The sequence below is a fragment of the Geobacter sp. OR-1 genome (genome assembly GCF_000813145.1).
In the GTDB taxonomy this organism is placed as follows: Bacteria; Desulfobacterota; Desulfuromonadia; order Geobacterales; family DSM-12255; genus Geoanaerobacter.
In genome coordinates this window covers 1-57,671 of record NZ_BAZF01000010.1, presented here as the reverse complement: position 1 = coordinate 57,671, position 57,671 = coordinate 1, and the positions used below count along the sequence as shown (strand labels likewise).

The 57,671-nt window shown below is 54.4% G+C and carries 49 protein-coding genes and 1 tRNA gene (1 of these 50 running past the window's edge); 34 read left to right on the top strand and 16 right to left on the bottom strand.

Annotation, left to right across the window (positions count from 1 at the left end; all coding sequences use genetic code 11):
* The 6 genes from ychF to ispE all read right to left on the bottom strand — a co-directional run.
* Positions 1–234 carry the start of a redox-regulated ATPase YchF gene (ychF, locus tag OR1_RS11680; RefSeq protein WP_041972045.1) on the bottom strand. It extends 861 nt beyond the left edge of the window, so only the first 234 of its 1,095 coding nucleotides appear in the window; it begins with the start codon at positions 232–234; the stop codon falls past the left edge of the window.
* Positions 235–271: 37 nt separating this feature from the next.
* On the bottom strand, positions 272–853 hold the full coding sequence (pth, locus tag OR1_RS11675; RefSeq protein WP_041972044.1) for an aminoacyl-tRNA hydrolase: 582 nt from the start codon (positions 851–853) through the stop codon (positions 272–274).
* A 30-nt stretch (positions 854–883) separates the two neighbouring features.
* Positions 884–1,468 (bottom strand): 50S ribosomal protein L25, encoded by a 585-nt coding sequence (locus OR1_RS11670; protein ID WP_041972043.1) that lies wholly within the window; start codon positions 1,466–1,468, stop codon positions 884–886.
* Between the two features lie 48 nt (positions 1,469–1,516).
* Complete coding sequence (locus OR1_RS11665; protein ID WP_041972042.1) at positions 1,517–2,464, bottom strand: ribose-phosphate pyrophosphokinase; 948 nt, start codon at positions 2,462–2,464, stop codon at positions 1,517–1,519.
* A gap of 74 nt (positions 2,465–2,538) precedes the next feature.
* Positions 2,539–2,613 (bottom strand) — tRNA-Gln (locus tag OR1_RS11660).
* A 44-nt stretch (positions 2,614–2,657) separates the two neighbouring features.
* Positions 2,658–3,503: a 4-(cytidine 5'-diphospho)-2-C-methyl-D-erythritol kinase gene (gene ispE / locus OR1_RS11655; RefSeq protein WP_041972129.1), complete on the bottom strand. Its 846-nt coding sequence runs from the start codon at positions 3,501–3,503 to the stop codon at positions 2,658–2,660.
* Between the two features lie 193 nt (positions 3,504–3,696).
* Between ispE and OR1_RS11650 the strand changes: the two genes are divergently transcribed.
* The 3 genes from OR1_RS11650 to OR1_RS11640 are packed head-to-tail and all read left to right on the top strand — an operon-like array spanning position 3,697 to position 5,542.
* Positions 3,697–4,497 (top strand): c(7)-type cytochrome triheme domain-containing protein, encoded by an 801-nt coding sequence (locus OR1_RS11650; protein WP_041972041.1) that lies wholly within the window; start codon positions 3,697–3,699, stop codon positions 4,495–4,497.
* Positions 4,473–5,240 (top strand): c(7)-type cytochrome triheme domain-containing protein, encoded by a 768-nt coding sequence (locus OR1_RS11645; RefSeq protein WP_041972040.1) that lies wholly within the window; start codon positions 4,473–4,475, stop codon positions 5,238–5,240. Before OR1_RS11650 ends, OR1_RS11645 begins: the two co-directional genes overlap by 25 nt.
* 2 nt (positions 5,241–5,242) lie before the next feature.
* A complete protein-coding gene (locus OR1_RS11640; RefSeq protein ID WP_041972039.1) occupies positions 5,243–5,542 on the top strand; it encodes a hypothetical protein in 300 nt (99 codons plus the stop codon).
* Between the two features lie 62 nt (positions 5,543–5,604).
* Here the strand turns inward: OR1_RS11640 and clpB are convergent, their stop codons facing one another.
* Positions 5,605–8,202 carry an ATP-dependent chaperone ClpB gene (gene clpB / locus OR1_RS11635; protein WP_041972037.1) on the bottom strand — a complete coding sequence of 866 codons (2,598 nt, stop codon included), beginning with the start codon at positions 8,200–8,202 and terminating at the stop codon, positions 5,605–5,607.
* Between the two features lie 289 nt (positions 8,203–8,491).
* Between clpB and OR1_RS11630 the strand changes: the two genes are divergently transcribed.
* The gene (locus OR1_RS11630; RefSeq protein WP_041972036.1) at positions 8,492–8,734 is read left to right on the top strand and encodes a hypothetical protein; all 243 of its coding nucleotides are present in this window, start codon (positions 8,492–8,494) and stop codon (positions 8,732–8,734) included.
* A gap of 56 nt (positions 8,735–8,790) precedes the next feature.
* Here OR1_RS11630 and OR1_RS21615 read toward each other — a convergent pair whose 3' ends face one another.
* Positions 8,791–9,018 (bottom strand): ferredoxin family protein, encoded by a 228-nt coding sequence (locus OR1_RS21615; RefSeq protein WP_082002922.1) that lies wholly within the window; start codon positions 9,016–9,018, stop codon positions 8,791–8,793.
* Positions 9,019–9,230: 212 nt separating this feature from the next.
* Complete coding sequence (locus OR1_RS11625; protein ID WP_041972035.1) at positions 9,231–10,304, bottom strand: branched-chain amino acid aminotransferase; 1,074 nt, start codon at positions 10,302–10,304, stop codon at positions 9,231–9,233.
* Between the two features lie 221 nt (positions 10,305–10,525).
* On the opposite strand from OR1_RS11625, the gene OR1_RS11620 reads away from it, so the two are divergent.
* The 13 genes from OR1_RS11620 to OR1_RS11560 all read left to right on the top strand — a co-directional run bounded on the left by OR1_RS11620 (position 10,526) and on the right by OR1_RS11560 (position 34,429).
* A complete protein-coding gene (locus OR1_RS11620) occupies positions 10,526–11,245 on the top strand; it encodes a response regulator transcription factor (protein WP_052440408.1) in 720 nt (239 codons plus the stop codon).
* The gene (locus OR1_RS20860; protein WP_052440407.1) at positions 11,238–13,466 is read left to right on the top strand and encodes a PAS domain S-box protein; all 2,229 of its coding nucleotides are present in this window, start codon (positions 11,238–11,240) and stop codon (positions 13,464–13,466) included. The genes OR1_RS11620 and OR1_RS20860 overlap by 8 nt, the downstream gene beginning before the upstream one ends.
* A gap of 190 nt (positions 13,467–13,656) precedes the next feature.
* Complete coding sequence (locus tag OR1_RS11610; RefSeq protein ID WP_041972034.1) at positions 13,657–15,309, top strand: methyl-accepting chemotaxis protein; 1,653 nt, start codon at positions 13,657–13,659, stop codon at positions 15,307–15,309.
* A gap of 25 nt (positions 15,310–15,334) precedes the next feature.
* The gene (locus OR1_RS20855) at positions 15,335–17,254 is read left to right on the top strand and encodes a sensor histidine kinase (RefSeq protein WP_052440406.1); all 1,920 of its coding nucleotides are present in this window, start codon (positions 15,335–15,337) and stop codon (positions 17,252–17,254) included.
* Positions 17,255–17,440: 186 nt separating this feature from the next.
* A complete protein-coding gene (gene smc / locus OR1_RS11600; protein WP_041972033.1) occupies positions 17,441–20,971 on the top strand; it encodes a chromosome segregation protein SMC in 3,531 nt (1,176 codons plus the stop codon).
* Positions 20,972–21,008: 37 nt separating this feature from the next.
* The gene (locus tag OR1_RS11595) at positions 21,009–21,785 is read left to right on the top strand and encodes an alpha/beta fold hydrolase (protein ID WP_041972032.1); all 777 of its coding nucleotides are present in this window, start codon (positions 21,009–21,011) and stop codon (positions 21,783–21,785) included.
* Positions 21,786–21,846: 61 nt separating this feature from the next.
* On the top strand, positions 21,847–25,041 hold the full coding sequence (locus tag OR1_RS11590) for a BTAD domain-containing putative transcriptional regulator (protein WP_041972031.1): 3,195 nt from the start codon (positions 21,847–21,849) through the stop codon (positions 25,039–25,041).
* A 147-nt stretch (positions 25,042–25,188) separates the two neighbouring features.
* Positions 25,189–25,599, top strand: a complete 411-nt coding sequence (locus tag OR1_RS11585) for a response regulator (RefSeq protein ID WP_041972030.1) — start codon at positions 25,189–25,191, stop codon at positions 25,597–25,599.
* A gap of 109 nt (positions 25,600–25,708) precedes the next feature.
* Positions 25,709–26,689 (top strand): hypothetical protein, encoded by a 981-nt coding sequence (locus OR1_RS11580; protein ID WP_152609875.1) that lies wholly within the window; start codon positions 25,709–25,711, stop codon positions 26,687–26,689.
* 24 nt (positions 26,690–26,713) lie between these two features.
* On the top strand, positions 26,714–29,125 hold the full coding sequence (locus OR1_RS11575; RefSeq protein WP_041972028.1) for a hypothetical protein: 2,412 nt from the start codon (positions 26,714–26,716) through the stop codon (positions 29,123–29,125).
* A gap of 213 nt (positions 29,126–29,338) precedes the next feature.
* A complete protein-coding gene (locus OR1_RS11570) occupies positions 29,339–29,683 on the top strand; it encodes a hypothetical protein (protein WP_041972027.1) in 345 nt (114 codons plus the stop codon).
* Positions 29,684–30,046: 363 nt separating this feature from the next.
* Positions 30,047–30,979, top strand: a complete 933-nt coding sequence (locus OR1_RS20850) for a hypothetical protein (protein ID WP_052440405.1) — start codon at positions 30,047–30,049, stop codon at positions 30,977–30,979.
* Positions 30,980–31,009: 30 nt separating this feature from the next.
* The gene (locus OR1_RS11560; protein ID WP_041972026.1) at positions 31,010–34,429 is read left to right on the top strand and encodes a choice-of-anchor D domain-containing protein; all 3,420 of its coding nucleotides are present in this window, start codon (positions 31,010–31,012) and stop codon (positions 34,427–34,429) included.
* 123 nt (positions 34,430–34,552) lie between these two features.
* Here OR1_RS11560 and OR1_RS11555 read toward each other — a convergent pair whose 3' ends face one another.
* Positions 34,553–35,014, bottom strand: a complete 462-nt coding sequence (locus tag OR1_RS11555; protein ID WP_041972025.1) for a pyrimidine dimer DNA glycosylase/endonuclease V — start codon at positions 35,012–35,014, stop codon at positions 34,553–34,555.
* A gap of 12 nt (positions 35,015–35,026) precedes the next feature.
* Complete coding sequence (locus tag OR1_RS11550) at positions 35,027–35,233, bottom strand: hypothetical protein (RefSeq protein ID WP_041972024.1); 207 nt, start codon at positions 35,231–35,233, stop codon at positions 35,027–35,029.
* Between the two features lie 190 nt (positions 35,234–35,423).
* On the opposite strand from OR1_RS11550, the gene OR1_RS11545 reads away from it, so the two are divergent.
* From OR1_RS11545 to tyrS, 8 genes are all read left to right on the top strand, one after another.
* Positions 35,424–35,783: a roadblock/LC7 domain-containing protein gene (locus tag OR1_RS11545; protein ID WP_041972023.1), complete on the top strand. Its 360-nt coding sequence runs from the start codon at positions 35,424–35,426 to the stop codon at positions 35,781–35,783.
* Position 35,784: 1 nt separating this feature from the next.
* Positions 35,785–36,873, top strand: coding sequence for a signal recognition particle-docking protein FtsY (ftsY, locus tag OR1_RS11540; protein ID WP_041972022.1), 1,089 nt, complete (start codon positions 35,785–35,787; stop codon positions 36,871–36,873).
* 71 nt (positions 36,874–36,944) lie between these two features.
* Complete coding sequence (locus OR1_RS11535; RefSeq protein WP_041972021.1) at positions 36,945–37,121, top strand: cell division protein ZapB; 177 nt, start codon at positions 36,945–36,947, stop codon at positions 37,119–37,121.
* Entirely contained in the window at positions 37,121–37,408 is a 288-nt protein-coding gene (locus OR1_RS11530; protein WP_041972020.1) for a cell division protein ZapA, read from the top strand. Before OR1_RS11535 ends, OR1_RS11530 begins: the two co-directional genes overlap by 1 nt.
* Positions 37,409–37,749: 341 nt before the next feature.
* Positions 37,750–38,322, top strand: coding sequence for a 5-formyltetrahydrofolate cyclo-ligase (locus tag OR1_RS11525; RefSeq protein WP_041972019.1), 573 nt, complete (start codon positions 37,750–37,752; stop codon positions 38,320–38,322).
* Positions 38,323–38,400: 78 nt separating this feature from the next.
* Positions 38,401–39,900, top strand: coding sequence for a ribonuclease Y (gene rny / locus OR1_RS11520; RefSeq protein ID WP_370543356.1), 1,500 nt, complete (start codon positions 38,401–38,403; stop codon positions 39,898–39,900).
* Positions 39,890–40,678 carry a TIGR00282 family metallophosphoesterase gene (locus tag OR1_RS11515; protein ID WP_041972017.1) on the top strand — a complete coding sequence of 263 codons (789 nt, stop codon included), beginning with the start codon at positions 39,890–39,892 and terminating at the stop codon, positions 40,676–40,678. The genes rny and OR1_RS11515 overlap by 11 nt, the downstream gene beginning before the upstream one ends.
* A 25-nt stretch (positions 40,679–40,703) precedes the next feature.
* Positions 40,704–41,927: a tyrosine--tRNA ligase gene (tyrS, locus tag OR1_RS11510; protein ID WP_041972016.1), complete on the top strand. Its 1,224-nt coding sequence runs from the start codon at positions 40,704–40,706 to the stop codon at positions 41,925–41,927.
* A gap of 1 nt (position 41,928) precedes the next feature.
* Here the strand turns inward: tyrS and OR1_RS11505 are convergent, their stop codons facing one another.
* The 5 genes from OR1_RS11505 to OR1_RS11490 form a co-directional block, all read right to left on the bottom strand.
* Positions 41,929–42,921 (bottom strand): hypothetical protein, encoded by a 993-nt coding sequence (locus OR1_RS11505; RefSeq protein ID WP_041972015.1) that lies wholly within the window; start codon positions 42,919–42,921, stop codon positions 41,929–41,931.
* Entirely contained in the window at positions 42,918–43,646 is a 729-nt protein-coding gene (locus OR1_RS11500; protein WP_041972014.1) for an ABC transporter ATP-binding protein, read from the bottom strand. The genes OR1_RS11505 and OR1_RS11500 overlap by 4 nt, the downstream gene beginning before the upstream one ends.
* Positions 43,647–43,648: 2 nt before the next feature.
* Positions 43,649–44,698 (bottom strand): ABC transporter permease, encoded by a 1,050-nt coding sequence (locus OR1_RS11495; RefSeq protein ID WP_237754280.1) that lies wholly within the window; start codon positions 44,696–44,698, stop codon positions 43,649–43,651.
* An 84-nt stretch (positions 44,699–44,782) separates the two neighbouring features.
* Positions 44,783–45,013 carry a hypothetical protein gene (locus OR1_RS23285; protein WP_082002921.1) on the bottom strand — a complete coding sequence of 77 codons (231 nt, stop codon included), beginning with the start codon at positions 45,011–45,013 and terminating at the stop codon, positions 44,783–44,785.
* 72 nt (positions 45,014–45,085) lie between these two features.
* A complete protein-coding gene (locus OR1_RS11490) occupies positions 45,086–45,571 on the bottom strand; it encodes a nitrous oxide reductase accessory protein NosL (protein ID WP_041972013.1) in 486 nt (161 codons plus the stop codon).
* 812 nt (positions 45,572–46,383) lie between these two features.
* Between OR1_RS11490 and OR1_RS20845 the strand changes: the two genes are divergently transcribed.
* The 9 genes from OR1_RS20845 to OR1_RS11455 form a co-directional block, all read left to right on the top strand.
* Complete coding sequence (locus OR1_RS20845; RefSeq protein WP_052440403.1) at positions 46,384–48,528, top strand: PAS domain-containing sensor histidine kinase; 2,145 nt, start codon at positions 46,384–46,386, stop codon at positions 48,526–48,528.
* A 32-nt stretch (positions 48,529–48,560) separates the two neighbouring features.
* On the top strand, positions 48,561–49,853 hold the full coding sequence (locus OR1_RS11475; RefSeq protein WP_370543353.1) for a sigma-54-dependent transcriptional regulator: 1,293 nt from the start codon (positions 48,561–48,563) through the stop codon (positions 49,851–49,853).
* Between the two features lie 11 nt (positions 49,854–49,864).
* Entirely contained in the window at positions 49,865–49,963 is a 99-nt protein-coding gene (locus tag OR1_RS23280; protein ID WP_370543352.1) for a helix-turn-helix domain-containing protein, read from the top strand.
* A gap of 224 nt (positions 49,964–50,187) precedes the next feature.
* On the top strand, positions 50,188–50,334 hold the full coding sequence (locus OR1_RS22305) for a hypothetical protein (protein ID WP_160295244.1): 147 nt from the start codon (positions 50,188–50,190) through the stop codon (positions 50,332–50,334).
* A complete protein-coding gene (locus tag OR1_RS11470) occupies positions 50,297–50,773 on the top strand; it encodes an SCO family protein (RefSeq protein WP_052440402.1) in 477 nt (158 codons plus the stop codon). Before OR1_RS22305 ends, OR1_RS11470 begins: the two co-directional genes overlap by 38 nt.
* Entirely contained in the window at positions 50,770–52,071 is a 1,302-nt protein-coding gene (locus OR1_RS11465) for an ABC transporter substrate-binding protein (protein WP_052440401.1), read from the top strand. The genes OR1_RS11470 and OR1_RS11465 overlap by 4 nt, the downstream gene beginning before the upstream one ends.
* 37 nt (positions 52,072–52,108) lie before the next feature.
* Positions 52,109–52,489 carry a hypothetical protein gene (locus OR1_RS20840; RefSeq protein WP_160295243.1) on the top strand — a complete coding sequence of 127 codons (381 nt, stop codon included), beginning with the start codon at positions 52,109–52,111 and terminating at the stop codon, positions 52,487–52,489.
* Between the two features lie 297 nt (positions 52,490–52,786).
* Entirely contained in the window at positions 52,787–53,056 is a 270-nt protein-coding gene (locus tag OR1_RS11460) for a hypothetical protein (RefSeq protein WP_041972010.1), read from the top strand.
* 27 nt (positions 53,057–53,083) lie between these two features.
* A partial coding sequence (locus tag OR1_RS11455) for a multicopper oxidase domain-containing protein (RefSeq protein ID WP_052440399.1) occupies positions 53,084–57,671 on the top strand: 4,588 nt, incomplete at its 3' end.

Sequence of the window (57,671 nt, the reverse complement as noted above, 5' to 3'; positions counted from 1 at the left end):
TTTCACGAGCCCGGCAATATCGACAAACTCTATGGTTGTCGGCAATGTCTGCTGGGGGTTGACAATTTCTGCCAGTTGATCGAGCCTGCGGTCAGGAACCTGAACTATACCGACATTCGGGTCTATGGTACAAAACGGGTAATTGGCCGATTCGGCTCCCGCCGAAGTGAGGGCGTTAAAAATAGTCGATTTGCCGACATTCGGCAGGCCGACAATGCCGCAGTTAAGGGCCATCTTATCTAATCCTTCCTGATGGAACTGCTGGCCTTAATCAGTTGGCCAACAGATCTTTGTTGTTGAAGATGCTCATTGTTTTGGGCAGCCCCTCGGCAATCAACATCTCGATTGCGGCGACGATACCGTCCAGGAGATCAGGAAGGCCGGCCATTTCCGCCTTTGAAAACGGAGAGAGGACGTAATCGGCGCAATCCCCGAATCCGGGCCGGCCAATGCCCACCCTGATCCTCGTGAATTCTCCACTCCCCAGTTCCTGCATAAGGGAACGGAGGCCGTTGTGTCCGCCGTGTCCGCCGCCTTTCTTGAGCTTTATCTGTCCGAAAGGGATGTCAAGGTCGTCGTGGATAACGATCAGGTCGTCTAAGGTCAGCTTGTGATAATGCAACGCAGGGGATACCGAACGTCCGGATAGGTTCATGAAGGTCTGGGGCTTCAGGAGATGAAGCCGTTCGCCCCAGCAGGAAGCCTCGCCGTAAAGGCCTGCAAATGCCTTTTTGGAAACGGTTGTGCCGGCATGGTTCGCAAGACGATCCAAAACCATGAAACCTGCATTGTGCCGGGTCCAGAGATATTTTGCGCCGGGGTTGCCCAGCCCGGCAAGCAGTTTGCCTGACATCCTGTATCCTGCTGCCGGGCTTGACCGTTGTTACTCGGCAGCCGGTGCTTCTTCCTTTGCCTTGCCGAGGACGCTAACTATTGATGCTCTTCCGTCAAGCAGAACCTTGACCCCCGCAGCCAGCTTAAGGTCGGCTACGTGGATCGAGTGACCGATGGTGAGCTGATTGATATCCACTTCGATATTTTCGGGAATCTGGCCCGGGAGACACTCGATGTCAAGTGAATGCGTCGGGAAATCGAGCATCCCGCCTTCCTTAACGCCTGCTGCGGTGCCAACGAGCTTGACCGGGACATGAACGCGAATTTTATCGTCCATGCTGAGCTTGTGGAAGTCAACGTGAATTGCGGTCCTTTTGAGCGGGTCTTTGAGCAGGTCGGCAACGATAACCACGCTACCTTCAAGGGCGCCGCATCCTTTGATGCTGAGAAGGGTATTTTGCCCTCTCTCACCAGCGAGAGCCGATGTCAGATCTTTTGGATTCAGGGCAACCGAAGTCGGTTCGATCCCCTTTCCGTAAACTATTCCCGGGAGCATCCCCTCTGCCCGAAGCTGACGGCAGCCGTTCTTGCCTGTCTTTGTTCTCGGTTGCAGTACTATTTCATTCAGTGCCATAAATAAATCCTCCAGTTGGAATCTTGGATGGTTAACGTCGTTTGTATGTTAAACAAAAAGCGAACTTACTGATTCGTCTTCATGGATGCGGCGAATGGCCTCGGCAAGGAGTTCAGCTGTGGTGAGGACCTTGATCTTGGACGTTTGCGAGGACTTGTCTCCCAACGGCACAGTATCGGTAATGATCAGTTCTTCAATCTCTGATTCATTGATCCTGTCAATCGCGGGTCCGGATAGAACACCGTGAGTGGCACAGGCATGAATAGCTCTGGCGCCGTGCGACTTCAAAGCCTTGGCAGCCTGGGTGAGGGTCCCGGCGGTATCGATCATGTCATCCAGGATTATTGCGGTTTTGTTGCGCACCTCGCCGATCAGATGCATCACCTCTGCTACGTTGGGACCGGTCCGACGCTTGTCAATGATGGCCAGAGTGCAGCCGAGTCTTTTGGCAAAGGCCCTTGCCCGTTCGGTTCCGCCTGCATCCGGGGACACCATGACGATTTCATCGCTGTCCGGGAACCTGGACTTCAGATGGCTCAGGATCACGGGAGCGGCATAGAGGTTGTCTACCGGAATATTGAAGAAACCCTGGATTTGGCCTGCGTGAAGATCTACCGTTACGACCCTGTCTGCGCCCGATGTGGTCAGAAGGTCGGCTACCAGTTTTGAAGAGATCGGCGTGCGCGGAGCAACTTTGCGATCCTGGCGGGCATAGCCATAGTAAGGAATCACCGCAGTAATGGTCGCAGCAGATGCTCTTTTGACGGCATCCATCATGATGAGCAGTTCCATCAGGTTGTTATTGGTCGGGGCGCAGGTTGACTGAATCAGGTAAACGTCCCGGCCGCGAACGTTTTCGCCGATCTCGACCATGATCTCGCCGTCGGAAAAGGTCTTGACCTTGGCTGTCCCCAGCGGGACGCCCAGGCTTTGACAGATTTTCTCTGCCAAAGCAGGATTGGAATTGCCGCAAAAAACTTTAATTTTGTCTTCCATCGGACAGATACCTTGACGATTCGTGCAAAACGCCCCTTTTGGGGGCGCTTCATACGTGATCGTTCCAGAGTTTGTGGCTGGGGCGCCAGGATTCGAACCTGGGAGTGCCGGAATCAAAATCCGGTGCCTTACCGCTTGGCGACGCCCCAACAAAAGGCGTTAAGCCGTTAATTGGCTGAACAAATACCCGGGATTACTGTAATGCTTTGACAGCAGTTGCGAACCAGCCATTTTCTGCGGCCATCTGCTCTGCAGCCTTGCGGGCTGCAGATTCGGCCTCAAAAATTCCGAACACGGTCGGACCACTCCCTGACATCAGCGATGCTTCGGCGCCGTGTCGTATAAGTTGTTCCTTGATGTCGGCAATCACCGGGAAACGCGCAATCGTGACCGATTCGAGATCGTTCCCGAGGATGGCACAGAGTTCTGCTATGTTGTCAAAGAAGTTTGGCATTGTATTGTTATCTTCCCCGGATGTCAATTGCAAATTTTTATATGCCCAGGCAGTTGAAACATGAACATTCGGGTTGACCAGCACGATCCATGGTCTTGGGATTCTTTCTATCGGGGTCAGTTTCTCGCCGATCCCTTCCGCGATTGCAGTTCGCCCGAAGATGAAGAACGGCACATCTGCACCCAGAGTAACACCGATTTCCATCAGTCTCTCTATGGTAAGCCCAAGAGAGAGCAGGTCGTTAAGCCCCATGAGCACTGTCGCCGCATTGCTGCTTCCTCCTCCTAGTCCGGCTGCAACCGGTATTCTTTTGGTTATGTTTATATCTATCCCGATCGGCTTCGAGGCGATATCCAGCATTGCCCGGGCAGCCTTCCACGCGATGTTTTCCGGCCCGTTCGGCACACCGGTTCGGTCGCATGTTACCTTGATCTCTGTCGCATCTGTGAGAGAAATGCGAATTGTGTCAAAAAGGTCTACCCTCTGCATGATCATTCTGAGATCATGATAGCCGTCCGGGCGTTTTCTTATGACATCGAGTCGGTAGTTTACTTTGGCCGGCGCCGACAGCTCTGTTGATTTGATTCCCATGTGACCCCTGTTCGCAAAAAGAATAAAAAGTCTTATTATCGTAATCTGCTTGAGAAATCAAGGGTAGACGAATTCAGTGGCGCAGCTTTATGTTGTTAAAATGCTTTGAATTTGTCATTGACACTGCATAATGAGTGGCTTACTATTAGTTTCCGCTGAATAATGCAATTTTTTGATGGAGGTGCAAATGAAACGGTTCATGTTGGCAACCATCTGTCTGCTCTGTTTGGTTGGCTTGGCTTTCGCTCAGGGGGGGACCAAGAAAAAGAAGCCTAAGCCGTTTGATTACGGCAAAGTGGTGATAAACAACTTCTCATCCAAGGTCGGTCTCGCTCCGGTTGAGTTCGACCATTGGTCGCACCGGTCACGTTTTACTTGCCGGCTCTGTCACGTTGATATTGGATTTGCGATGAAGGCCGGGGACACCCAGATCAAGGCGGCCGACAACATGCGTGGCTATTTCTGCGGCGTTTGCCATAACGACAAGATGATAGTCGATGACCGGAAGGTTTTTGCTGCATGCGCCAAGGAGTTTTCGCGCGGAGATTTGAAACGGTGCGAACGTTGTCACGTCGCTAACCCGAACCCGAAAAAAGAGGCCGAATTCTACAAGCTGGCTGACCGGCTTCCCAGGGAGCGAGGCGGAAACGGGATCAATTGGGAACTGGCAGAGGAGAAGGGGCTGATAAAACTTACCGATTACATTGAAGGGGTCTCGGTCAAGCGTGTTCAACTGCCGGGTCAAAAGGATTTCTCAATCGGGTCGAAAATGGAAGGGATGCCTGACATTGTTTTCTCCCACAAAAAACATACCGTGTGGAACGGATGCGAGGTTTGCCACCCCGAGATATTTGTTGGCGTAAAGAAAGGGGCAAGCAAATATACCATGATTGAACTGTTTGAAGGAAAATACTGCGGCGTTTGCCACGACACCGTCGCCTTCCCTCAGACCGATTGCCAGAGATGCCATACAAGGCCAGTACAATAATCCGCTGGTTCATTGCCATAGGGATTCTTGCAATAATTCCGGTTACGGCATGGGGTTACTTCGACCTCCCGCCGCTTCCTCCGCCAGAGGAATATGGTAACCTTCTCATAAGCAGGGTTACCAAGGCAAAGGGAGTAAAACCGGTATTCTTCTCCCATTGGAGCCACCGGACACTTTACACTTGCCGTGTCTGCCACGTCGAGCTTGAGTTCAACATGGAGGTTAACTCCACGGAAATCACGGAAGCTGCCAGCAGAAAAGGACGTTTCTGCGGCTCGTGCCATAACGGCAAGACTGCTTTCGGCCATGAAAAGAACTGTGAACGTTGCCATACCGGAGAGATCAACTCCAACAGCGACAAATTTTCCATCTTTTCCCGGTTCGATTTCCCACGCACAGACTTTGGCAATCGGATCGACTGGGTCGAGGCAATGAAGACTCGACTGATCTTTCCCAATCGCTATCTAAAGACCAAGTCTCAGGATATCCAGTTTGATAAAAAACTGAGCCTCGATGCGGAATGGAACATGATTCCGCCATCCATTTTCCCGCATCGAGCGCATACGGCCTGGCTGGATTGCAGCAACTGTCACCCCGACATTTTCAACATAAAGAGGAAAGGGACCAAGTTCACCATGGCCAAGATCCTCAAGGGTGAGTATTGCGGAGTTTGCCACATCAATGTGGCCTTTCCGATGGATGACTGCAAAAGGTGTCATCCCGGGATAAGAAAGGGCATGTAAACATGAAGAGGATTTTTGCACAACTGGCGCTCGCTGCCGTACTGCTGGCTGCGTTGCCAGGGGCTGGGAAATGTGCCGGAGACGACTGGAAGCGGGAATTTGAAGAGATCTGCAACAAAACCGAGAATTCGATGTCGCTGCCGACCGAGGAGCTGAAGTCCCTTGTGGCAAGGTGCGATAAGCTTAAAGCAGTCATTGATACTCAGGACGAAAGCACGAAAAAGGTGTTTCGCAAGCGGCTTCAGTTATGCCGGGATCTGTATGACTTTGTTCTTAAGACCAGGGAGCAGGAAAAGAAGTAACATGTTGGGCAGCACTTAATTCATTGAAACGGGGGGTGACGGTCACCCCCCGTTTTTTCTTGTTACTTCTTCTTCGCGATCACCAACCCCTGCCCCTGCATATCGATATCGACTTTGATGGTATCCCCTTCATGAAATTTCCCTTCCAGCAGCATGAGTGCCAGCGGGTCCTGGACGCTACGCTGGATGGTTCTCTTGAGCGGTCGTGCTCCGTAAGCCGGGTCATACCCTTCGTGGGCAATAAACTCCCGTGCCTTATCGGTTATCTGCAACGACAGGTGCCGGTCCTCCAGTCTTGCCTCCAGCTGCTTCAGCTGGATTGCCACGATCTGCTTGATCCGGTCGAGAGGGAGGGCATGATAGATCACGATTTCGTCGATCCGGTTCAGAAACTCGGGCTTAAAATTCTCTTTCAGTGTCTCCATGACCATGGTCCGCATCCGTGCATAATCGTCGCTGCCATACTGCTGTATCCATTGGGAGCCGAGATTGCTGGTCATGATGATCACCGTGTTGCGGAAATCTACGGTGCGTCCCTGGCCGTCGGTCAGTCGGCCGTCGTCCAGCAACTGCAGCAGGACGTTGAATACTTCCGGGTGCGCCTTTTCGATCTCGTCGAACAGGATGATCGAGTACGGGCGCCTGCGAACTGCCTCGGTTAGCTGACCTCCTTCCTCGTAACCCACATAGCCAGGAGGGGCGCCGATAAGGCGGGCTACAGTGTGTTTCTCCTGATACTCGCTCATGTCGATCCGGATGATCGCCTGGTCGTCGTCGAACAGGAACGACGCCAGGGCGCGCGCGGTCTCGGTCTTGCCGACGCCGGTCGGACCGAGAAATATGAATGAGCCGATCGGCCTGTTCGGGTCTGAAAGCCCGGCCCGAGCCCGTCGGACGGCATTGGCCACCAGTATCAGTGCGTCATCCTGGCCGACCACCCGGCTTTTCAGCCGTTCTTCCATGTTAACCAGTTTTTCCGCCTCGGTTTCCAGCATCCGGCTGACCGGGATCCCGGTCCATTTCGCAACTATTTCCGCCACAAGATTAGCGTCCACCTCTTCCGGGAGCATTTTCCCCTCGACCTGCCTCCTTGCCAGCTCTTCGTTGCTCTCGCTAATATCCTTTTCGATAGCCGGGATCTCTCCGTAACGCAGTTCCGCCGCTCGGGCAAGGTTGCCTTCCCGTTCCCGCTTCCTGGATTCCTCTTTTTTGTCTTCCAGCTGCTTTTTCAAACCGCTGATCCGGGCATGTAGATCCTTTTCCTGCTTCCAGTGCGCTTTCAGCCCGGCAGATTGCACCTTCAATTCTTCCAGCTCATCGGCTAGCTTCCTTAATCTTTCTTGGGCATGGAGGTCCTGCTCTCGAAGCAGGGCCTGCTTCTCGATCTCAAGCTGAATGATCCGGCGCTCGACCTCATCGATCTCCTGCGGCATCGAATCGATCTCGATCCTGAGCCTGGATGCAGCCTCGTCGATCAGATCGATGGCCTTGTCAGGAAGAAAGCGGTCGGTAATGTACCGGTCGGAAAGGGTTGCCGCGGCAATGATGGCGTTGTCCTTGATCCTGATGCCGTGATAGTTCTCGTATTTCTCTTTCAGCCCTCTCAAGATGGCTATGGTATCTTCCACGCTTGGCTCGCCGGTATAGACCTGCTGGAACCGGCGCTCCAGGGCGGCATCCTTCTCGATATGTTTTCGGTATTCATTGAGCGTGGTTGCGCCGATACAGTGCAGCTCTCCGCGCGCCAGAGCCGGTTTCAGCATGTTGGAAGCGTCCATGGCCCCTTCGGCCGCGCCTGCGCCGACCAGTGTATGCAGTTCGTCGATGAACAGAATTACCTTGCCGTCGGATTTCTCGACTTCCTTGACAACAGCCTTAAGCCGGTCCTCGAATTCGCCGCGATATTTTGCGCCTGCGATCAGAGCGCCCATGTCTAGCGCCATCAAGCGTTTGTCCTTGAGCGTCTCGGGGACGTCACCGGCAATTATTCTCTGAGCAAGCCCTTCCACGATCGCGGTCTTGCCCACTCCCGGTTCGCCGATCAGCACCGGATTGTTTTTGGTCCTGCGGGACAGGACCTGGATCACCCGGCGTATTTCGTCATCACGACCAATGACCGGATCGAGTTTCCCCTGTCGGGCCAGATCAGTCAGGTCCCTGGCATATTTGGCCAGTGCCTGGTAGGTCTCTTCAGGATTCTGATTGTCAATCGGCTGATTGCCCCGGATATCCTGCAGCGCTGCAAGTATGGACTCACGCGTTGCCCCGTTTTCCGTCAGTATCTTTCCCGGCACGGATGATTTGTCACTCACCAGTGCCAGCAGGAGATGCTCGGTGGAGACAAAGCTGTCCTTCATCTTGTCGGCCTCGGACTGGGCGGCATTCAGTATCCGGTTCAGTCCGCTGGAAAGATAGACCTGCACTGTCTCGCCGCTGGCTTTTGGCAGTTTATTTACCGCAGCTTCAGCGCTGTTTCTCAGAATTGTTGCGGAAAGACCGATCTTTTGCACTATTGCCGGAACAAGCCCTCCCTCCTGGTCCACTAGGGCCAGGAACAGATGCTCGGGTTCAATTGCGCCGTTACCGTTTGCTGCCGCTTTCTCGTGGGCAGCGGCTAGGGCTTCCTGGGTCTTTACGGTCATCTTTTCGGGTCTGATCATGTATTGCTCCTTTCCCCATGAAAGAAACATAATAGCGCACTCTGCGGGTGTCAAGGTGGGCACAACGGCACCTGTCCAACTTTGGAACATAATTCAGTCTTGAAATAAAACCTTATGAATTTAGCCCTGTTTTAGCCGTTGCCCCTGAAGGCTGTTCAAGAGTTATACAGGCAGCCAAAGGCGTCAATTTGGAAGTCTGATTTAAATTCAATGGGTTATGTTTGTTGGGCGTGTGGCACGAAATTCGGAACTGTCTCCGTGTGTATTGAAAGTTAAACGGAGGCACGATATGAAAAAACTAGCGATATGCATATTAGGGTGTGTAGTGCTGACCGGATGCAGCGAACTTCAGGTTATCGGCAAGGCAACCATTCGCGAGCTTGCCGCCGATTCAATCAGCGTTGAGACCGAACGTTACAAGCCCCGGCCGGTCAAGAAACAGATCGAATCGCGAACCCTTGTGGCCAACGCATCGATTCTGGATGGCAGACTTGAAAAGAAGGAACGGAAAGAGCTTTGGCGGAATAACTGATCACACCTGAAACATAATCTTCTTGACGGCTGCGGCATGACCTGACGCAGCCGTTTTTATTTGTCCGCGGGGGTATTCCTGCCGGACTCGGAAATTGCTTCGATGGGACATTCCTCAAGGCATCTGCGGCAGAACGAGCACCGCTCAGGAAATTTGACCCAGGCCACTTTTCTGGTGCCGATGTCGTCCAGGGTAATAAGCCTGGAACTGCACGCGGAGACGCACCTGCCGCATCCCGAGCATCGTGAGGTATCAACAGTAATTGACTTGCAGGCGTCATTCATTTCAGGATGTTGAATTTCAGTTCCATCTGGATCCAGGGAGACCTTAAATCTTTTGGAAGCGGTGAGTAACTGGGGCAGGATGCGATCAGCGCATGGCACGGTTGCTTGCACCGCTTTCGGCATGAAACGCAGAGAGGATTTAGTTCGGCTGGAACACTCTTCATAGATTTAATGCCGGAAAAGAGGGGGCCATCCAGCCCCCTCTTTCAGATTCAGGCGATTTTCTCAATCCAACCGAACTGGTCGGCAATTTTACCGTACTGGATACCGGTAAGCGTGTCGTACAGTTTTTGCGTTAAATTGCCCACACCCCCGTTGCCTACGGCAACGGACTCGTCTTTGTAGCATAGAGATGCAACCGGGGTGATGACCGCTGCAGTGCCGCTGCCGAAAGCCTCCTTGACCTTGCCGCTGCGGATATCTGACATCAGTTCGTTGACATCGATCGGCCGCTCTTCAACCGAGAAACCAAGAGTTGCGGCCAGTTTCAGGACCGAATCGCGGGTAATTCCGTTAAGTATCGATCCGGCCAGCGGAGCGGTTACTACCTTGTCGGCGTAAGCGAAGAACATATTCATGGCGCCGACCTCTTCGATGTATCGCTTGTTGACCCCATCGAGCCAGAGGACCTGGTCGTACCCTTTTTTCTTGGCTTCAAGGCCTGCCTTCAGGGAACTGGCGTAGTTCCCGCCGGTTTTGGCTTCGCCGGTGCCACCCGGAACTGCGCGCACGTAACTGTCTTCGACCATTATCTTTACCGGATTGAAGCCGGAGGCGTAATATGCGCCGACTGGGGAGAGGATGACATAGAAATAGTAATGATCGGCAGGTTTTACCCCGAGTACCGCCTCAACGGCCATCATGGTAGGTCTGATATACAGGGAAGTCCCCTCTGCACCGGGTATCCAGTCGCGCTCAAGACTTACCAGCTGTCTGATGCCGTCCAGGAAGAGGTCTTCGGGAACTTCTGGCATGCAGAGCCGGTCTGCGGAAAGGTTGAATCTGCGGGCGTTCATTTCGGGCCGGAAAAGGGCAATGGAGCCGTCCTGCCATCGGTACGCCTTCAGTCCCTCAAAGATCTCCTGGGCATAATGAAAGACCAGTGCCGCCGGATCAAGGGTGAATGGTCCGTACGGCTGAATCCGGGCATCAACCCACCCCTGGTTGACCTTCCATTCGGCAATGAACATCCGGTCTGTAAAGATCTTGCCGAAACCGAGCTTTGACTCGTCGGCGAATTTCTGTTTTTTGCGCTCATCCGGAAGTGGGAGTACCTTGATATCCATGGCTGTATCCTCCGTTGGTATGTATTATAACCGTTTATCATACCACCCGTTCTCCGGCAAGGGTTTTATAGTGGAAACAGTTACATCTGTGGTTGGATTTCCGGGGATATTGTGAGAAGTTGTCAGTATTTTCTTCTATATAAATTTGAGAATTCATTATAATAATTTCGTATACACTATTTCAGAAACCGCATACTGTTTTACCCGTGGAGTTTTGACCAATGTCCATGCCTCGGAATTCACAACTGCCGTCACTTAATGTAGTAATTGTCGAAGATGACCCGGAACTCAGGGACATACTGGCCTCGGGATTGAGGTATTTCGGCCACACAGTCCACGCTGTTTCGGACGGCAAGGCACTTGATGCCGAGATGGCAGTTTTTCCCCCGGATATCGTGATCCTTGATCTCGGGCTTCCGGAAGAGGACGGCATCGATATCGCAGCCAGGTTGCGAAGTAATTGCGGTTGCGGAATAGTAATGATAACTGCAAGAGGGAAGCTGTACGAACGGGTTACCGGACTGGAAGCGGGCGCGGATCTCTATTTTGTCAAGCCGGTCGATATTCGGGAACTCGATGCCGCACTTCGGAGTCTTGCTCGACGGATCTCCCTAATTTCCAGACCGTTATGGCGGTTCGAGCCGCTCACCTCGAAACTGACAACTCCTTCAGGTGTGGAGATTCGCTTGACAGCCCATGAGTGTATCCTGATGCGGAAGCTATTGGAAAGGCCCGGAGAAAATGTGCCCCGCCGTGAGATATTCTCCGCGCTCAGGCAGCCTGATGATCTCTATGCCGATAAACGTCTGGAGACCATGATCAGCAGGTTGCGCGCGAAAGTGCGTGCCGCTGATCCCGATACGGAACTGCCGGTCAGGGCACGCCACAACCTGGGCTATGCATTCCTGGCAGAGCTCAAACAGGATTTGATAAATGACTGAACATCGGCGCAAAACCGATTCGGATGTCATGTTCAGGGATATAACGGTACTGATGGACCTTATGCCGGTAGGTGTCCGGTGGCTGAACCGGCAAGGCATCTGCGAATATGTCAACCGGACATTTGTCGAAATGTTCGGTTATTCGTTGGAAGAAATCAGTTCCCTCAATGACTGGTTCATCCGGGCCTACCCTGATCCGGCCTACCGGAATGAGGTCATGGGGTGGTATTCGGACAAGATTCCCCGCCTGGTACGCGGTACGATCCCTTCTCCCCTAACGGCAAAGATTACCTGCAAAGACGGCACGATAAAGCATGTGATCATAAGCGCTCACATCGCATTGGGCCGAATTATAGGCATCTACACCGATATCACCGAACATGCGAAAACTACGGAACTGCAACTTGAGATCGAAAAGATGTTCCGGCTTACCTTTGAAGGGGCGAGGGACGCCATTTTCTGGGTGAATACCGAGTCCGGCATCCTGGTCAACTGCAACCAGGCTGCCGAGGAGATGGTCGAAGCACCGCGAAACGAGATTATCGGCCGTCACTTTACCATGTTGCATCCTCCGGACATTACGGACAAGATCACTGCCCTGTTCGAAAAGGTGACAACAGCTCCTGACCCTAAAGAAGATATCGAGGCAGAAATACTAAGCAGAAGCGGCAGGCGTCTGCCGGTTCTTATCCGGACTTCAATCACACAAATTGGTGAAACATCCATTGTCCAGGGGATTTTTCTGGACATTTCCGAGCGCAAGAGCGCAGAAAAGGCGCTGGTCGACTCCTGTACTCTCCTGCAAAAAACCCTGTCAAGCCTTAACGAGTCGGTTTTTATCGTGGATACCGCCACACGGGTTATCCTCGATTGCAATGTTACCGTCGAGAGTATGTTCGGGTACGCTAGAAACGAGATCATCGGCAGGCATACGTCGATCCTTCATGTCTCCGAGGAGATGTCGCGCATCTTCGGGGAAGAGATGCGGAAAGGATACCGCGAGAAGGGACTGTTCGAGACTGAATTCAAGATGCGGCGCAAGGACGGGACATCATTTAATTCAGATCATTGCGTCATGCCGATCTGCGACGAAAACGGCACCTATGTGAGTCATGTATGTGTCGTGCGGGATATATCCCTTCGTAAACGGGCAGAAGACGCCATTCGAATGAGCGAGGCGCGTTACCGGGCAATGGTGGATGCCTTTGATGGCTTTATATACATCTGCTCCCAGGAGCGCAGAATCGAGTTCATGAACAAACGGATGATTGAGCGCACCGGTTATGATGCCACCGGAGAGCTCTGCCACAAGGCTCTGCACGACCTCGAGACCGTCTGCCCCTGGTGTGTCAACGAACGGGTTTTCCGGGGAGAAACCGTCCAGTGGGAGTTGCAGAGCCCCAAGGACGGTCGATGGTATTACATATCGAATACCCCGATCCGCAATACCGCTGGGATCATGTCGAAGCAGGCGATGATAACCGATATAACGGTCCGCAAACAGGCAGAACAGGATCGTGCGGCACTTGAAGCCCAACGAATGATGAACGACGAGCAGCGCCAGTTCCTGGGCCTGGTTTCCCATGAGATTCGTACTCCGCTGGCGGTAATAGACGGGGCCGCCCAGCTGATACATATGAACGCACCCCGGGAATCCTCCTCTTTTACCCAGGCGGAAAGGATACGGGGGGCGACTGTAAGACTGAGCAACCTTATTGACAGCTGCCTGACCGATGAAAGGCTCTCTGCCGGCGGGTGGCTGCCTGATATGCGGATGCATGAAATCGCTAAGATCATGGCGAGTGCGGCCGAACAGGCGCAAGCGGCAACGAGGATCCATATCATAGCTTTCGAGCACTCGGGGCTTCCGGACCGGTTCAACTGTGACGCTATGCTGATCAAGGTAATGCTGGGCAACCTTCTCGACAACGCCGTCAAATATTCTCCCGATGGAGGGAAAATATCTCTTCGGGGCACCGGGTTGCCCGGAGGCGGAGTATGCATGGAGGTTTCCGACACCGGGATTGGTATCCCGGCAGACCAGCAGGAGAGAATCTTCAAACGATTTTACCGGACCTGGCAGGTGTCAGGCGTTGTCGGCGCCGGGCTCGGACTTCACCTTGTCAAGAAGATCGCCGAGATCCATGGCGGGACTGTGACCTGCACCAGCACGCTCGGGTCCGGTTCCAAATTCTCCGTTACACTTGCCCCCACTGTTTGACCCACCTTTTCACTTCCCTCGACGCCATTTTTTTATCTAAACAGTTACCCCGTAAGGTCTAGTCAGAAAGTGTCAGGAAGTGTAATTAGTCAAAGCTAATTCAGCTGGTACTCTTTTCCAGGCAGGTCACAACTTCTTGATTATTTTGGTGTAATGACCTGGAATAAGATAAATCGGGGGGTATTGCAATATGTTTGGCAACGTTCGAATCGGCACCAGGCTTCTAATTCTCATTGCAGTATTTTCTGTTGCATTGATCGCTGTTGGTGCAACCGGCCTGATAAGCTTGAGGCAGGCGAACAATGATCTGGAAATGGCAAACGAAGGCCAGTCCCACATCGCCATGCTGTCGGATATGGACCGCCAGTTCCTTAATATCCGGCTGGATCTTGTCTATATGCTGGCACTTAACGATACGGCAAAATTAAAGGAAAAAGCCGACGACATGGCCAAGCGGGCCGAGAATATCAAGGGGATTGTTGCGAAATTTTCAAAGGCCAACCTGAACCCGAAAGAAACCGAGCTTCTGAAGCAGTTCAACGATGGGTTTGAAGCATATTATGCCGCTGGGCTCAGGCTTTCTGAGATGGCTCAGAAGGCTTCTGTCAGCGCCAGTCCCGGAGATCGGGCCGAAGCGGCTAATTACGCGACCGGTACGGTTGCCCCGATGTATTCGAAACCTGGGGAAACAGTCGCGTCGATCATCGCCATAAACCTGAAAGAAGCGGAAGATTCTTACAAGGAGAGCACTGCCGAGTACCACAGCGCCTTTACCTTCATGGCTGTCCTGATAATAGCGGCAATTGCCTGCGGAATATTTTTCGGCTTTGCTATCTCCCGTTCATGTACCAGACCGCTTGCGCGGATGCTGGCAATGCTTCGAGACATTGCCGATGGCGAAGGGGACCTTACCAAAAGGCTGGAGGTATCGGGTAAAGACGAGATTTCTGAAGTGGCCGTAGCATTCAATACCTTTGTGGAGAAACTGCACGGCATTATCTACAAAGTGGCGCATAACTCGACCCAGGTGGCTTCTGCGGCTGTCCAGCTTTCTGCCACCTCCCAGCAGATGGCTACCGGGTCTGAAGAGATGGCCTGTCAGACAACCACGGTTGCCACTGCCGGAGAGCAGATGGCGTCGACATCGGCAGACATCGCCCGCAACTGCCTGACGGCTGCCAAGGGGTCACAGCAGGCTAATGACATGGCAATAAGCGGCGCAACAGTCGTAGATACCTCGATTTCGATCATGTCAAGCATTGCCGAGCGGGTAATGCGTACCGCCAAAACGGTTGAGAGCCTGGGGAGCCGTTCGGACCAGATCGGAGAAATCGTCGGCACGATCCAGGAAATTGCCGACCAGACCAACCTGCTGGCTCTGAATGCTGCCATTGAAGCTGCCCGCGCCGGTGAGCAGGGACGGGGCTTTGCCGTTGTCGCCGACGAGGTCAGGGCTCTTGCGGAGAGGACCACCAAGGCGACCCGTGAGATCGGCGAGATGATCCGTGTTATCCAGAATGAGACGAAAGATGCCGTGGTGGAGATGGAAGAAGGGGTCCAGGAGGTTGAGCGCGGGACAACCGAAGCCGCCAAATCAGGCGCGGCGCTGCAGGAGATACTGGGCCAGATCAATGCGGTAAACACTCAGGTGAGTCAGATCGCCACTGCGGCAGAGGAGCAGACCGCAACCACCAATCAGATAAACAGCAACATCCAGCATATCACGGTCGGCGTCGGAGAAACTGCCAGGGGTGCGCAGGAGTCGGCCCAGGCTGCGGAGCAGCTTTCCCGCCTGTCTGATGAGTTGAACCTGCTGGTGTCGCAGTTCAGACTGGCAGCATAAGGAGAGTTTCGTAGGGGCGAAAAGTTTGAAACCTGTAAGCCTGAAGACAAAAATGGTGCTTTACATCCTGGTGTTTTTCGTGGTCATCGCGCCCGGAATTGTCTTGCTGTCGCTCAACCATTACCGGTCATCGGTCGAGAACAGTGTGGCCGATCAGCAGTTCATGCTGGTAACCAGGATTGCCGAAGAGCTTGACCAGAAGATAATCTTCTCTCAGGAGGCCTTGGTAAGCGCTTCTAGGCGGATAAATCCGAGGATAATCTCGGATCCCCTCAAGGCCGAGGAGTTCCTGTTCAACAACCTGTCCCTGATATCGATTTTCGATAACGGGGTTTTCCTGTTCGGCTCCGACGGCAGGCTGATTGCCGAGACAACCCAGAGGCCCGGCCGCACCGGTATGGATTTCTCCTACCGGGAATACATGAAGAGAACGATTGCCACCGGGAAACCGGTAATTTCCTCACCGTTTATCTCCTCGATGCCCCACCATCATCCCGCGATAATGTTTACCGTGCCGATCTTCGGTGACCAGGGCGGGTTACAGGCCATTTTCGGCGGCAGTATCGACCTGATGAAGCCGAATTTTCTCGGGCTGCTGTCCCGAGCAAAGATCGGCACTGACGGGTATTTTGTCCTTACCACTGCTGACCGGACGGTAATCATGCATCCGGAGCAGGGCCGGATCATGGCGAGCTTTCCCGTCGGTCGAAATCCGCTGTACGACAAGGCAATCAATGGGTTTGAAGGTGCCGGGGAGACGGTAACCGCTGCCGGGGTTCACTCCATAAGCGCCTTCAAGAGGCTCAAGACCGTAGAGTGGCTAATGTCGGCAAACTATCCGGAAAACGAGGCCCTGGCGCCGATTCACGAGGCTAATTGTTTTGCCTGGGTTATTGTTTTTCTTGGCGGGATCATGACGGTCTCCGTATTCTGGGTGGTAATGAAGCAGTTGATTGCACCACTTATCTCATTTACCGACCAGATCAGGATGATTCACTCAAACGAGGATCATGACCGACAGGTTGAAGTCGCGACCAATGACGAGATCAGGGAGCTGGCCACGGTGTTCAACGGGCTCATGGCCGGTCTGGATGAGAAGGAGAAAAGGCTCCGGGAAGTGAACGAAGCGCTGGAAACCCGCGTTGCCGAGCGTACCGCTCAACTTGAAGAAACCAACATGATACTGCAGAACGAGATCAGGAACCGCATCGAAGCCCAGGAAGAGATTGTCTGTCTTAACGAAGACCTCAATCGCCGGGCGCTCTCGCTTGAGACCATAAACAGGGAACTGGAAAGCTTCAGCTATTCGGTTTCACACGATCTGCGCGCTCCGGTCCGCCATATCAAGAGCTTTATAAATATATTGATGACGGACCATGCGGAAAAGCTCGACACGGAGGCCGAACTGCTTCTGAGGAGAATTTCGGACGCCAGCGGAAAGCTGGAGGTGCTGATAAATGAGATATTGAACCTTTCCAAGGTTTCCCGGGCCGAGATCAAGCATCTTCCGGTCAACTTGTCTGCCCTGGCTGCTGAGATTGCCGGACTCCTGAAAGAGACCGAACCGTTAAGGGCTGTCAGTTTTGATATCCAGGACAATGTGGTTGTGACCGGCGACCCGGCATTGATGCATATGGTTATGCAGAATCTGATGGAAAATGCCTGGAAATACAGCGCCAAAACCGCTCAAGCAGTCATCCGGTTCGGTGCGGTGGAGCACGGCAACGAAACGGTCTGCTTCGTCAAAGACAACGGCATCGGCTTTGATATGGCCAATGCGGAAAAGATGTTCGGGGTATTCCAACGGCTGCACGACTCCAGCCAGTACGAGGGGACAGGGATCGGTCTGGCCACCGTGCAGCGGATCATCCACCGCCACGGCGGCAGGGTATGGGCCGAAGCGGTAGAGGGAGAAGGCGCCACCTTTTTCTTTACGGTCGGCTGATAGGTTATCTTTCCAATGGCAAGCAAAAAGCTTCAGCTGCAAGGGCATGCAAAACCTGAGGAATGAAGCGTAGCTGTAAGCTACGTTGCAGTGACGAAGGATTTGCGTAACGCAGCAGATGGACTTTTGGCGCCGCCATCATTCCCCTTTGCATCTCGGTTTCCCCTCTGCTAGAATCCCTCCGCCATGAAGATCAGACGTATCGAGATAATCGGCTTCAAATCCTTTGTTGACCGGACCGTCCTTGATTTCCCCGACGGGGTCACGGCCGTGGTGGGGCCCAATGGCTGCGGCAAGTCCAATGTGGTGGACGCCATCCGCTGGGTCATGGGGGAGCAGTCCGCCAAGAACCTGCGCGGCCGCGCCATGGAGGACATCATCTTTGCCGGCAGTGAAACCCGCCGCTCCCTGGGAATGGCTGAGGTATCGCTGGTATTCTCCACCGAAGACGGCCGGGTTCCGGCCAAATACCTGGATTACAGCGAAATCCAGGTTACCCGCAGACTCTATCGCGACGGCGACAGCGAATACCTGCTGAACAAGACCCCGTGCCGGCTCCTCGACATCAATGAGCTGTTCATGGATACCGGCGTCGGGGCCAGGGCGTATTCGATCATCGAACAGGGCCGGATCGGCATGATCCTGATGGCAAAGCCTGAAGAACGGCGCTTCCTGATCGAGGAGGCCGCCGGCGTCACCAAATTCAAGTCGCGCAAGCAGGTTGCGCTGAAAAAGATCGAAAGCACTCGGCAGAACCTGCTCCGGATCGGCGACGTGGTCAGCGAGATCAAGCGCCAGCTCGGCTCCCTGCAGCGGCAGGCGAAAAAGGCCGAGCGGTTCAAGGCGTTGCGCGAAGAACTGCGCAGCATTGAGGTTTCTTTTGCGGTCCGCAGCCATCACGAGATCAGCGCCACGGTCGCCCGGTTGGAAGGGGAGCGCTCCAGGGGCGCCGACAATCTCTCCGCACTTGCCGGGCAGCTCTCCGGGGCCGAGACCAGCCTGGAGCAGCAGCGCTTAAATATCCTGGAAGAAGAGCGTGCCCTGGCATCCGCCCAGGAGGAGATCTTCCGGATCAAGTCCGATGCCCAGGGGTGTGTCAACCGGCTTGATTTCCAGCGCAAGGAGCTGGAAAACGGCGAGCGTCGCAAGGTCAAGTCCGTTGAGGAACTGGCCGAACTAAACACCCGGCAGACCGAGGCGGTGGCCGAGGCGAAATCATTGGAGGAGCAGTACGGCGCCCTCCTGGTCGAAGAAAAGGGGGAAGAAGAGCTGCTTTCTTCCCGCTCTGCGGCGCTGGAACTGCTCGTGGCGGAAGAGCGGGAACTTGTCCGGAGACAGGAGGGCGACCGTCAGGAGCTGATCGCTATCCTGAACCGGCTCTCCCAGTTCAATAACCGGTACGGTGAGGCGGATCGCCGCCTGACAAGGCTTAGCGAACGGATCGAGCGGAGCGTCCGCGAAGGTGTGGAGCTCAATGCCCGCCTCGCATCGGCTTCCGGCCGGGTGTCGGAGCTGCGCATTACCTGCAATGCCGCCGCAGGGCAGAAAAAGGAACTGGCCAGGTCCGCCGAAGAGTTTGCCTCCCTGGGGGCTGCCCTGGTGAGCAGTCTCAGGTCAATGGAGGAGGAGCTGCAGTCGGTAAGGGAAGAACTCAGCTCTGCCAGGTCGCGCCTGGCATCGCTTAATGAGCTTGAGGCTCAGTTTGCCGGTTACGGCCAGGGTGTCCGGACCATCATGAAGGCAGAACCCTTCAAAGGGCGCTTTCACGGCCTGGTTGCGGACCTGGTCGAGACCGATCCCGAATACGAGGCTGCTGTTGAGGCACTGCTCGGTGAGCGTCTCCAGTATGTCGTCTGCCGGGACGAAGCTGATGCCCTGACTGCAGTAAACCATCTGGTTCACCAATCAGGCGGAAAATGCAGTTTCATTACCCCGGGGTGGGGAGCGGTCGCTGCCGATGCTCCCCCTGAGCCGGCAGAGCCGATTCTGGGCCTGGTGCGGATCGCCCCGGACCTGAGAGCGCTGGTTGAGCCGCTTCTGGCAGATTCCTATCTTGCCGCTGATCTCTCAGCGGCCCTTGCCCTTAGCCGGCGTCATCCAAGGCTGTCGTTTGTCACTAGAACCGGAGAGCTCATCTCCATGGGCGGCATTGTCACCGGCGGGGCCGCCGAGGGTGGCGGAGAGGGGTTTATTCATACCAAGCGTGAGATCCGGGAACTGACCGTTTTGGTTGCCAGTCTCGGTGAAAAGGTTGCCGGTCTCGAAGTAGCCAGAGGGGACCTGAAGGAGCAGCTGACCGGTGCCGAGGATGCGCTCCGTAAAACCAGGCAGGATCTGCACCAGTCCGAAGTCAGGCTGGTCGCACTGGAGAAGGATCTGCTGCGGGCGGAGGAAGAGGTTCAGCGGATCGAGGAGCGGATCGAGATAAAAGGGGTAGAGGACGAGCAGCTGACCGAGGAGAAGCTGGCGCTGGAAAAGGAGCGGGCCGATGCCGACGCCGGCCGCCGTGAGCTTGAGAATGACAAGAACCGGCGCGAGGGTGAATCCGCGACCATTCAGGGAGACCTGTCAACCAGGCGCAAGGAGATCGAATTGCTGCGCGAAGGGGTGACCCGAATCAAGGTACTGGTTGCCACCCTGCAGGAGAAGCGCGAGGCAAACCGGCGGTCATTGAAGCGGGTCGAAGCTTTGCTTGCGGATATCAGCGTGAGAATGGCGACCGTCAGCGATGATCAGGAAAAGGGCGTTGCGGACCAGGAACGTTTAAGGCTCGAAATAACTGCAGGGGAAGCGGCTCTCAAGCTTCTACTGGAGCAGCAGTCGGCGGCAGAGGCTGCCCACGCCGGGCTGCGCGACCGGTTCGAGTCCCAATCCGCAATTCTCCAGGAAAAAGAGACCGAGCTGAAAGCACTCCGCGAGCGGCTCGGCAATGAGCGTGATGCTGCCACTGAGCACCAGCTAAAGATCGCCGAGCTCTCCATGCAACTCCGGCATCTGGAATCATCGATGCAGGAGCGGTATCGGATCGACCTAGCGGCGTTGCCACCGGTTGATCCGGAGGCCGAATTCGACGAACCGGCAATGCGCAACCGCCAGGGGGAGCTGCAGCGCCAGGTAGACGAACTCGGCGAGGTCAACCTGATGGCAATCGACGAGTACCGCGAACTCGACGAGCGGCACACCTTTCTTTCCGAGCAGAAGGGGGATCTTGAAGATTCGCTGCAGGAGCTGCAGAAGGCAATCCAGAGGATCAACCGGACCACCCGCAAGCGGTTTCTGGAGACCTTCCAGCTGGTGAACGAAAAGTTCCGGGAGGTCTTCCCCCGGCTGTTCTGCGGCGGTCAGGCCGAACTGCGGCTGACCAACGAAGAAGACCTGTTGGAGACCGGGATCGAGATCATTGTCCAGCCGCCGGGCAAAAAGCTGCAGAACGTCTCGCTCCTTTCGGGCGGTGAAAAGGCGCTCACCGCCGTGGCGCTGATCTTCTCCATCTTCCTGGTCAAGCCGTCGCCGTTCTGCCTGCTCGACGAGGTTGATGCGCCTCTCGACGACGCCAACATCGGCCGGTTCAACGACATGATCAGGGAGATGACCGCCTTTTCCCAGTTCATCCTCATCACCCATTCCAAGACCACCATGGCGGTCGCCGACACCCTCTACGGCGTCACCATGGAAGAGCCGGGGGTCTCCAAGGTCGTTTCGGTACGGTTGCAGTAGAGGTGAGAAGAATTATTGATGATCCGGAGGTGAACCAATGTTGACAGCTGTCCATGGCCCGGCAGGGGAGTTGATGGTAGATGACGGTGGGACCGGCGGTTTACCGGTTCTGTTTGTCCATCCTTTATGCGGCAACGCGACGTACTGGTCTGCACAACTTGAGCATTTGCGGCAAACGAGACGGGCGGCGGCGTTGGATCTCCGCGGTCATGGCCGGTCTCAGGCGCCTTCTGATAACGATTATTCCCTGGACTCGCTGTCTGCGGATATCGATGCTGTTGTTGACAGTATCGGCTTGGACAGGTTTGTCCTGGTGGGGCACAGCATTGGCGGCTCCGTTGTCCTTGACTATGCCGGCCTGCGACCGCAGCGGGTTAGCGGGCTGCTGCTGGTAGACGCCACGGCCGATGTCCGGCAGCTTCCCTTAGAGCAGAAGCTGGAATTTACGACGGTGCTGGAATCCGAGGGATGTCACCGGTTCATTGAAAATTTCTGGGAGCAGTTCCTGGATGGGTCGTCACCGCTGGTCAGGGAACGGGTTCTGACGGACATGCATCGTGCGCCTAGGGAGCTGATCGCCGGTATGATCGGGACTGTGCTCAAGTTCAATCCTTTGCCCCCCCTTGCCAGCTATAAAGGACCAAAGTTTGCCGTGGTCATGCCGACCAATGATACGCCTCTCAGCCTGCACAACCTTGTATCCGATCTGCCGCATGTTACAATAAGCGGAACCGGGCACTGGCTGCAGATGGACAGCCCGGCGGAATTAAACCGGGTGCTGGACAGCTTTCTCGATACGGTTGAAAAGGCGTGAAAAACAGACATCAGGTCTGATAGCGCTGCCACAGTGACTCCATTGCGACTGGAGCCTGTTGATGGGATACGAACAGACAGCTCTCAACAAGATTACCAGACCGGACATAACCGGTATTTTGCCTAGGGAACGTCTGTTTACCCAGATGGACGGCGCCTGCTTGCGGCCAATCCTGTGGGTTAATGCTCCGGGGGGATCCGGGAAAACAACCCTGATCTCCAGCTACCTGGAGTCGCGCGGACTCCCCAGTCTTTGGTACCAGGTAGACCAGGGTGATGCCGATATCGCCTCGTTTTTCTATTACATGGGGCTGGCATCGAAAAAGGTCTCTCCCGGAAACCGAAAACCGCTCCCCCTCCTTACCCCGGAACATTGCAGCACTATTCCAATCTTTTCCCGTAGATATTTTGAAAACCTGTTCACTCGTCTCCCCCGCCCGTTTGCGCTCGTCTTCGACAACTACCAGGATGTCGACTCTCCTCAATTTCACGATGTCATATATGCCGGTCTGGAAGCCATACCCAACGGGATATCTTTCATTATAATCAGCAGAGAGAGCTTGCCGCTCCGTTTTACCCGTTTGCAGGCCAACAGCAGGATCGAATTGCTGGGATGGGAAGATATCCGTTTTACACAGGCAGAAGTCTCTGAATTGATCAGACAGAAGAAACCTGAAGGGTTATCCCGGCAGTCCTTGACAGACCTGAGCCGGAAGGCCGAAGGGTGGGTCGCGGGATTGCTGCTCATCCTGGAACATGCCGGTAAAGGCGGGTCGGACTTGGGAATGGAGGGGGCGTGGACACCTGAGGGCGTTTTCAATTATTTCGGCGCTGAAGTGTTCAGCCTGATGGATGATGAGCGCCGGGAGTTACTGCTCACTACCGCCTTTCTGCCGTACATGACCGTGCCGTTGGCGGAGAAGCTCACTGGAAACGGCCGGGTCGGCAGGTTTCTCGCCGACATGACCCGGAGCCATTACTTCACTTCCCGACACCCTGCCCGCGAGACGGTTTACCAGTATCACCAGCTGTTCCGGGAGTTTCTCCTGAATCAGAGTGAAGAAGAGTACGGCCGGCACGAAACCGTGCGGATCAGGTCCCGAGCGGCAAAGCTTCTTGAAGAGTCAGGCGATTTCAACAGTGCCGCGGAATTGTACGGCAAGGTCGAGGACTGGCAGTCACTGACATCCCTGATCTGTTGCCGATCCCAGGCGTTTATGAAGCAGGGGCGTAGCGAAACTGTGCGCGAATGGCTGGCTCTTATTCCCCTTGAAATTCGGATAGCCAGCGCCGATCTCCTCTACTGGCATGGGGCCGCTCTCGCGAATACAAACCCATGGGAAAGCCTGGACCTCTTCAGGAAGGCTCTTAACTTATACCGGAGCAATGGGGACCGGCCCGGAATGTTTCTCGCATGGTCTGCCGCTGCCGATACCAACTTCTATACCGCCGAATACAGCGTCCAGAGAGAATGGTACGAACTTCTCCGCGGTATACTCGCTGCTGATCCGTCGTTTCCCTCACCCGAGGTCGAGACACAGGTAATCTTAAGTACCTTCAACGTTATGTCGTACTCCATGGCCGATCATCCGGAGATCGGCTGCTGGTATGAGCGCGCCTACGCTACCGTCCTGAATGAAAAGTCGGTGCCCATCAATCAGCGGTTGATGACCGGTGTCAAGTTGAGGGTTTATAGCATTTGGAAGGGTGATTTCGCGCGAGCCGGGATCATGCATGATTTCTTGGGCAGGCTCTCGCGCAGCGACGGGGTTTCGGACTTGGTCAGGCAGGCGATCTACTCGGGGAGTGTCCTGTTCTGTTTCGTAACCGGACGGTGTGCCGAGGGGATCAGGATTGCCGAGGAGGCCGAAGCTCACCGGCACCAGTGCGGCATCTCCGTCATTATCTCCCAGACCCTTGCCCATGCCTTTTCCTGTGCCTTGAGCAACAACGACACTGCTGCAATAGAGGTGTTGCAGGAGCGTCTCGCACGACAATTCAATGACATGCGGCATCTCGATGTTGTCGTGTACCGACTCGGCCTTGCCTGGCAATCGATGATAAGGGGAGAGTATGCCCTGCCGCTTCAGCATGCTGAATTGGTGCTTGCCCTGACCCGCAAGATAGGGTTCCTCTCTGCAGAGGCAATTGCCCACTCGGTTGTAGCCGAGGTCCTGGCCGAACTGGGCGAAACCGACAAGGCATTGCAGGAGCTTTCCAAAGGGTATGAACTGGCGGAAAGGCTCGGTAGCGACCTCATGCGATTCTTCTGCCTGCTGGTAGAAGCCCGGATTGCCTTTGGCGCGCTTGACGATGAGACAGGGTTGACGGCGCTGCAACGGGCATTCACTCTCGGGCGGTTGCATGGGTTTGCCAACAAGTTCTGGTGGCGGCCGGCCGTCATGGCTGATCTTTGCGCCAGGGCGCTGGAAGCTGGAATCGAACCGGAGTATCTCCGCTGGCTGATCCGTTTCCGGGGGCTTACCGATTATCCCCCTTCCGAGTCGTTTGAAGAGTGGCCCTGGTCGGTCAGCATCTATACCCTGGGTCGTTTCGAACTGCATCTGAACGGAGAGCCGTGCCGATTCCATGGCAAGATTCAGAAAAAACCGCTGGAGATGCTGAAAGCGCTTGTGGCTCTGAACGGTGGGGAAGCCCATGAGGGGCAGATAGCCGACCTTCTCTGGCCTGAGTCGGATGGCGACACGGCAAGGAGTTCGGTCAAGGTCACACTGTTCCGACTGCGCGAACTTCTCGGCAACGACAGTGCCGTCCAGATACGGGAAGGGCGGATCTCACTGGATCGGCGGTTGGTGTGGGCAGATGCGTGGTCCTTCGACAAGCTGCTGCAAAGCGCCCAGCTAACCAGCGGGCAGGAGGAGTCAGAGGCAGTCTCCCGGATCAAAAAGGCCCTTGACTTGTACCGCGGCCAGTTCCTTCCGGATGAAGGTGACAAGCCCTGGGCCTTTTCCCATCGAACTCGCTTGAAGAGCCGCTTTATCCTCAACACGGTTGCCGTCGTCAACCTGCTGAAGCGGAAGGGGATGCTTGCCGAGGCGATTGATTGCCTGCTCAAAGGGGTGGAGATTGATGAAATCTCGGAGGAGCTCTACCAGAACCTGATCGAGTGCTACCTTAGCGCTGATCTGCGTGGCGAGGCAGTCGCCATCTATCGCCGCTGCAGAACAACCTTTGCCATGCATGGGCTCTCCCCTTCCCCCAAAACCGAATCCCTTTACCGAACTGCGATCTCCTGATCAAACAAACTCACGATTAAATCCCCACATTTTTTAATACACCGTTATTTTTCCCTGCATACGTAACCGATATGTAACCGCCTCTCTGGTACTCTCCGAACAAAATCTGCAAAAACAGCAATTAGTGACGTATCAGGAGTGACTGTCATGAGCCGTACGGCATTGATCGTAGACGATGCACTGTTCATCCGCAGCCTGTTGCGAAGTATTCTGGAGATGAGTGGCTACACCGTAGTTGCCGAAGCAGCAGACGGAGGCGAGGCGGTCGAAAAATACCGCGAGCATGCTCCGGACGTGACGATCATGGACATTGTGATGCCGCTGAAAAATGGCATCACGGCATCAATAGAGATCCTCTCGCACGACGAAAAGGCGAATATTGTCATCTGCAGTAGTTACGGCAGCGAAGAGGAGCTGAAAAACGCGGCCCTGATGTCGGGGGCCAAGGGAGTGATCACAAAACCGTTTACTGCGGAAAAGGTTCGGGAGGTGGTGGATGGCGTGCTGGCAGAAGCCAGTCCGCCGTTGATAACAGAGCAGGTGGCACCACTTCCGTAATATGCCGGCGCCGGTTCCCCTTTCTTCCGGCGTCGGCATATCATACAGATTGGCAGTTAATCCGGAAAAATTGAGAATCCGCAATTATGAAGTAACACCGGAGGAGTATATGAACATGCAGTTTAAATCCGGCAGGGTTTGGGCCGGCATCCTGGGAATCACCCTAATGTGCTTTTCAACAGTGACTGGCTATGCAGAAGAAGGGAAGCTCAACAACAAGCCGTTCAGCTACTTCGGGGCGGGTAACGAATTTATCGAATTCGAGGAGCATGTCTCCGTTGGGGGGCAGAATCTCAAGCTGGAAGCCAACTTCAGCAACCCGGTCCAGCGTTCCGGTGGGTATATTCCGCTCTTCAAGGAACATGGCCTCTATATCGTTACCTCGGCAACGCTCAGCTCGAACTCCGCAGGGGAGAGCTGGGACTATCCCGGCATCGGGACGATCCAGACCGATGATTCCAAGATCTCCTGGAACGAACTGAATGTCGCTGTTGCCCGCCACCTGTCGCCGGGCCATCATCTCACATTCGGGTTCGACTATTACACCATGCGGTTTACCCGCTTCAATTTCCACTCCGCCCCTGGTACCGACGCCTTCAACACGCTGATCGGCCAGAACAACAAAGATGCCAACGGTACGCCGAACCCTTACACAACGTACACAAACTGGGTAAACAGCGGCAAGAACGGCGCCGACTTCCCCGGTCTCCGGCCGGAGGCCAACCTCTCCACCGTAATCGAGGATTTCAGCTGTCTCACCACCATGCTCGGCTACCGCTACGACACCTTCTTCTCCAACCCGAACACTACCTGGCGTTTCGCCGGGGGCGTGCGGGTCGGGCTGCCGCTCTACTACAATATCGAGAACAGCCAGCTCCCCAACACGGAATTCACCTCTTACTTGGATTCAGGGTACGACTTCGGCGCCGATGGTGAGGTCGCCTGGAATTTCAGCAAGGACTTTGCCCTGGTAGGGCGGGTGGATTACAACCACAAGCACCGCAACCAGATACGGTCCGGCAATTCGCTCATCCCGGAAAACCGGGTGATATCGATCCAGTCAACGCTGGCCCTGAACTGGGCATTTTAACCTTATCGAGAAAAGGAGGGTGTCATGGGAACTGTAGAGTACCTTAAGCAAAGAGGGGTATGGAGGCTGGTGACCCTGCTGGTCTGTCTCCTGCCTGTGGTTCTGCTCTGGGGGTGCGGCGGCGGATCCTCTGGAGGGGCACAGACAAGTGGCAATAACTTCAGCATCACCGGGGCGATAACGTTCCCTGCCGGGAATGCGGCCGGCAAGGCGGTGGCGGCTGCCACAACTACGCCGACGGTGGAGGTGAGGGACCTGAACGGTGCCCTCAAGGCTACAGTGACCGCAACCGGAGCAGGCACCGGTGCCAACCCGTACCGCTACACCGTAACCGGCCTGGCCAAGGGGGACTATGTGGTGAGGGCAGTGAACGGTGCCCAGGTACTGCGGGGGTTGGTAGATCAGGGGTCGCTTTCGACAACGACTACCAAGGATATTGGTGCCGTTGCTGCTACCGCAGTCATTGTTGTCGAGAAAAAGATCGGTCTAACTCCGGGCACTCTCGGCGCAGCCGGCAACAGTGCTACAGCAGCCCAGATTGCCGCCCTGCAGCCCGCAACGCTGGATACTGCGATAAATACCGCATTGGCCGATGCTGCGGCAGGGACAGCTGACAGTGGTCAGGTCGCCCTGGCAAACCTGACCAATATCGTTACCGCCGCCGTCTCTACCAACGTCGACCCGTCAGCGTTCGTAGCCGGCACCTCCACGACCACCACGAGTGTCTCTGCTCCACAGTACGCTGTTGGTTCCGGAACAGCGACTACGACCACGGTAACCGCGACCAGTGCGGGCACAATAGCCAATAATGCGAAGAGCGCCGTAACCGCCGACATCGCCATTGCTCAGGGAGTCTATAACGGTACCTACACCGGCACCGACTCAGGTACCTTCACTATAGCAGTTGACGCCACCGGCAATGTTCAGGGGACTTCCAACACAAATTCCTCCATCACCGGCACGATTACACTTGGTGGCCCCGACGGACTTACGTTCGTCTTCTCCGGCACTGTGAATGGCACTAACACTATTTCCGGCATATATAACCCGGCAACAAAGATCATGAGCGGCACCTGGAACGATCCCAACGACGGCTCCCACGGCACATTCACTGTATCGTTCGCGACGACGACACCAGTCTCCTATACTGCCACTGTGTACGACTATTCCGGGGCCAGCGGCATTCCCGCCGGCGGTGTTACCGTCACGACGATCGGTCTAGCGCCGCAGATCAGCACGACGACCAATACTGCCGGCTCGTTCACACTGGCCAACATCCCTTCAGGCATCAGGTTTTACATCAAGCTTTCCAAGTCCGGCTACGCGGACAGTTATTCCGGGTATATGAACTACAACGCCAACACTGACACCTCGACTCGTCCGTATGCATTGTGGCAGCCGGCAACTCTCAGCGCCTGGGGCAATACCGCCGGCAAGGGGATTATCAGGAGCCGCGTGGTCGAGAGTACAAACCAGGATACCGGCTACATCAGCGGTGCTGTCGTTACCGCCACTGACGGAAACGGGACCTCCTATCCGGTAAACTACCTCGACAGCAGCGACAACATCATCAGTGGCGCTGCCGCAACGGACGCGACAGGCAAGTACCTGGTACTCAATGTCCCGGCCGGCAGAATAGTCAATGTGACCGCAACGAAGTCGGGCTATACCTTCAACACTCGCACTTTCGTGGTTTATGCTGATTCCGTAAGTCAGCAGAGGGTCGTCGGTACTTCTTCAGGGCCGCCATCCACGGGTACCCCGCCGGCAACCCTGGCAGGAAAGACATGGGTCAGCAATATTGCTACTACCCCAACTTTTGTTACTTTCATCGATGCTACGAACTATCTGCATATCCAGACTTCTGTGTCACCAGGCGATACAAGTATTCAACCCGGGGTTGAGCAGGGGACATATTCCTATGACCCACAGACCGGAAATTTCAAGGTCACCGCTGTTACCATCGACACGAATTTGCATGCTGGGTTATCCGACTCTCTCGGCAAGAACCCGGCCGGCAAGGTGCTTGTGAACGGTTCGACGTATACCTTTACGGATGCAACGGATGGTTCGGTTCGCACCTTGACGCTCCTCAGTGGCACGCCCGGAACGCCGCTCGGTGCCTGGGGTGGTCTGGACCCCAGTACCGGCGGTATTGTGGAAATTGTTTTCGTTGATAACCAACATGTCGTAATTGCCCAGACAAAGGGGGATGCAACCGGGCAGGCCGGCTTTGAGTGGGCAACCTACACCCTGGATTCCGCTTCAGGGGCATTTACAACGAACGTGTTGACGGATACCAACGGGGAATGGGGCTTTTCTCACGTTTTTAACCAGAAGATTACGGTATCCGCAGACGGCAATACCGCCACCTACACTGCCACAGATACGGGAAAGACGGTTCCGTCCACCCGGACGGTTCCGCGTATTAAGTAGAGCTGTCAGTCGGCACAAAAGCCCTGCGGACAATGTTTCGCAGGGCTTTTGGTTATGAGATGCAATGCAGCTAGACTGCTTTTCAAGTGTGTAGTGCCTTTGGTTGTTTTTTTAGAATCTTTTAGGACCTTAGCAGACTTGGCATGGAAGTCTGCAACAACTTCCAAGGAGACTTTTTGAAGTGTCGTTATGAGTCCTTAAAAGCGAGGAATTATGATTACAGGCACCATCCGCAGAGTCGGCTACTACCCGGACTGCATTCCCAAACTGATCATCAGGATCAACAAAGGTGAGCCTCACCGGCTCGATAATAGTTTGAACGGGCGTGTCCCGATACGAATGGAGATCAACGGTTCAATCTATGAAGCCGGACTGAGATCGACTCCGGGGATGGTATATCTCATGGTCTGCACGGATCTTCATGACCTTGAGGGGAGACCTGCACGGCTTTCGGAACTGCTTCTGGAGCAGGGACTCTGCGCCAATCAGAAAGTCTCGCTGCAACTCAATGCCGACCGCAACACCCTGACCCTTCTGGATGGCCGTGGGATAATGTGAAAATCTAACGCAAATGGAACGCTGTTTGGCAAAGCTCTTGCTAAAATGTCCTTCAAGGCTCCTTCCTATACAGACCTGACTCTCCAGTGAAGCCTGCAGGAAAGTTCGCCGGGTCAAGAAGTCGAAGTAACCACCGGTTATTTCACGAGTTCAGTGCGGATTCACGTAACTCGGTGTAAGCTTTTTGCGCAGATGAACCATGATTAATATTTTAAAATTGGGTTATTTTCGGGTGGCCTAGATGAAAAGCAACATGGTTAAAGTCAACATGAGAGGACCAGGGGTTGCCATGCCGGGCATAACCGTTCGGCCGGTTTTCGCGCTTTCGTATGCATATCATAACCATACACGGAGGTATCAACAATGATGACCCAGATGACAAGATTTGCCCTGACGCTGGCGCTTTTAATGGCGCTCTGTGGGTCGGCGCTCGCCGCCAGTATCCCCACCACCCTGAGTTACCAGGGGACCATGGTCGACAAGTCCGGCCAGCCAGTCACTGACACCAAGAGTATTGTGTTCAACCTCTACAGCGTTGCGACCGAAGGGATCGCATTCTGGACCGAAACCCAGACCATCGCCATTACCAACGGCAAGTTCACTGCCCAACTGGGCGCCAACGTGGCCAATCCCCTGGATCTGGAGAAATTCGGCGGCGATACCTGGCTGGGGCTGACCATCAACGGCGAACCGGAGATGACCCCTCGGGAGAAGATGACCAGCGTGCCGTATGCCTTCAACGGCGTACCTCGCGGTGTTATAACCATGTGGAGCGGCTCAACCACCAACTTCCCACAAGGGTGGTGGCTCTGCGATGGCACCCATGGCACCCCCAACCTGATGGATAAGTTTATTGTTGCTGCGGGAAACAGCTATACAGTGGGAGCTACGGGTGGTTCAGCAACGGGGACAGTGAACCTTGAGCATCAGCATCCAATGCCACATGCTCATGATCTTAAGAACCATACTCATAAAGGTTATGGCGACGATGGAGGTGACTTACGAGCGGCAATAGGTGCAGGCATCGGGCGAATAGATATTATCGCGTACCAAGCTGTAGATCCAATAAACCCTAATACCCAAGCTTATCCAGGGGATGCAACATATTACTCAGTTGGTTCTTCATCAGGTTTATCAATGGGTTTTAGTCATTTTACACCAGTCTATGGTCTCACTTCAGGACCAAGTACAAATGCGACTAGTGGTTCTAATGCTCCCAATACCAGCAATGCAGGTTCCACTGCTCAGGACATCCGCCCCCCATACTACGCCCTTGCCTACATCATGAAACTGTAACGGCCTCTTGACGCCGGAAAGGAGGCCATTATGCGAACTATCATACAAATACTCCTCTGCGGAGCCTTGCTGCTTCTAACTGCACTCCCTGCAGTTGCCGGGCCGGTGGCGTTCGGTAGCATGTCCAGCGCCACTGTGCGGGTCTCAAGCTCCATAACCGTTACCGACGGTGCGGTCATGACCAGCCCGAGTGTCGATGTGCTCGATTCGACCCTGTCCGTCTATGGCGACGGCCAGAGCCAGCTGGTCCAGTATTCAATCCTGACCACGACGACCGGCAACGGAACCATCAGCTGTCCGCCGTTCGTCGAGCACGGCTTTGCGACCGACTGTACGGTTACGCCGGTCAGCGGCAACCGGATCAATGCCGTTTCCGGCTGCGGCGGCAGCCTGACCGGGAACATCTTCACCACCGGCATCATCACTGCCGACTGCACGATCACGGCCGCATTCAACCTGGATCTCCCGCCAATTGCCGCCACAACTCCGACTACCATCGACTTCGGCAATTTCCTCATGGGGGATGCGGCGGCGAATAGCATCTTCACAATCACCAACAGCGGCATCGGCAACCCGCTGACCGTCACCGGCTTCTCCCTCTCCGGCCTGACGCCGGAGGCGTTCAGTTACTCCGGCGGCGGGGCCAACCCATGTCCTGGAACGCCGTTCAGCCTGAACGCCGGGGTGAGCTGCACCATGAGCGTCAGCTTCAGCCCTGTCACTACAGGGCAGAAGAGCGCAAGCCTCCAGATCGCCAGCAATGACCCGGTAACGCCGCTTTACAGCCTGCCGCTCTCAGGCGCTGCGGTGAACCAGTACCAGACCCTGTCCCTTGCCATCAGCGGAACCGGCAGCGGCTCGGTCGCCTTTTCCACCGGTCCCTCCTGCAACACCAACTGCGACCAGGGTATCCTGCACTCCACAACCGTAACCCTCACCCCGACTGCCAATACAGGGTCTAGCTTCATCGGCTGGAGCGGCTGCGACTCCATCAGCAACAACGTCTGCAGCGTTACCATGACCAGCGGCCGGAGCGTCACGGCCACCTTTGCCCTTGACGCCGCAGCCGGCAGCTTCGCCTGGAATGTCGTCGGGCTGTCCGGAGCCACGGTCAATGCCTTGGTTGTCAACCCGGTCTCCAGTTCCATCCTCTACGCCGCCACCAATGCCGGGGTTTACAAGAGCGACGACAGCGGCACCACCTGGAACCTGATGGGGCTGGCATCGAGCAAGGTCAATGCCCTGGCGATCAACCCGGCGACTCCGGCCATAGTCTACGCCGGCACCGATGCGGGGATTTTCAAAACCGTAAATTCAGGCACCAACTGGACAGCCCAAGGCTTGGCAACCGCCAAGGTGCAGGCGCTGGCAATCGACCCGGTGACCCCGGCAACGATCTACGCCGGCACCGACACCGGTATTTCAAAGAGTACGGATTCTGCCGGGAGCTGGGGCCAGCTCAATCTGGGTGCTTCTGTGTCAGTGCTTTCTCTGGCAATTGATCCAGTCAGTTCATCTACTGTTTATGCCGGCAGCACCGCAGGTATGTCATACCAAACAACTAACGGCGGCTTAACGTGGGGTGGAGTGTATTTTGCCAAACATCTGGAGAGATTTTACGCAGGTTCTTATTGCACGCAGTATTGCTATGACGGCTATGGAGGCTCTTACTGTTGCGGTACCTATCAAGACAACTACACATATCGGTATGTTGCCGACCAGGTGCTTTCCCTCGCGATTGATCCGGTGAATCCGACAATCATTGTGGCCGGTTCCTCCAGAATGCTCTACAAATCAACCAATGCCGGGATAACCTGGCTTGAGATGTCGCTAACTCGGAGCATCAGCGCTCTTGCCATGGATAGCACCAACCCGGCTACAATTTTTGCCGCTGCTTCAGACGGAGTATTCAAGACCACCGATGGCGGCGCTACCTGGGGAGCGGTCAACAGCGGCCTGACAACTCTTGGCACCAAGGCGCTCGCCTTTGACCCGGCAGGCTACAAGACGATCTATGCAGGAACTGCCGGAGGTGGCGTATTCAAGGCGAGCTTTGCCTCCACCATTGCCCTGTCCCCGTCGTCACTGGCCTTCGGCACAGTGGCGACCAACTCCATCTCAAACAACCAGAGCGTGACCATCAACAACCCGAGCACTGCAGAACTGGTGGTGGCAGCTGTAAGACTCGGCGGTGCTAATAGTGCTGAGTTCAGCGTTACCGAAGGGAGCTGCAGCAGCCTCTCTCCGACCATCCCCCCTGGCAGCAGTTGCAGCGTCAACATCACCTTCACCCCAACCAACGTTGGAAGCAAGTCTGCAACCCTGCTGGTGGATTCAAACGCCAGCAATGCGCCGACCGCCAGCGTATCATTGAGCGGCAGCGCCTATGATCCGCCGCCGTTCGGTTTCATAACCATCAATAGCGGGACAACCTATGCGACGAGCAGGGATGTTCCCCTGGCCCTAAATGCGCTTGATAACAGCGGCACTGTAGCTGACATGCGTTTCTCCAACGACAACAGCGCATGGAGTGAATGGGAACTCTACGCTACGAGCAAAGCCTGGCAACTGACAGCGCTCGGCGGCGACGGCAGCAAGACGGTATTCGTCCAGTTCCGCGATGCAGCAGGCAATGCCTCTGGGAGCTTTGCCGACACCGTTATTCTCGATACCACGGCTCCGGTCGTTACCATCACCTCAAAACCTGCGGCGCTCTATGCCTCGAAGAACGGCTCCATAACCTTCTCCGGCAGCGAGGCGGCTACCTTCTTCTGCAGTCTGGACGGGGCAGTGGCAACTACCTGCACCAGCCCGTGGAACTTCGCCGGCATCGGCGACGGCAGTCATACACTGGCTGTTTATGCGGTTGATATTGCGGGTCTGACCGGCGCAACAGTATCCCACACCTGGACGGTCGATACCTCTCCGCCGGACAGCACCATAACCGGCAAACCGGCAAACCCGACCAACCAGACCGGCGGCAGCTTCTCCTTCAGCGCCAGCGAGGAAGGGAGCATCTTTCAATGCAGCCTTGACAATGCTGCATGGAGTGTCTGCACCGCTCCGTTTACCTTCAGTGGCCTGGCCGACGCTAGCCATAACTTCAAGGTACGGGCGACAGACCCGGCAGGCAACCTGGGGCAACCGGCCAGCTACATCTGGACGGTAAACACCAGCACTCAGCAGAATGTTAAGATAGAAAACCTGGGGAGCTACTTCGCCACCTTGAACGAGGCGTTCGGAGCATTCACTTCCGGAACTCCGGCATTGGTGAAGGGGCGCGACATGGAGTACGTTGAGGAGATAAACCTGAACAGATGTGGCGAGACCGTTACCTTCGAAGGTGGGTATGATGCGGCATTTGCCACAAAAACCGGCCAGGCGAGCGTGAAAGGTTCGATTGTCATCACCTGTGGAACGATGATTGTGGATGGGATTGTCGTAAAGTAGAAGAGGAGGCAAACGAAGCCAAACCCTTCAAATTTTATTGTGTGAAATTAGTCATGTCAAACTTGATTTCCGCAGGTTTACGCCGAGTGATACTTGTGGAGGATCACCTGTAACCGGTGGGGGTTACCTGCTACGGCTTGTGAAGGTTCGGGATTGCTTTGTGACTTCCCACTCTGCCACCGGACCGGTTACAATGCGGAACAACGGGTGTGCTTCCAGGCAGGAAACAGGCTCCAATTTGGTGAGCCACGCCGGGGCACGGACCAGAAGTTTTGCCTTGAGGTGCGACCACTCGTATTCGAGTTGTCCACGAGTGACCAGAATAGGTTCGACGCTGCAGATTGGGGATATTTTCGTTACGTCGAAGCGGTAACCCCGCAGGGTAGCTTCTGCATGAACGGCGCGCAAATAGGAGGCGATCGATTCTACGGGTGATGGCGAATTACGGAAGCGAATCAGCTGGGGATGGTGGGTGTAACCGGACGTCTTTCCTCTGAGAACCGCATGTGCCAGCAACGCCTCACGCCAGAGCGCGACAAGACCGCGAGCGTCCAGATATTTAGGATGCAGTGTCCAAAGTCGCATAACCCGGTTCTTTCATTGGCCCTTGCGTTTCAACCAATCCGAGAATTGGGCTAACTCATCTGAATCGTCATAAGAATCAGACAGACAACCCTCGCTGCTGGTCTTGCCGCGGTATGGATCGCAAACCTGGTCATGCTCCTTGAGCAGCCATTTGGGGACTTCCTCAGGGAAAAGAGAGAGTTGACCATGGTCTTTTCCGTTCTTGCCTCGTTTTGACACGTCTGTTTCTCCTGGCGATCAATTATCCATCTCCAGAGCGTTTTTGACAAGATAGAATATTGTGCACGCCCGACCCGGATGACCCCGATCGGGCGCTTCTGTTTCCGTTACAGAAATGTCGTTCAAGGTTGCATAATTATCTGAAATCGGTACAATGCACCCCTGATTTTTATTGCGGGGGTACTATTAAGTGCCTTTCAAAACAATACTGCAGGAGCTTGTCGATGCCGTGCCCGGTGCCACCGGCGCCATTCTGGCGGACTGGGAAGGGGAGGCGGTGGAGCAGTACTGCCATTTCGACGAGTTTGAGATGAAAGTGATCGGCGCTCACAAGGGGATAATCCTGAACCGCCTGCGTGAACTTCATGATGCTCTGCCGGTCGGAGAGGTTGAAGACCTGATGATAGCTGCCGGCAGCCAGCGCCACCTGGTTGCCCCGGTGGGGCCTGACTATTTTCTGGTCATGACGATGGCTCGTTCGTCGTTACCGGCATTGGCGCAACGGATGGCCAGGCTGGCGGTGGATCGGCTCAAGAAGGAGATATGCTGAGATGTCGGAGGAAAACAAGGGATTTTTCAAGGGGTTGTGGGGTAAACTGACCGGCGCTGAAGCAGCGCCGGAGCTTGTAGCGGATGAGCCGAGTAAAAGCGTGGTCCAGGAGGAGCCTGTATCTGCCCCGGTAAGTGGGGTGGCTGCAACTGCCGCCATTCAGGAGCCCCAGCCCAAGCCGAGCCTGTTTCAACGGCTGAAGCAGGGGCTTGCCCGCACTCATGAAGGCTTGGTGGCGCGGATCGACACCCTGCTGCTCGGCAAAAAGGAGATTGATGCCGATACCCTTGAGGAACTCGAGGAGATCCTGATCACAGCAGATATCGGTGTCCCGACCACCGTGGAACTGATCCGTACCCTGGAGGTCAAGCTTGGCCGGAACGAGTTGCAGGATGGCGCGGCCCTGAAAAAGGCGTTGCAGGAGGAGATCCGGTCCAGGCTGGAAAAATATTCCGCACCATTGGAGGTAACGGCTGTCAAACCATTCGTTATCATGGTCATCGGGGTCAACGGGGTCGGCAAGACGACGACCATCGGCAAACTGGCCAGCCGGTATGTTGCCGACGGGAAAAAGGTGCTGCTTGCTGCCGGCGACACCTTTCGGGCCGCGGCTGCCGAGCAGCTGGAAGAGTGGGGCAGGCGTGCCGGGGTGGATGTAATCCGCCACCAGGCCGGTGCCGACCCGTCTGCCGTGGTGTTTGACGGTTGCAAGGCTGCCGTTGCCCGTGGCTGCGACATCCTTATCGTGGATACTGCCGGCCGGCTGCACACCAAGGTCAACCTGATGGAAGAGATGAAGAAGATCCGAAGGGTAATGGGCCGGGAGGTTGCCGGTGCTCCCCACGAGACCCTGCTCGTACTCGATGCCGCGACCGGGCAGAATGCGATGTCGCAGGCCCGGCTCTTCAAGGAGGCGGCGGAGGTGTCCGGTGTTGTGCTGACAAAGCTTGACGGCACTGCAAAAGGCGGCATAGTTGTGGCAGTAAGCAACGAGTTCCAGCTGCCGATCCGGTTCATCGGCATCGGCGAGCAGGCCGAGGACCTCCGTCCTTTTGAACCGGAGCAGTTTGTTTCAGCGTTGTTTGATTAAGATAACTATAAGAGACGCCTTGACTTTTGCGGGGTTGTTCGTTAGAATCAAAACCCGTTAAGGGGTCTGTCGTGGATAATGAGCTTATCTTGGCTCTGGAAGGGCGAATCGAGGTTCTGCTGGAAAGCTATGCCTCGATGAAAATGGAAAATCTCCGGCTTGCCGAAGAGAATGCCAAGCTTAAATCGGATCGCGATACGGTCAGGTCCCGTGTGGACGGACTCCTGAAAAAGCTTGAGAATATCTGATGTCTCAGGTTCTTTCGCATCGAGTGACCATAATGGGTCGGGAGTTTGTTGTCAAAAGCCCGGCATCTCCGGAAAAGGTCGCCGAGATTGAACAGTTTTTGAATGCCCGGCTGAATGGGGTTGCCAAAGGTGTGGCTGTCGGAGATATCCAGGCTGTTGTAAGCCTTGCCCTTCTTAATCTTGCCGGCGAGTATCTGTCGCTTAAGGATGACTGGAGCCGCAGGGAGCAGGAAAGTTCGGAACGGCTTGCCGGTTTGATCCGCAGGATGGATGGCAGTCAGTTGTAAGCTTAACGGTCTCTCACGGGAGATTTTATATATGAGTAAAATGGATTGGATTATTAAGTCAGTTTCAGCAGGGGCACCGGTTTTTGCAGCCGTTACCGCCCCTGTTTCACTGATAGGTGGCCGCAAGCCCACTATTAATTATGCCAGGAGTCAGACCAGCACTAACTGGATAGCGTCCGACAGAGTCTTTATCAAGGGCGGTGCCTGAAAAGGCAACTCCGTAACCTCCTTTCCATACTCAGCCTTTCCCCGAGAGCCGGCAGTTTTAACCTGTTTAATTACAGGCAATAGCCCGGCCTATTCCAATTGTATTTCCGTAGGCCGGCAATTCAGGGGCCATCATGCCCAAGCATAATCTTAGGCGCACAATGCTGGAACAGCGCCGGCGCCTTCCTGAACCGGAGCGGCTTGTTCTGGGGCTTGCTGCCCAGAAACTCTGCCTTGGACTTTCGGAGTTCGTTGCCGCCGGAGTTGTGGCCCTGTATGCGCCGGTACACAACGAGGTTGCCACATCCCTGCTCGTGTCTGAGGCAATCAGATCAGGGAAACAGGTGCTGTTTCCGGTTGTGGGGGAGAGCGGCCTGGAGTTCCGGCGGGTCTCGGATACTGCGGAGCTGATCCCGGGGAAGTTCGGAATTCCCGAACCGTCAGGAGAATGCGAACTGTACCAACCTTTGGATATCGATTTTTTCCTGGTTCCTGGTGTTGCGTTCGATCTGTCATGCCGAAGGGTTGGCTATGGCAAGGGGTATTACGATAAGGCCCTTCATGCCTTGGAAGGAAAAGGGCGAATGGCAGGGATCTGCTACGATTTTCAGTTAGTAGAGGCAATACCTGCTGCTCCCCATGACGTTCAGATGGATATGGTTATAACCGACCGGAGGGTGGTTCACTGTGCCGGTCAATTCACATAAAGGAGGAACTGGACATTGCAAGTATCAATCGTCGTACTGGTTATAGTTGCTGTTGTCGCAATCGTGGGCGGTGTTGTCATCGCTACTATGTTGCGCGGCAAAAAGGCTGAAAAAGAGCCTGTAGCTGAGGATGCTGTTAAGCTGGTCGAAAATGCCCGCAGAGAGGCAGACACGATCGTCAAAGAGGCCTCGCTTAAGGCCAAGGACGCCGTGTTGCAGGCAAAAGCCGAGGCGGAGCAGGAGGCAAAGGAGAAGAAGAAGGACCTGCAGGCTCTTGAGAAAAGGTTGCAGCAGAAAGAGGAAAACCTGGACAAAAAGATGAATCTTTTTGATCAGCGTGATGCCGAGCTTATCAAGCGCGAGCAGTCAATTTCCAGCCGAGACCAGGCTCTCCAGCAGAAAGAGGAAAAGGTCGCCCAGATCATCGAAGAGCAGAGGAACAAACTCGAGACTATTTCCGGAATGACTGCGGCCGAGGCAAAAAAGATCCTGATGGAAGAGATGGAAAACGAAGCAAAGATGGATGCCGCCAAACGGATCAAGGCGATAGAAGAAGAGGCCCGGGAAACGGCAGACAAGAAATCCAAGGAGATCATGGCCTTGGCGATCCAGAGGTATGCCGGCGAGTATGTGGCCGAACGGACCGTTTCCGTGGTGGCACTGCCTTCGGACGAGATGAAGGGGCGGATCATCGGCCGCGAGGGGCGCAATATCAGAGCGCTTGAGGCTGCAACCGGGATCGATCTGATCATCGACGACACGCCGGAAGCGGTTATACTTTCAGGGTTCAACCCGGTCCGGCGCGAGGTTGCCAAGATCGCCCTGGAAAAACTGATCGGCGACGGCAGGATTCATCCCGGCAGGATCGAGGAGGTTGTGTCCAAGGCCGAGGCCGAAGTGGAGCAGGCGATCAAGGAAGCCGGGGACCAGGCGGCCTTCGATCTCGGCGTCCACGGAATTCATCCCGAAATACTCAAGCTCATCGGCAGATTGCGTTACCGGACCTCCTACAGCCAGAATGTCTACCTGCACTCTCTGGAGGTCGCCTTCCTCTGCGGCATCATGGCAGCGGAACTCGGAATAAACGTCAAGCAGGCCAAGCGCGCCGGATTGCTCCACGACCTGGGCAAGGCGGTAGACCACGAGATCGAGGGGTCCCATGCGGTAATCGGTGCTGAGATAGCCCGCAAGTACGGCGAATCCCCTAAAATCGTGCATGCCATAATGGCGCACCATGAGGACGAAAAGCCGAACTCTATTCTCGCCGTGCTCGTGCAGGCGGCCGACGCCCTTTCCGGAGCGCGTCCGGGGGCTCGACGCGAGATGATGGAGACTTATGTGAAGCGCCTGGAAGACCTGGAGCGGATCGCCACGTCGTTCAACGGCGTTACCAACTCGTTTGCGATCCAGGCCGGCAGAGAGATCAGGGTCATGGTCTCCAGCGACCAGGTAAGCGACGAGCAGGCGGTGGTGCTGGCAAAAGATGTGGCCAAGAAGATCGAGGCAGAGATGACCTATCCGGGGCAAATCAAGGTACACGTAATCAGGGAAACACGCGCCGTCGAGTATGCCCGTTAATATCCTCTTCATAGGCGACATCGTCGGTAAACCGGGGCGCCAGGCGATTGCACGCGAGCTGCATCGCCTGGTGGACCGCTACCGGGTCGACCTGGTTATCGCCAATGGCGAAAATGCTGCCGGAGGGTTCGGTCTGACCGTGGAGACTGCCAAAGAACTGTTCGAGTACGGGGTGCAGTTCTTTACCAGCGGCAACCATATCTGGGATAAGAAGGATGCCCTGGAGTACATAACCAGGGAGCAACGTCTGGTGCGGCCTGCCAACTATCCCCCCGGTACGCCGGGACAGGGTAGCGCAGTTGTCAGGACCGCTGGCGGGGTCAAGGTTGGGGTGTTGAACCTTGAAGGTCGGGTGTTCATGAACTACCTGGAATGCCCGTTCCGGACTGCCGACAGTGAGATCGAGAAGCTTAAGCAGGAGACCGATATTATTTTCGTTGATTTCCATGCCGAGGCAACTTCGGAAAAGACGGCGTTGGGGTGGTATCTTGACGGCAGGGCATCTGCCGTGATCGGCACCCACACCCATGTGCAGACCGCTGATGAACGGATCCTGCCGGCCGGGACGGCGTATCTCACCGATGCCGGGATGACCGGCGCCTTTGATTCGGTAATCGGTGTTCGCAAGGAGGAGCCGATCGAAAAGTTTCTTACCCAACGGCCGTCCAAGTTCGAGGTCGCCAAGAAGGATATCCGCCTCAATGGGGTGGTTATCGGTGTAGATGAGAGTACCGGCAAGGCATTGACCATAGAGCGGGTCAATATCGCCTGCGGTTGAGCAAGAATACGTTTTGGGGGTTACAATGACCGGTTCTGTTGCTGAACAGATGGAGTTGATAAAACGCGGCGCGGTTGAGATCCTGCTGGAAAAGGAGCTTGAGGAAAAGCTCCAGAAGTCGATCGACACTGGGGTGCCGTTAAAGATCAAAGCCGGTTTCGATCCGACCGCTCCTGACCTTCATCTCGGCCATACGGTGCTGCTGCACAAGATGAGGCAGTTCCAGCAACTCGGCCATGAGGTCAACTTCCTGATCGGCGACTTCACCGGTATGATTGGCGATCCGACCGGAAAGTCGGAGACCAGAAAGGCGTTAACCCGCGAGGATGTGCTGCGCAATGCTGAGACCTACAAGGAGCAGGTGTTTAAGATCCTTGACCCGCTAAAGACCAAGGTTGTTTTCAACTCCGAGTGGCTGGCAGCCATGAACGCCACCGAGATGATCCAACTGGCGGCTAAATATACCGTGGCCAGGATGCTGGAACGGGATGATTTCGGCAAGCGGTATGCGAGCCAGATGCCGATCAGCATCCACGAGTTTCTCTACCCGCTGATCCAGGGGTATGACTCGGTGGCCATGAAGGCCGATGTCGAGCTGGGGGGGACGGATCAGAAGTTCAACCTGCTGGTCGGACGGGAGCTGCAGCGCGAGTTCGGCCAGCGGCCGCAGTCGGTGATCACCATGCCGCTCCTGGAAGGACTTGACGGCGTCAACAAGATGTCCAAATCACTCGGCAATTACATCGGCATCAACGACCCGGCAGATGAGATCTTCGGCAAGATCATGTCCATCTCCGACGAACTGATGCTCAGGTACTATGAGCTGCTTTCAGACCTCTCGCTGGCAGAGATCGACAAGCTGCGCAAAGGGATCAAGGCCCATGAGATTCACCCGATGGATGCCAAGAAGCAGCTCGGCCGGGAGATTGTTGCCAGGTATCACGGTGCTGCTGCCGCTGGTCAGGCCGAAGAGAACTTCGTGAAGCGGTTCCGCGACAACCAGACCCCGGACGAGATGCCCGAGGCCGATATCGCTGCGGAAGGTTCGACCATGCTGCTCTGCAAGATACTGGCAAAGGCAGGAGTTGTGGCCTCCAACGGCGAAGGGCGCCGGGCCATCCAGCAGGGGGGGGTCAAAGTGAACGGCGAAAAGGTGTCGGACGACAATTCCGAGCTTGCCTGTTCGGGCGAGTATATCCTGCAGGTGGGCAAGAGAAGGTTTGTTCGGGTCAGGTTTGGCGGCCAATAGGTCAGAACTTCAATGCCGAGGTCGCAATAAGATAAGCAGTTACCAGGCCGAACAGCAGATAAAGCGCCACTGATGTAGCGACAAGCTTTCGCTGGATGCCCGGGACTACGTTTGCCATGCTTGCCTGTTGGCGTGCGGGCATCAGAGCGCCGGCCCCCATCCCGGCAATTCCGGCTCCCAAAAGCGCTGCATAGAGCGGGTAGCCGACATAGCCGTACTCCCTATGGAGGATGCAGAAGGGGCAATGGTGTGTCGGCAGTTCATAGACATAGATGCTGATGAACGAGACCAGCGCTGCCATGGCAATAAAAAACAGCAGCGTGCTTGCTGCTGCAAAGAAATACCCGCCTTTCCCGGTTTTCAGGAACAGAATCCCCCCCAGACAAGTAATGGCTAATACCGCAACCAGGGCCGCTTCCATCGGCACCCTCGGCAATGCCGCGAGGTCGGACGACAGGGTGCCGGCGCCGGCGCTGAACAGACTGCCGCAGCACGAAGTGATCACCTGGGGCTTGAGCCCGGCAAAGTACAGAAACTGCAGAGATGTTTCCCCGATTATCAACGGGACCAACACCAGAAGAAAAGCGTATTTGGGTTTTATCAGCGGATAGTCGTATCCCTGGGAATCTGCATGGTTGATGATCAGCCAGACCCCGGCGCAGATGCAGGTGACGATTTTCAGCATCAGCACCGGATAGCCGAATCGGTTTGCATTCAACGAGCCGGCGGCGCACATGGCTCCGACAAACATGCTGTGCAGGTCGTCTGCAGTAAAAATGTACAGAAACAGGGAAATTAGGTGAAAAAAAAGAATGTAGGCGAGAATGGTTGAGACCAGATAGGTCGACCGCTCCATCTGCAGCTGCAACTCACTGCCGCTCTTAAGGTCCCAGCAGCGTAAAATCAGGAGCCCTTTCCACCCCGCAAACAACACCATCATGCTGATTATCGTCGAGGCTGTCAGCAGGGAAAGGATCGCCGGATGGTAAATCATTCCTCATGTCCGCGGCCGGTGATCCGGCCGTCTCTCATTTCAACTACGGTATCGGCTATTTCGGAATCATAGACTATCGGATCGTGACTCGCGATCAGGATGGTCTTCCCTTTGCTCTTCAATTCGGAGACTATCTTCATGAACTCGTGCGACAGCCTGCTGTCCAGGTGCGCAGTCGGCTCGTCGGCAACCAGTATCGAGGGGTTATTTATCAAGGCCCTGGCAATGGCCACTCGCTGAAGTTCCCCGCCTGAGAGCCACTCTACCTTTGATGGCGCATGTCTCTTGATGTCGAACCGCTCCAGCAGTCCCATTCCCCTTTGATGCAATGCCGTGTGGTTTTCGCCGGTAGGGTATGCCGGGAGCATGATGTTCTCCAGTACCGAAATCCCTTTGATCAGGTTGAACTGTTGAAATATGAAACCAAAGGTCGATCTCCGAATCTCATTCAGAAAGCGTTCCGGCAGGCTGGTGATTTCAAATGAACCAGCGGATTCATTGTGGCGCGCAAATCGGGTCTCTATGCCGTGCAGGAAGATTCTTCCGGAGCTGGGCCGGACCATGCAGCCGATGAGCGACAACAGCGTGGTCTTGCCCGAGCCGCTTGGCCCTTTGAGCACGGTCAGGTTCAGCGGGCGGATCTCGATGCTGACGTCGTCGACCGCTGTGAACTGGTTGGGTTTCCCACTATTGAAAGTTTTAACGACATTGGCAAGCCTGATCATCTTTACGTCCTCATCGCGGCATCGGGGTCAACAGTCGCTGCCATCCAGGATGGGAGTATGGTTGCGGCCGTATAAGGGAATACCGAGAGAAAGAAGAGGATGGCGAGCTGCAGGAAATCTATGGCCGGCTCGAGCCGGAATTCGGGATACAGGACTGACCACCCCTTGAGCGCCGGTTCGAATAGCGGCGCGGAAAAGAAGAAGACATGGCCGTAAGCCAGGTTGGTACCCAGAAGAAAGGCAGTTAAGGACACGGCCATCCCCTCCCAAAATTTCAGCAGCAGGACATCCGACGTTTCCCAGCCGATCGATTTCAGTATGCCGATCTCCCGACGCTCATCTGCTGAAAGACCCGAAGCCTTGTCCCAGGCAAAGATGACGAATGACAGTATTGCCGAGAACAGGATCACGGTCATCATCCCGCCCCGCCAGTCGAATAGCGATTCATAGGTTCTCAAGATTTCGCTTCTTAAGATAGGTCTCGTATCCGGAAGCCGGTCTGCAATCTTTGCCGCAATGGTCGCCAATTCGTCCGGATTGGCGACGGTAACCGCAAGATCGGTTGCATGACCTTGCGGCAGGTTAAACAGCTCCTGGAAATCGCTCCTTGATACCAGGACCAGGTCTGATGTCACCAGCTCGGATTGATAGTCGAGGACCTCCTGAACCGTCATGAGCAGCGAGGCCTTGGTAGCGCCTCTGAACGTGACCATATCACCGGTGGAAATCCGTTGGGTCCTGGCTACCCCGCGACCGAGGATTATTCTGCCAGGTGCCAATTGTTTCGTTTCAGGCACCATAACAGTAAAATTGGCGCCAAAAACCGGATCGTAATAATATCCCCACAAACGGGCCTCTACCTTATCCACGCCGCGAATGGAGCGTATTTTTTCGATGTAATCAATGGGGATCAGTTCGTGCCTGCCCGCTAACTGGCGCTGAACGACCATCTCGGGTGCTTCGCGAAGGATGGTGGTAGATTCCCGTTTTATGGCATGGACGAAGAAGATCAGCGACGCCAGGACAAAGATGACCAGTGTGTAGAGCGCCACAAGGGAAAGGTTTTTTGGCCTTTCTCCTCAAAATAGAAGAAAGAGCGAACTCAAGGATGTTTTTGTGCCGATAGAGAGAGGTAATCATCGTGTCCGGAAAGTTGCGGCCGGTCTTGTCAACGCACCGGATGGGAAATGCTCCAGAGCCGACGGATGGTCCTGGAATGCCGAATGAATATCTGCCATGGACAGGTGCCTTGTGTACCGCGCCTCGGTGAAGAGGCACAGATCGGTCAAGCGCAATTCTTTAACCAGCTCGGAGCGGAATCTGCGCCGGGCCTCTGCTTGTTCTTTGCTGCATTCAGCATGAAACAAAAAATAACGCTAACCAGTGAGCATAATGCGGAAAAAATTATGAATAGCGTTGATTTACTCATTGGCAGAGGGTTATTCAAGAGATTTAAGCACTGCCGGAGTGATTTCACTGAACCGGTAGATCTTTTTCCCTTTGTGATCAGCCATGAACTCCTGGGTATCGGAACTTTTCGCCATGGGGACCAGCTCCTTGCCCATTGGCCCCATGACATCGCTGCCGGCCACAAAATAAGCCTTGCGGGCTTCGATCGGCTTCATGGAATAGTAATCCTTGACCCAAATCTCGTTGATTGCGGATTGGGTTAGCGAAGGAACATACTTATCCGGCTTCAGGTAATAGGTGAACATGTCCTTTGGCCCGTCGAAATAGGCTATACGGCCATTTTTCAGGCGAATCACAGTGAGCCAGTTCTGGTAACTGCCGACAAACATCCCGCATACCGGGCATTTGTCTTTGCCAGTGGGACTGGGAATGATACCGGCAGCCAGCAAGGATGGCGGCAGCGTTAGTTGCGGCAAAATTAACGCAGCAACAAGAACCATTATATATCGTGTCATATGTGAACTCTCTCATCGTTGGTAACGTCCTCCAAAGAGTATCATATCATCCGGTAGTATCAAATCGACTGGAAAAGCTTGTAATGTGCCGGCGTCTGGTCCTGCTGGAGTTTTAACCGCGATGAGCCCACATAGGTGCAGGCGGCACATGCGGGCGACAACTCATTATTTATGAGAACGAATTTGGAACCGGCGTGGGACCACGGCACAGTCAATTCATTGCATCCGCAGGGCAAGTCGCATCTTGTCACCGGAACTACGGCATGGAGATAGGCTTCCTTGCTGAAAAAATCATTATGATACCATGTCTGTTTCGTCGACCCGCAAACCGGAACTTTACGGTTGCAGGCCTGACATTGTATTGAGCCGGATTGATTGCAGCTGAGGTATATGTCCAGTCTGCGGTGGCCCGCGGCAACTTCAATCCTGGTTATCTTCCAGAAACTGGACAATCCGAGTGTCGAGGAAAATATTGATGGCTGATCCATGGTGTTCCTGCCTCAGGGGGCTGATTCGTTCAGCCCGCGACTATTATTTTGCTGGTGGCTTGCAGTATGCGAATATTTTATTAGAGTCAAATATAACCAATCTTGTCAGAAGTCGAGCACAACTGATGCCAAAAGAGGAATTGCTCACTGGATTCGCAATTTGTATGGAGTGATGGTGAGGCGGTAAGAGTAACGGCGCGCTACTGAAAATGTCAAACAGGGTGCTTTGTTCATAACAATCCGGATAGGTCTTTCCGGACCCTTGTAAAAATAACAGCAATTGTCAAGGATATTGACCCTGATAAGATCCGGAGCATTAACTCTATGTCCATGTCGGATAATAATAAAACAGTGCGGGGCGTGTTAGCGGCAAAGGCAGTCGTGCTGCTCTTGATTGTTTTTGTTGCGGAGTTGGCAGCCGATCGGATCATACCCGGTATTTTGCCGTGCAACTCTGCGCTGGCATCGATTATTGCCGACACGGTAATTTTGATATGTTTTAGCGCGCCATTCATCTGGTGGCTTGTTTTCAGGCCTTTACAGACATCCGCGCTCGTTACCAAAGCGCAATTCCAGCATCTTTTTTCGCAGATGGTGGATGCGATAATTATCCTTGACGATAAAAGGTGCGTCACTTCCTGCAATCCGATGGCAGAAAGCATCTTCGGTGTATCTGCCGACACGCTTGTGGGGAGGCCGGTTAATGAGGTCATCGATTTCCCGGCTGACTGCTTCATGCCGACCGAGCCTGTTGAAAAGATCTCCGACATCGAGAATGTTGTAGAGCATCTCGACTGCTTCGGAACCCGCAGGGACGGTAGTAAAATCCCGCTTTCCGTGTCCGCAAGCAAGGCAAAATTCGACGCCCGCAAGGTAACCGTATTGATAATTAGAGACATGACCCAGGCCAAGAATGCTGAACATGAACTGAAGAAAAGCGAGGCCCGGTTCCGAAATCTTGCGGATAACGCTCCGGTGGGGATATTCGAAACCAACGCAAACGGCGACTGCATATTTGTCAATAAGAAGTGGTGTCAGATTGCGGGGATATCTCCCGAAAAGGCTTTCGGCAGAGGGTGGGCAACTGCGCTTCACCCGGAGGATGCCGTGTTGATTGCACACGAATGGTATGGCTCCGTCGAGGGGCACACCCCTTTTCTGCTCGAATACCGTTTCCGGACGCCGGAAGGTAACGACAACTGGGTGTTGGGCAGCGCTTCGGCTCTCAAGGGGGAAGATGACTCGATAACTGGCTATATGGGGATCATTATCGATATTAATGAGCGGAAGAAGACTGAAAAGGAGCTACAAGAGAGTGAAGAGCGGTTTCGCAGTATATTTGAACAGACGGAAGATGCCATCGTGCTCTTTGCTCCCGGCAGCTGTGCGATCATCGATGTAAATACAACCACTGAGAAGCTTTACGGTTACTCAAGAGAACAATTGATCGGTATGGGTTTCAACGTATTCAAATCCGAAGCAGATTATCAAGGATTCATTCATGCAGTGTGCATGCTTAAAGATGAGCAAACCTGTCAACTGGGCCATGTTGTTAATCTTTGCAGTGATGGTGAGGAAATTCATGTCTCTGTCAGGGCCAAGGTGATCAAGCTGCAGGGGCATGATGCCATATTCTGCTCGTTGCGGGACATTACCCAAAGATTGCGGATGGAGGAGGAGGCGCGCTCAATTCAGTCCCAGCTGATTCATACCAATAAAATGGCGTCCCTTGGGCTTCTTGTCGCAGGGATTGCCCATGAGATCAATAATCCGAACAATTACATCATGGCCAATGCCCAGATGCTTGATAAAATATGGCGGGATCTGGAGCCGATACTGAGAGCGGAGGAACAGGCTCGCGGTGACTTCATCCTTGGCGGACTGCCGTATTCGAGGCTGGAAGGGGCGTTGCCTGAGATGATCTCCGCCATTAATGACGGGTCGCGACGGATCAAGACAATAATCGGTGAATTGAAAAACTACTCGCGGCAGGGGCAGGAAACCAATGAGCTCCTTGATTTGAACCGTGTTATAAGTTCTTCAATGCTTCTTCTGACGCATCATGTGCGAAAATATACCGACAATTTTATCATTAGACAGGGCGAGTCTCTCCCTGCCATATTGGGCAATTCCCATCAATTGGAGCAAGTGGTTATCAACCTGATCATGAATGCCCTGCAGGCGCTTACCAGCAAAGAGCAGGAGGTGTCGGTCACGACTTCGTACTCTGACGAAAAAGGTATGGTTTGTCTGACCGTCTCGGATGCGGGGAGTGGAATACAGGAGGGGGTTCAGGAACGGATCATGGAGCCGTTTTTTACAACCAGGCTCGATACCGGTGGGACTGGCCTTGGCCTTTCCATCACCCGTTCGATAGTAATGGCGCATCAGGGGAAAATCGAGGTGGATAGTCGCCCGGGAGAGGGTACAACCGTTTCGGTGTATCTGCCGGTAGTTGAGGACGAATAATCGGAACTATTGATATTCAAGAGGTTATGTTGATGAACGATATCCCTATTTTGCTGGTTGATGACGAGTTAAGGCTGCTTAAGGCTTCACAGCTCCTGCTGGCTAGCAGAGGGTTCAGAAACGTCTTTGCCATAAGCAACAGTACCGATGTCATGGACTATCTGCAGTCTAACGAGGTTGCCGTAATCGTGCTGGACCTTTATATGCCAAAACTGAGCGGTATTGACCTGCTCCCGGAAATAGTCAACGAGTACCCGTTTATCCCTGTGATTGTGATGACGGCCGTTGACGAGACCGAGACTGCCGTCAGCTGCATGAAAAGAGGGGCATTTGATTTCCTTGTCAAGCCGGTGGAAACGGAACGGTTGGTGGCAACAATTCGCAGGGCAATTGAGCATCGGGCAATCTGCAGAGAGCTTGATACGTTGCGAGAGCGCTTCTTCTCAGAGAAACTGGATCATGCCGAGGCCTTCAGTCCCATTGTTTCCACCAGTAACAAGATGCATACACTTTTCAAATATATGGAGGTCATTGCGCCGTCTCGGCAGCCGATTTTGATATGCGGCGAGACCGGAGTGGGCAAGGAACTGGTTGCCAAGGCCCTCCATACGCTTAGCGGATGCACCGGCGACTTTGTTGCGGTGAACGTTGCCGGACTTGATGACACGGTTTTTGCCGATACGCTTTTCGGGCACAAAAAAGGGGCATTTACCGGTGCCGAACGCCCCCGGGAGGGGCTGGTCGCCAAGGCGGCTTCCGGAACCCTGTTTCTTGACGAGATCGGTGATTTGAATGATTCGTCCCAGATCAAACTACTGAGGCTGCTGCAGGAAAAGGAATATTACCCTGTAGGTTCGGATGACCCATGCATTAGCAGCGCCCGGGTTTTGCTCGCCACAAATCACGATCTGCAGAAATTGATCGATGAAAAGCGCTTTCGCAAGGATCTCTATTACCGCCTGTGCACTCATCGCCTTGTGATTCCGCCGTTGCGGGAGCGAACTGAAGATGTTGCCCCGTTGCTCAATCATTTTCTCGAAGAAGCTGCCAACTCTTTCGGCAAGAAAAAGCCGACCCCCCGCCGGAACTGGTTACCCTGTTACAGACCTACGCATTTCCCGGCAATGTCCGTGAACTTGAGGCAATGGTTCATGATGCCGTTGCCCGGCATAATTCCGGAGTATTGTCCATGGAGAGCTTCAGCAATGCCATTGGTATTGCCAGGGTGCAAAAAACAGCTTCAGTGCAAAAGGGTTCCGGAATCAATCCTCTGGAAGAGCTGTTCGGCCATTTCCCGACAATTGACGAAGTTGAGAATTATCTGATTGTCGAAGCAATGCAGCGGTCAAAAAATAACCAGGGAATTGCTGCCAATCTCCTGGGAATAACGCGCCAAACGCTCAACAAGCGCCTCAGAACTGACTCAGCAACATGATTCCTGTCTAAGCCTCTGATAATTTCGTGAGGCATTGCTGGCACCGTTTTCATGGGATACAATTAACAATAGCAAAAAAGTTTACACCCTTCAATCAGCATGTATTACGCCTAATCTGTTTGAATAACGGAAGTTTTTGCGTTTGTGCCGGATGGCACAGTAACTGCTCATGTTGTGTCGTTGTTTGAAGCTGTCACAACTAAATAACCTGGGAGTTCATTGTGATGAAAATACCCCTGCTAAAGGCGTTGCTCTTCTTCTTTATCATCCCGGCCGTGCTTACCGGCATTTCAACCGAAGTCAGGGCTGAAAAAAACGGGCTATCAACGGAGCATGGAAAGATATTCGTTGCCGGATGTAACGCTCCTTGATCAGAACGGCAGGAAAGTTCGTCTAAGATCCCTTGTCGAGTCGGATAAACCAGTGGTTCTCGATTTTATCTTCGGGACCTGTACGACAATATGCCCTGTTTTATCCAGCTGTTATATCAATTTGCAGCAGAAGTTGGGTGCGGATTCGCAGAAGGTCCACCTGGTATCTATTTCAATAGATCCGGAAAACGACACACCCAAGGTTATGAAAGAATATCTGAAGCGCTACGGAGCGAGGCCTGGCTGGGATTTTCTGACTGGATCACGAAGGGATATAGATGCTGTAATGAGGGGCTTCAATGCCTATATACCGAATAAAATGTCGCATTATGCCTTGACCCTGATCCATCCGCCCAAAGCTGACAAATGGATAAGGGTTTACGGAATCATGAGCACCTCGGAATTCTTGGCCGAGATCCAGAAGGCAGGGATCAAATGAACAGACTATCTTTAAATGAAACCGCATTGTTCCTGATAAGAGTTGTCTGTGCAATCTGCCTCTTCATTCTGGCGCCGGTAAAAGGGTTTGCCTTGGGAGCCGGGGATAACGGGATTTCTTCCCCTTCTCCCGCAGAGGTCAAGCGTCTCGGAGAAAATATATATCGCGACGGTTTGCTACCTGATGGTTCGCCTCTGCAGGGGTATGTCAGAGGCGATGTGCGGATAGACAGCACGGTCTTTTCCTGTTCGAACTGCCATACTCGTAGCGGCCTGGGGTCGGTGGAGGGGCAGATAACGTCTCCTCCTGTCAATGGCGCAACGCTTTTTGCCCCGCGGTATCTTTTTAAGGATCAGATCAAGAATGTAATATCCAAAAAAAGAGGGGTAACAAGACCCGCCACGCCGATAAGATCTGCCTATTCGGACGAGAGCCTTGCCAATGCGATTCGATACGGCGTCAACCCGGATGGCAGGGAGCTCTCTCCGATAATGCCGAGATATATGATTGAAGACAACGATATGCATATTCTTGGAAGTTATCTGAAACAACTTTCGTCGACGTTTTCTCCCGGGGTAACTGAAACTACCGTTAATTTTGCCACCATTGTCACCGATGACGTGACTCCGGAAGACCGCCAGGCCCTGCTGGCCTCTCTCGAAACCCTGGTTACGATCAACAGGCAGACGAAAACCCAGAAAAAGCTGCCTCAGTTTGCCAAGATGTTTCGCATGCTCGACGCCGCGTTTTTCCGGGATATTAACATTGCGACCTGGGAACTGAAAGGTGCTCCAGAGACCTGGCGGGCTCAACTGGAAGAATACAATCGCAAAGATCCTGTATTTGCAATACTGGGCGGCATATCCGGTCAGGAGTGGCAGCCTGTTCACGACTTTTGCGAAGAGCGGCAGATACCTTGCCTGTTCCCCATTACCGACCTGCCGGTAATATCCGAGACCAGTTGGTATACGTTCTATGCTTCCAAAGGGTACTACCAGGAGGGGGAAACTGCTGCCCGCTTTCTTGCGGGGACTACAGGGAAAAACGGAGCCAAGGTTCTCCAGATAGTCCAGCCCTCCCGGGAGAGCAGCGCTTTTTCCGCAGGGTTTAACGATGCCTGGAAGTCTGCCGGCAACGGGACTGTTGACACGGTAACCCTGCCGCCAGACAAGCAATTGCTGCCGGACACGTTAAGGGGACTGATTCAACAGTATCGTCCCACAGCCGTCGTAATCTGGTCGGGTCCTGAGGTGGTTAATCTCTTAAGCAGTATAGATGAGGGGGGGGTCAGGGCCTGATTATTTTGTTTCAGCACGGTACCTGGGCCAGGCGGTCATGGAGATTCCCGAAAAGTTGCGCGACAAGGTGTATATTACCTATCCATTTCGCATGCCGGAAGATGAGAAGGTTTATGAGGGGTATGGAGACGTCCTGCTGCTGGGGAAACTGAAACATAAGGATGAGAAAAGGATTGCCTCTCGAACCTTTTCAATGATCCATATTTTCCTGCAAGGTCTTAAGGAACTCAAACTCGATTATTACCGGGATACGCTTCTTGATGTAATAAGTATGATGCCTGATCAGTATCTCCCGGATTTTGAGCGTTACAGCTTTGGGCCTGGACAACGCTATGCCTCCAAGGGGTGCTACATCGTGCAGCTTGGCAAGGGACCAAATGCAAACCTGATTAAAAAAAGCGATTGGGTAATTTTCTAACCACACAGATCCTCCAGCGTTTCCGTTCCATTGCGTAAGCTTTGTGCCGGGTATACCCCGGCACAGGGCTCTCTCCTCTCTCCCGATCGGGAATTTATTTACAGCGTTGTAAAGTTTGGCGACAGCCGTTTCCTCAATTATTTCTCTGGTAGTTTGCAAAATGCTCAACAATAACGAAATGTTGTGGTCCATTGCGGCAGCTGGCCCGCTTTGTGCTCATAATTGTTTGAAACGGCAGGATAATTCTACGAATACATAACCCGGTTCCTCTAACAATCATGAGAAAGGATACTAGATATGATCGCATACAGACGCGGGTATATTTTAACCATTTCGCTGCTGGGACTATTATTTATGTTTCCAGCAGAGGCAATTTTTGCCGAAACATTGAATCCCGATAACGTGAATCCTCATGCAGCAGCACCCAGAAAACGGATAACCATTGAACAGAAAAAGGCCGCTGCGGATGCCATGAAAAAGAAGAAGGCTGAAATAGGCGCAAAGAAAAAGGGTGTTCAGTTATCACCTGGATCTTCGCTGGAAGAGATGGGAAAGCCGGTCAAGTAATCAAAGAATACCATCAGGAGGCGAACCTTGAAAAAGTACAGCCATTCAATAATTGTCCCGATTTTCCTGTTTGTTCTGGCGTGTATGGCCGGATATACTGCCACAGCAGATGCAGCCCCGCCTGTCTCGGCATTTACCCCGCCCGGACTGGGGAGTGTTAATCCGGCGCTGCAGCCTGATGGGATACAGGTCCCGGATGTCTTCGGCGCCACTTCCAACTGGCAGTTCAGCCCGCCATTGCGTAAGTTTGTAACCAGTCTGGCGCCGCTTGGCTGTACTTCTCCTAACGAGATCGGCCAGTGCATACCTGTTGCCGTACCGGACAAGATGACCTTTTCAGGGTCCGATTATTACGAGATCGAACTGCGGCGATATACCGAAAAAATGCATCCTGACCTGCCGAACAATACCACGCTCCAAGGATATGTTCAGGTAAACAACGGCACAAACCAGGCTGGCAATGCCAATAACGTTGCCCCGGCGCCGATCCATTATCTCGGTCCAGTCATCGTGGCCCAGAAAGACCGGCCGGTGAGGATCAAGTTTGTCAACAAACTGCCGCTTGAATCCGTAGAGCCTTTCTTTCTCCCGGTTGATACCACTGTAATGGGATCCGGTATGGGGCCAAAGTATGCAAACGGTACGGACTGTGATCCGGTGAAGGACCCCCGCAACCCTGATCCCGCGCTGAGAAACCTTAACCCCGGGTGTGCCTACTACCCACAGAACCGCGCCGAGCTGCATCTGCATGGGGGACTCAGCCCCTGGATCAGCGATGGTACCCCTCACCAGTGGGTCACTCCGTTAAACGAGGTAACGCCATTTCCTAAGGCCGACAATGTCCAGTACGTGCCTGACATGTGGTTCGATGGCTCGGGAAATGTGGTTCCTGCCTGCGCCGGACTGAATGCCTGCCCCGGTGCAAGCAACAACCCCGGCCCCGGTGCAGTCACCTATTACTATACAAACCAGCAGAGCGCCCGGTTGATGTTTTATCACGACCATTCCTACGGGATCACCCGCTTGAATGTCTATGCCGGCGAGGCTGCCGGCTACCTCATCCAGGATCCGATAGAGACCGCTCTTGTCAACGGCGGCACTGTCAATGGCCGGGTCTACGCTGCCGGGACGATTCCAGCCGATCAGATCCCCCTGGTCATTCAGGACAAGACCTTTGTTGACGCCACCCAAATCGAAACCCTTGACCCTACCTGGGTCTGGGGGACCGGAGCAAAGTCTGTAACATGGCATGATGCTTCCGGAGCGGATATTACCGCCACTTGTACCGATGCCACCTGCAGCAATGTGCCCGGAGCTCGGAAGCGGATCAATGCTGTGCCTAAAACCGGGGACCTCTGGTGGCCGCATGTGTATATGCCGGCGGAAAACCCAAGCGATCTGGGCGGTGTCAACCCGATGGGCCGCTGGGTATACGGCATGTTTTTCTGGCCACCTACAACCGGCATCAAGTTCCTGCCGGTGGCCAACCCGTATTACGACTGCGGCATCGGGGGGTTGTGTGATTCTCCTTGGGAACCGCCGACTATGCCGGCATCCCCCAACCCTTCCTGGGTAGCGGAGGCGTTTGTTGATACCATGATGGTCAACGGCACCGTATTCCCCAAGCTTTCAGTACAGCCCAAGGCATATCGTTTAAGAATCCTGAATGCTTCCCATGACCGTTTCGTAAACCTGCAGCTGTACAAGGCGGATGCCACCGTTGATCCCAATGCCGTGAACCCCCTCTGCAACGGGACCTGCGCCGCCAAGACGGAAGTTAAGATGGTTCCGGCTGTTGTTTATCCCGGCTACCCTGACTGGGATGCCGCTGCCGACAGCAGGGTAGGAGGGGTTCCCGATCCTACGACCTCTGGCCCCAAATGGATACAGATCGGCAACGAGGGAGGATTTCTCCCGAAGCCGGTTGTTATAAACAACAAGCCGATCTCTTTCGTTCTGGATCCGACCCTGTTTAATGTTGGCAATGTCAACGACGGCACGGTTATCCTCGGCCCTGCCGAGCGTGCCGATGTCATCATCGACTTTTCCCAGTATGCCGGTCAGACTCTCATTCTTTATAATGACGCCCCTGCGGCCTTTCCGGCATTTGTCCCTACCAATGACTATTACACCGGCGCACCTGATCTGACCGCTGTCGGCGGCCATCCAGGCCCGAAGGCCGGCATGGGGCCGAATACCCGTACCATTATGCAGATTAATGTTGCCAATGTTGCGCCTGCGGCTGTTTTTAATGAAACTGTCCTGCAGGATGCCTTCAAGACAACTGCTACCCCCGGCGTATTCCAGGCATCTCAGGAACCTGTCATCGTGGGGCAGACTGCCTATGATTCGGCCTACAATACCACTTTCCCAAGTGTCGCACCCAACTGGGGGCTCGCAAAAATATCCGATAACAATTTATCTTTCGAGACCATAGCTGATAATGCGACCGGTACGAAAGAGCTGGTGCTCGGTTATCCGATGGAGCCCAAGGCAATCCATGACGAAATGGGGGCGGTTTGGGATGAATACGGCCGGATGAGCGCGAAATTAGGTGTCGAACTCCCCAATACCAACAATATTAATCAGATTTTCGTCATGCAGAACTACCAGGACCCTCCCACTGAACTGGTACAGGACGGCAAGACACAGCTCTGGAAGATCACCCATAACGGGGTCGACACCCATCCGATCCATTTTCACCTGTTTGACGTTCAGGTAGTCAACCGGGTTGGTTGGGACGGCTTTATCAGGCTGCCGTGGGAAAACGAGCTCGGCTGGAAGGAGACTGTCAGGGTCAGCCCCTTGGAGGACACGATCGTAGCCCTCAGACCAAGGGCGCCGAAACCTCCTTTTGCACTCCCCGACAGTCTGCGGTTGCTGCAGCCGGCTATTCCTGCGGCTACCACCGGTTTGCCGGGCGCTGCAGACGGTTTCATGAATCTGGATCCGCTTACCGGTCAGGCCAAAATTCCGGCGGATACGAACAACCTGTTCAATTTTGGCGCTGAGTATGTCTGGCATTGTCATATCCTGAGCCATGAGGAACAGGATATGATGCGGTCCATGATTTTCCGGACGGCAACGGCACCGCCTGCTGACCCGACAGGCCTTTCAGTGATTGCGGCAGCGCAGAAGAATACCCTTAGCTGGGCAGACAACTCCTATAAAGTGGTTAACCCGCCCTACAATACCACTCTCGGGTTTATTATCGAGCGGTGCAATGGAAATGCTGCTGCCTGCGCCGCCGGCCCGTTCACGCAACTGGGACGGATGACGATGTTGTCAAATGGCACCCCGACCTACGACGACACAACTGTTGTTTCCGGTGCCACTTATACTTATCGTGTTACCGGCTATAACCGCTACATTGATAATGCCGCATGGGCGCTGACCGGCTCTGTGGTTTGGTATGACGGTCTATCCGCAGTCCCGGCGACCGCCGATGTTGTCTCTGCAGCATGGAGCGGCGCCACCGACGTGACCCTTGACCCTTACTTCCCGACGCCTCATGCTGCGCCGGTAAAATTTTATGCCTTGGGAGTTGGCGGCACCGGTTCCTACCAATACCGATTCTCCTTTGATGGCGCGATGGTCCAGGATTACAGCGCGACGAGATTCTGGGAGATACCGGCAGGTACTCCTCTCGGTGCGCATTCGGTAACAGTTGATGTGCGTACTGATTTTGCATCGGCAGTCCCTGACACCACCAGGACCATTCCCTACGACATTAGGCTGGACCCGCCGACAAACCTGACTCTGGTGTATGACAAGCCGAATCCCCAGGCTCCGGGAACGGTGGTCAATTTCACAGCCACCGCAACAGGATCATCCAACTATGAATACCGCTTCTTGCTTGACGGAGTAGAGAAGCAAGCGTATGGACCGGCCAATGTCTGGGCGATGCCAGCAGATACTCCTGCAGGGACCTACGCGGTAACAGCCGAGGTCCGCACCAGCAGTCTTGTCGCAAGTGACCTGGTCCAGGTGGTTAGTTTTACCCTTGATCCGGCTGCAGCGCTTACTCCTCCCGGTGCGCCAACCATTGGCACAGCCTATGTCGGTAATGCTTCCGCTGTGGTTACATTTTCTGCTCCTGCAAATATCGGGGGGTCGCCAATCACCGGTTATACCGTCACCTCATCCCCTGGCGGAGTTACCGCTACCGGCAAAGCAAGCCCGATCTCTGTGACCGGTTTGACGAATGTCGTCGCCTACAAGTTCACGGTAACCGCAACAAACGCCTTCGGCACTGGGCCTGCTTCTGCAGCTTCCAACAGCGTACTGCTCTCGGCCATTGTCACTCCAACCGTGACTATTTCGGCAAAGCCGGCCAACCCCACCAACCTGACTTCAGGTCAGGTAGCTTTTTCCGGCACCAATGCTTTTGCCTTCCAGTGCCAGCTGGACAGTAATCCTATTGAGCAATGTGTCAGCCCGTACCAGTTTGCCGGACTTGCCGATGCAGCCCACACCTTTACGGTAAAGTCGGTAAACGCCAAGGGGCAGGTCAGTACCCCAGCCACATGGACCTGGACGGTGGACACGACTCCGCCAGATACGGCGATCGGGACCAAACCGGCCACGTTCACGGGTCTGACAACTGCAACCTTCA

Bases quoted from the DNA above. Each gene is read 5' to 3' on its own strand.
- OR1_RS11650 (WP_041972041.1), top strand. From the start codon at position 3,697: ATGAAACGGTTCATGTTGGCAACCATCTGTCTGCTCTGTTTGGTTGGC.
- OR1_RS11585 (WP_041972030.1), top strand. From the start codon at position 25,189: ATGAGCCGTACGGCATTGATCGTAGACGATGCACTGTTCATCCGCAGC.
- OR1_RS11465 (WP_052440401.1), top strand. From the start codon at position 50,770: ATGAACAGACTATCTTTAAATGAAACCGCATTGTTCCTGATAAGAGTT.
- OR1_RS11670 (WP_041972043.1), bottom strand. From the start codon at position 1,468: ATGGCACTGAATGAAATAGTACTGCAACCGAGAACAAAGACAGGCAAG.
- OR1_RS11470 (WP_052440402.1), top strand. From the start codon at position 50,297: ATGGAAAGATATTCGTTGCCGGATGTAACGCTCCTTGATCAGAACGGC.
- OR1_RS11590 (WP_041972031.1), top strand. From the start codon at position 21,847: ATGGGATACGAACAGACAGCTCTCAACAAGATTACCAGACCGGACATA.
- OR1_RS11460 (WP_041972010.1), top strand. From the start codon at position 52,787: ATGATCGCATACAGACGCGGGTATATTTTAACCATTTCGCTGCTGGGA.
- clpB (WP_041972037.1), bottom strand. From the start codon at position 8,202: ATGATCAGACCCGAAAAGATGACCGTAAAGACCCAGGAAGCCCTAGCC.
- OR1_RS11580 (WP_152609875.1), top strand. From the start codon at position 25,709: ATGAACATGCAGTTTAAATCCGGCAGGGTTTGGGCCGGCATCCTGGGA.
- pth (WP_041972044.1), bottom strand. From the start codon at position 853: ATGTCAGGCAAACTGCTTGCCGGGCTGGGCAACCCCGGCGCAAAATAT.
- OR1_RS11665 (WP_041972042.1), bottom strand. From the start codon at position 2,464: ATGGAAGACAAAATTAAAGTTTTTTGCGGCAATTCCAATCCTGCTTTG.
- OR1_RS11500 (WP_041972014.1), bottom strand. From the start codon at position 43,646: ATGATCAGGCTTGCCAATGTCGTTAAAACTTTCAATAGTGGGAAACCC.
- OR1_RS11630 (WP_041972036.1), top strand. From the start codon at position 8,492: ATGAAAAAACTAGCGATATGCATATTAGGGTGTGTAGTGCTGACCGGA.
- OR1_RS11570 (WP_041972027.1), top strand. From the start codon at position 29,339: ATGATTACAGGCACCATCCGCAGAGTCGGCTACTACCCGGACTGCATT.
- OR1_RS11530 (WP_041972020.1), top strand. From the start codon at position 37,121: ATGTCTCAGGTTCTTTCGCATCGAGTGACCATAATGGGTCGGGAGTTT.
- OR1_RS20845 (WP_052440403.1), top strand. From the start codon at position 46,384: ATGTCCATGTCGGATAATAATAAAACAGTGCGGGGCGTGTTAGCGGCA.
- OR1_RS11625 (WP_041972035.1), bottom strand. From the start codon at position 10,304: ATGGATATCAAGGTACTCCCACTTCCGGATGAGCGCAAAAAACAGAAA.
- OR1_RS11560 (WP_041972026.1), top strand. From the start codon at position 31,010: ATGCGAACTATCATACAAATACTCCTCTGCGGAGCCTTGCTGCTTCTA.
- OR1_RS11595 (WP_041972032.1), top strand. From the start codon at position 21,009: ATGTTGACAGCTGTCCATGGCCCGGCAGGGGAGTTGATGGTAGATGAC.
- OR1_RS11610 (WP_041972034.1), top strand. From the start codon at position 13,657: ATGTTTGGCAACGTTCGAATCGGCACCAGGCTTCTAATTCTCATTGCA.
- OR1_RS20860 (WP_052440407.1), top strand. From the start codon at position 11,238: ATGACTGAACATCGGCGCAAAACCGATTCGGATGTCATGTTCAGGGAT.
- OR1_RS21615 (WP_082002922.1), bottom strand. From the start codon at position 9,018: ATGAATGACGCCTGCAAGTCAATTACTGTTGATACCTCACGATGCTCG.
- tyrS (WP_041972016.1), top strand. From the start codon at position 40,704: ATGACCGGTTCTGTTGCTGAACAGATGGAGTTGATAAAACGCGGCGCG.
- ftsY (WP_041972022.1), top strand. From the start codon at position 35,785: ATGTCGGAGGAAAACAAGGGATTTTTCAAGGGGTTGTGGGGTAAACTG.
- OR1_RS22305 (WP_160295244.1), top strand. From the start codon at position 50,188: ATGAAAATACCCCTGCTAAAGGCGTTGCTCTTCTTCTTTATCATCCCG.
- OR1_RS11620 (WP_052440408.1), top strand. From the start codon at position 10,526: ATGTCCATGCCTCGGAATTCACAACTGCCGTCACTTAATGTAGTAATT.
- OR1_RS11490 (WP_041972013.1), bottom strand. From the start codon at position 45,571: ATGACACGATATATAATGGTTCTTGTTGCTGCGTTAATTTTGCCGCAA.
- OR1_RS11640 (WP_041972039.1), top strand. From the start codon at position 5,243: ATGAAGAGGATTTTTGCACAACTGGCGCTCGCTGCCGTACTGCTGGCT.
- OR1_RS23280 (WP_370543352.1), top strand. From the start codon at position 49,865: ATGCAGCGGTCAAAAAATAACCAGGGAATTGCTGCCAATCTCCTGGGA.
- smc (WP_041972033.1), top strand. From the start codon at position 17,441: ATGAAGATCAGACGTATCGAGATAATCGGCTTCAAATCCTTTGTTGAC.
- OR1_RS11645 (WP_041972040.1), top strand. From the start codon at position 4,473: ATGCCATACAAGGCCAGTACAATAATCCGCTGGTTCATTGCCATAGGG.
- OR1_RS20850 (WP_052440405.1), top strand. From the start codon at position 30,047: ATGATGACCCAGATGACAAGATTTGCCCTGACGCTGGCGCTTTTAATG.
- OR1_RS11515 (WP_041972017.1), top strand. From the start codon at position 39,890: ATGCCCGTTAATATCCTCTTCATAGGCGACATCGTCGGTAAACCGGGG.
- OR1_RS11475 (WP_370543353.1), top strand. From the start codon at position 48,561: ATGAACGATATCCCTATTTTGCTGGTTGATGACGAGTTAAGGCTGCTT.
- OR1_RS11505 (WP_041972015.1), bottom strand. From the start codon at position 42,921: ATGATTTACCATCCGGCGATCCTTTCCCTGCTGACAGCCTCGACGATA.
- OR1_RS11555 (WP_041972025.1), bottom strand. From the start codon at position 35,014: ATGCGACTTTGGACACTGCATCCTAAATATCTGGACGCTCGCGGTCTT.
- OR1_RS11575 (WP_041972028.1), top strand. From the start codon at position 26,714: ATGGGAACTGTAGAGTACCTTAAGCAAAGAGGGGTATGGAGGCTGGTG.
- OR1_RS20840 (WP_160295243.1), top strand. From the start codon at position 52,109: ATGGAGATTCCCGAAAAGTTGCGCGACAAGGTGTATATTACCTATCCA.
- OR1_RS11525 (WP_041972019.1), top strand. From the start codon at position 37,750: ATGCCCAAGCATAATCTTAGGCGCACAATGCTGGAACAGCGCCGGCGC.